The organism is Paracoccus sp. SM22M-07 (assembly GCF_001887735.1).
Taxonomy (GTDB): Bacteria; Pseudomonadota; Alphaproteobacteria; order Rhodobacterales; family Rhodobacteraceae; genus Paracoccus.
The window spans coordinates 8724-65535 of record NZ_JPKW01000001.1; the positions used below are offsets into that span (position 1 = coordinate 8724).

A 56812-nucleotide genomic window follows, 5' to 3' on the forward strand; every position below is an offset into this window, starting at 1 on the left:
ATTGCGGCCGTCGCTATCTGTCCTGCGCTCAACCTCTAGCTGCTGAACCCCAAGAAACAACCGTTTTTCGGAAGATGCAGGCTAATGCTGCGGCAACCCGTGGGGCCCAAACCAAAGGATTTCTCTGTTTCAATTCCCCGCGCCCGAAGAATCGCTTACAAATTGATCGCCCTGACGTAACTTAAAATAAGTCTGGGTAAAAAAGAGGGAAAGGGAATGAAACACGCTCCTTTGACTACAGCAGTGGCGATCGCGGCGCTGGCGGGGGGTGCGGGGATGGCGTCCGGTCAGATGCTTTCGCAGGGAGATATTTACGTCAAAGGTTTCGGAGGCGCGACCTGGCCGTCGAACTTTGAAGCCACCCTCAGGGAGGACGGTGAGCAGATCGCCCGCCCCAGTTTCGACTACGAGACCGGGTATGCTCTGGGCGTCGCGGTCGGCGCGGCCTTCACGCCGAATATCTCGATGGAGATCGAATACGCCTACCGCAGCGCCGATGCCGCCATCACGGACCGTGATGAGGATGACGAAAGCGCCAGTGCGGACGGCGACACCTCTGCCAACGCTTTCATGTTCAACGCGATATACATGTTCGACGGCATGGTCGCGACCGGGGCGATCCGGCCCTATTTCGGCGGCGGCATTGGCGGGGTCAACGTGGAGACGAGCGTCCCCGGCCAGAATTACGACGCTGATACGTTGCTGGCCTACCAGCTGATCGGTGGCGTTGACTACGAACTGAACCCCAACGCCAGTCTCTACGCCGAGGGACGCTGGTTCCAGACCGAGACGGGCAGGTTCGACGGCCCGGGTGGGGACAACTTCGATGGCAAGTTTGAGACCTTCGACCTGCTCGCCGGCCTGCGCTACGCCTTCTGAGCCTCTCTATCTAAACTAATCTACTTTACGCCCGGCGCGCCAAGGCATCCGCAGGCGCGGCAAGGCTCAAACATCTTCAGCGAATGCCCGCACCGTCCCCAAAGCGGACCCTGCCTGGTCAATCGCGCCGCGCCAGGCACGAACTTCCGGTCTCAGGAAGCTGCCAGGCAGCATCTTTCAAGCGTCTGGCGGCCGCTTTGGGCCGATAGGGCGGGTCGGACGCTCCCGGCCGTCGCGCGAAGCGTCATATTGTCCCGAAGAGCCCTTCCGCAACATTTGGCAGCGCCTGTATACAAATCCATGAGCTACACTGGCTCGCACGTTAAGATCATCTGGCGCGTTCATCCTTAGGTGATCCCATCACAATGTAGGATGTGATCGCACGGACATGGGATTGGGTGCCCAAGACCTCCGTGTGAAAGCGCTTGTATTCTGAGAGATCAGCGCTCTCGACACGAAGGAGATACTCGAAAGCGGATCTGTCGCAAATTTTTTGTGAGATCCAAGCTGGAAGGATAGAATGGTGTGAAGTCGGCCGTTTTGATGAGGAGTGAGCAATGAGTGTATCATTCAAAGGTGCCCACTTCCCAAGGACGTGATCCTGCATGCGGTCTTTTTTTACCTGCGCTACGGGGTGTCCTACCGCGACCTTGAGGAGATCATGGCCGAGCGGGGTGTCACGGTTGACCATGCCACACTCAACCGGTGGGTGGGGCGGTACGCGGGTCAGGTCGCGGAAGATGCGCGCCGCTGCAAGCGTCCGACTGACAGATCCTGGCGCATGGACGAGACCTACATCAAAGTAAAAGACCATTGGGTCTATCTTTACCGCGCCGTCGACAAGTTCGGGAAGACGCTGGACCTCATGCTCTCGGAGCGCCCCAACGAGACCGCGGCGATCAAGTTCTTTGCCCGCGCAATGGAGGTAAACGGCCTGCCCCGCAAAATTGTCATCGACAAGAGTGCAGCCAACACCGAAGGCATCAAGGACATCAACCGGATGTTGAAGCGTTTCGGATGCCCGGTCCCGATCGAGATGGTGCGGATCAAGTATCTCCACAGTCTTGTCGAGCAGGACCACCGCTACATCAAGCGCCGGGTGAGACCAATGCTCGGCTTCAAGAGCTTCAAGTCAGCCGCGTCAACCATCGCCGGGATCGAACTGGTCAACATGATCCGCAAAGGGCAGTTCAGACCAGAGCTGCGCCCATTTCAGCAGTTCTGTCAGATTACCGCCTGAAGTCGAGGCAGTCATCGACATCCTACGTCTCGACGCACAATTTGCGACAGAACCCCTGATGCATGTTCCCGCCCGGCCCGCAACGGCGGCGAAGCATTTGCCGCGCCGCCGTTCAGGGTATGACCTCAGTTCGTGGATTCGCCGCTGCCGCCGTTGTTCCGGTGCTGCTGGACGGCGTCCGACACTGTCATGTCCTGATTCTCGCCGCAGAAGGTCACGACATCTTCGACGGGGATCTCAAACAGGCCGGTGACCCGGACGACTGAAGGCTGATCGCCACCCATTCCTGCATCTTCGCCGGACCCGGCGGCCATATCAGCATCCGTGTTCCCGCCTGACGTGGTGTCGTTTGGCGCAGCGGACTGATGGGCCATGCCTGTGTCCGCCCCATTACCGCTTTCGGCACCAGAGGCGGGTTCGGTTGATGATCCGCTGTCGGAAGACATTGTGCCACCCGCCGATCCGGTCGTTGATGTTTCAGTCGTGGTGCCCGTTTCCGGCTCCGATGCAGAGCCTGCTTCAGATCCACCCCCTTGTGCCATCTCGGATTGGCTGGCAGAAGCGTCGTCCCCGGACGCCGCCCGACTGCCTTCACCATACCCGGCGACAAAGTACAGAGCGCCCGGAATCAACTGGGTATCCATGACCGTAATATCGGCGCATGTGACCTGATCTGCATCCATGTCACCCATGTGTCCTGTGCTTTCGCCACCTTGGGACTGCGCCAACGCGCCCCCGGCGTAGAGTGCGCAAACGGCGCTCATGGCTGCGATCTTCGTTTGAAGTCTCATGTCATGTCCTCCTTCGTCATAAGACCTGCCCTTAATCGGTGGTACGGCAATATGTTCCTGGACCGTGCAGCATTTGTTTCGGACGCCATGGTCATCTTGGGGCGCGAAAAACTCGAAGTCTGCTGCCTGAAGAAGAGTGGAACGCAGAACTTGGATCCGTGCGTTGAAGGTACACATGGCTGCGGTAAAGAAAGACTGTTTTCAAGCACCTACGTCTGATTGGCAGGAGTTGAAAAGTCCCGCTGCAGCCAGATCGGGGGCGGGACACATGGGATCGCACTCTGCCTCATGTGTCCCGCGATGGTCAGTCCGTCCACCAGCTGTCATCCAGTTCCGGCTTGGCCTCCAGCTGCTCCTGGCTCATGCGGGTGACCACCGAATGGGTTGCATTCTCGGAAACGATCCGAACATCCTCAAGCGAGACGACAACGGTGTCATCACCGATATCAAGCCATCCGCCCGTTTCGACAGCCAGTCCCACCATACGACCGTCACGTGACATCAGGATATCGTCGATCTCGCCGATATCTTCCCAGCCCGCCTCGACTGCGCCATAGCTGCGGGTCTGGTTCCAGCTGCTTTCGTCATAGCCTTCGTTGATCGAATAGATGTTGGCACCGATCAGATCGTCGGCGCTGACCATTGCCTCGCGGTTTTCCGGGCTAGCGACACCGCTGCTGCCCATCATGCCACGTTCAGTCATAGCTGGATCGGTCATTGCCGGATCGGTTGTCGCGGGATCGGAGGCAGGAGCCTGTGCTGTGACGACGGTTGCCGACAGAACTCCGATGCAGGCTAGAATGGCAGATTTCTTGAAAGGCATCTTTTTCTCCTTTGAACAACTTTGCTGAGCAGCCTCAGCATCTGAACCACGGCGTCCGCGTCACCCTGGACGCTTCGCGCCAATCGCCCGAACCGGGAGCTAGGCGGTATGTTCCAAAGTTTTCGATCGTCGTGAAGAGGGGCGACAACGAACCCATCCTGCCATGCAGAAATGGGCCCGATGTTTACCGGAACCAGTCGTGGCAATGCCCCATTTATTCGGCCACGCCAGGAAAACCCTGATGTTTCAGCAGTTTTGCCAGATGCGCGGAATTCGATGCTGCGGACTGCAATGTGGTCGCGATCGCATCTGGAATATGGTCCAAATCTACGTAATCGACCGATTGCATGGCTTCGCCAACCCAATACAGCCCTGCATTTGCGGGGATGGTGAAACCGACATCATTCAGCGCCTGAAAGCAGGCCGCGTGGCAGGCATGGGCGCCATCCTCGTTTCCGACAACCGCGACCAAAGCGACCTTGCCGGCGGCCGGCATCCGGTTCCGGTCATCCGTTTCAGACAAGAAAGAATCCAGACGTTCCAAAACACGCTTGGCGATACTGGAGGGTTGGCCCAGCCAGATCGGCGTACCCAGGACGAAGATGTCCGCCTCCATTATCTCCGCAAGCAGCGACGGCCAGGCATCACCCGGCCCCATATCGCGCAAAACGCCTGGTTTGACGTCATAATCGGCGGCGCGTTCAATCGTTGCAGTGACACCGTAGGGGCGAAGTGCGGTGAAGAAGTCACCGATCAACTTGTCGGTCGAGCTTTCCTGATCCGAAGCCGATGAACGGAGGGAGCAGTTCAGACCAAAGGCTTTCAGCGAGGCGGCGTTAATGTCAGGCATATGCTGTACTCCGGTGGCGACCACGTAATTGCGGCGCCTGAACCTTCGTCTTCCCCAGATGTTCCACGCCGCAGGATTCATCTAGCCTGCGCGGTCCTTCCGGCCCAAGGCGCGGGTCAACGCGGCGCCAGTCATGCCATGCGCCACGACGGACCCGAAGACGACCAGACTGATAACATGCCAGATGACCGGTGCATTCATGCGGTGCTCCATCAACGATGCATAATAGATTGCAGCCACCGCAACCGGTCCGAACCATCCCATGAACATCATCTCAGAAACAGTGCGGACTTCTGGAAGATGGGGATAAAGGATCAGCATCACCGGCGGCCGTCGCAACAAAAGCAGACTTACGACAAGCAGGATGCCGCACCATCCCAGATCGATCCACGCGAGCCACGGGAGGGCCGTTCCGAACAGCACGAAGATCGGAATTGCGAAAAAACGATTGATCGCTTCCTGTCCGTGCTCCTCATTCTGGCGGTCTGGCCGGGCGACAACCTGCGTGAACATCGCCCCGGCAGCAAACACCAGCAACACCTCGTCGCTGTCAATGAGCCGGCCCAGGCCGATCGCAAACAGACCCAATGCAACCGTATAGACAAGACGCCACTCTGATGTGATCGCCTGACGGCGTTCGGAGGCCTGCAACAGTCTGCCTGCACTGAAACCAACTGCAAGTCCGACCAAGGTCGCGATCCCGACATCCCAGAGAATAGATTTTGCAAACCAATGCTGGATGGCCTCGTCCACGGGTCTCGTCAAAATCAGAAACGGCAGGAACACAAACAAGTAGCCCAGCCCGTCATTGGCACCCGACTCGAATGATATGGCATGGCGGATCCGGTCAGGGATGTTCTGTTCGGCCTCCTTGCCTGTCACAATCGGACTGGCTGCGACGGGATCAGTCGGCGCAACGATCGCTCCGATGAGGGCGGCCAACCAAAACGGCAGTCCTAGGATCAGCCATGTCAGCAGCGTGCCGATCACCCACATCAGAACCATCCCTGCGCCGATCAGCATCACCATTTGGCGCCAAGCGCGTCGCGGATAGACGGCAGGGACACGCAATGCGACCCCGACCAATCCGATGCCCAAGGTCAGACGCGCCGCCTTCTCCATCATTTGCGCGCGATCGCCCATCGCATCCAGATCGATCAGGCCCAGCATATGTGGTCCGACGACGATGCCGATCAGCACGGCCAGAAACGTGGGCGGAAACGGGCTGCGCGACAGCCAGTTCGATGTCAGGCCCAGCAGCATGGTCACGCCCCCCAGAAGGGCGACGATGGCATTGAAATCGTTCATGAAGACACCTGGGCATTTGCGAATACCGTTCTGCTGCACAGTCCGGCGAGCTGCCCTAACCTGCAGTGACGGATGATGTTCCGGCATGATTCGTACCAGGACGCCTGGAACAACGGGCAGCGCCGCCGGTTAGCGGCCCCAGATCTCAGCAGGCGCCAAGGAGGCCAATCATGAAAGCGGTCGTATTTCACGCTGTGGGCGATATCCGAATGGATGACGTCGCCGACCCCCGGATCGAACAGCCGACGGACGCCGTGATCCGCATCACTGCAGCGGCTATCTGCGGCACTGACCTACACATGGTCCGCGGCACCTTTTCCGGAATGGAGCCGGGCACGATCCTGGGGCACGAGGCCGTCGGCGTGGTGGAGGAGCTGGGTTCGATGGTGCGCAACCTGCAGAAGGGCGACCGTGTGGTGGTCATGTCGACGATTGCCTGCGGGTCCTGTTCCTATTGCCGGGCGGGCTATCATTCGCAATGCGATGTTGCGAACCCGCATGGCAACCGGGCGGGGACATCGTTCTTCGGCGGGCCGGGGCCGACGGGGCCTTTCCACGGCTTGCAGGCCGAACGGGCGCGCATCCCCTATGCCGCGACCACCTTGGTCAAGTTGCCCGACCAGGTTTCAGACGAACAGGCCATCATGATATCGGACATCTTTCCGACCGGCTATTTCGGCGCGGACGCGGCCGAGATCGCCGAAGGTGATACGGTGGCGGTCTTTGGCTGCGGTCCGGTGGGCCAGTTCGCCATTGCCTCGGCTCGGATGATGGGAGCGGGTCGCGTGATCGCAGTCGACCACCGTGAGGACCGACTGGCCATGGCGCGGCGCCAAGGCGCGGAATGCGTGAACTTCGACAAGGAGGACCCGGTCGAGACCATCGTGGCCCTGACCGGCGGGATCGGCGTGGACCGTGTCATCGACGCTGTGGGTGTGGATGCCGAACATGCCCATCATGGCCCCGCCACACAGAAGGCCGACGAGAAAGCCGAAACCTATCAGGCGCAGGTCGACCAGGTCGCCCCCGAACAGAACCCCCAAGGTGACAACTGGCACCCGGGCGATGCCCCGGGCCAAGCGCTGGAATGGGCGGTAGCGGCGCTTGCCAAGGCGGGCACGCTGTCGATCATCGGGGTCTATCCGCCGACGATGCAAAGCTTTCCCATCGGTATGGCGATGAACAAGAACCTGACGATCAAGATGGGGAATTGCCCCCATCGCCGCTATGGACCGCATCTGGTCGATCTGGTGCGGACAGGGGCGATCGATCCGGTCGCGATTCTGACCCACACTGAACCGATGACCGGTGCCATCGAGGCATACAAGGCCTTTGACCGCCGCCAAAGCGGGTGGATCAAGGTCGAACTGGAACCCGCTTGATCGTCGGCATGCACCAATCGAGGCGTCATCTTCGGCGTCTCAGCGCGGGCCTGTTTCCGCTGTCTTTGTCGGGATGCGGGGGGATCCAAGCGATCTTGGTCCCGGCTAGCCGGGATGCCCGGATGGTCGCGGAACTGGCATGGTGGATGTTCGCGCTGGCGGCCTTCATCTTTACCGTTACGATCGGGCTGATGCTGACGGGCGCCGCGCTGCGCCACGGGCGCACGGCCCGGCCACTGTCGTCCCGGACGGCAACCTTCATGGTCGTGACCTGCGGCGTCATCGCGCCTATCGCGGCAATCATCGGTCTCAGCCTCTCTGGCGTCATGATCGGCGACGAGACCGAGGGGCCGGGCGGCGCGGACGGCCCGGTGATCGAGGTTCACGCCAGGCAATGGTGGTGGGAATTTCGATATCTGAATGATGATGGCTCGGTTCGGGCGGTTACTGCCAATGAATTGCATCTGCCGGTGGGCAAGCGGGCGCGGTTCCGACTGATCTCGGACAATGTCATTCACAGCTTTTGGGCGCCGAACCTGCAGGGCAAGACGGATATGATCCCCGGCAAGGTCAACACGCTTTTCGCCGAACCCGATACGGTGGGCCGCTGGCGCGGGCAATGCGCCGAGTTCTGCGGGTTGCAGCACGCTTTGATGGGCTTCTTCGTCGAAGCACAACCCGAACCGCAATTCGACGCCTGGCTGACGGCTCAGGCGGCGGATGCGGTGGTCCCGCAAGGTCCCGGCCAGCAGGTATTCCAACGCTTGGGCTGCGGTGACTGCCACCGAGTCCGTGGTACGGCGGCGCAGGGGCGCAACGGCCCCGACCTGACGCATCTGGCATCGCGACAGACAATCGCGGCGGCGACTTTGCCCAATACGCGCGGCAATCTGGGCGGTTGGATCACCGGTGTGCAGCAGGTCAAGCCGGGTGCGCTGATGCCTTCCTATTCACCCGAACCCGATGATCTGGATGCCCTGCTGGATTATCTGGAGGCCTTGAAATGAGCCGAGAGATCGACTTGCGCGAACGCCGCGACGATGAAGCCCGCGAACGGCTGGTCCGGATCGAACGAACTTGGGCATCCCCCAAGGGGTTCTGGGGGTGGTTCATGCCCGTCAATCACACGACGATCGGGCGGCGGTTCATCGTCACGTCCTTCTTCTTCTTCCTGTTGGCGGGGCTGCTGGGGCTGGCAATGCGGTTACAGCTGCTGGTGCCGTTGAACGATCTGCTGACGCCGGAACAATACAACCAGTTCATGACCGTCCACGGCACAGCGATGATGTTCCTGTTCGCCATTCCCGCGATGGAGGGCATCGCGATCTATATCGCGCCGCTGATGATCGGGGCGCGCGACATGGCATTTCCGCGCCTGAACGCCTTTGGCTATTACGTTTATCTGATCGGAGGGACGGCGTTCTTTCTGTCCTTATTGTTCGGTATGGCGCCAAATGCGGGCTGGTTCAATTACGTGCCGCTGTCGAACAAGGAATTCGCGCCGGGATACGGTGTCGATATCTGGACCACGATGATCACCTTCATCGAGGTTTCGGCCCTGACCGCCGCGGTCGAGCTGATCGTCACGATCTTCAAGCTGCGCGCGCCCGGCATGTCGCTGAACCGGATGCCCATCTTTGTCTGGGCGGTGCTGGTGATGTCATTCATGATGCTGTTCGCAATGCCATCGGTGATCGTGGCATCGGCGCTGCTGATGATGGATCGGCTGGTGGACACGCAGTTCTTCGTCACGGCGGGCGGAGGATCGCCCCTCTTGTGGCAGCATTTGTTTTGGTTCTTCGGCCACCCCGAAGTCTATATCATCCTGGTCCCCGCGCTAGGCATCGTCACGACGATCATCGTAACCTTCACCCATCGGCCGGTTTTTGGATATACCGCGCTGGTGCTGGCGATAGTGGGCATCGGCATGGTGTCGTTCGGCCTGTGGGTGCACCACATGTACACGACCGGCCTGCCGCTGATGGGGCGCAGCTTTTTCATGGCGGCATCCTCTATGATCGCGATCCCGTCAGGTGTGCAAATCTATTGCTGGATCGCGACGATGTGGGGAGCCAAAATCCGCTTTGCTACGCCCATGCTGTTCGTGATCAGCTTTTTCGCGGTCTTTGTCGCCGGGGGGCTGACCGGGGTGATGGTCGCCTCGGTCCCGTTCGACCGACAGGTGCATGACAGTTATTTCGTGGTCGCGCATTTCCACTATGTGCTGGTCGGCGGTGCGGTCTTTCCGCTGATGGCGGGGCTGTATTACTGGTTCCCCAAGCTGACTGGCAGGATGATGTCCGAAAGCCTTGGCCGCTACAGCTGTCTGCTGGTTTTCGTCGGATTCAACGTAACCTTCTTTCCCATGCACCAACTGGGAATGGAGGGGATGCCCCGCCGCGTCTACACCTATGTCCCCGAGATGGGCTGGCAGGTCCTGAACCAGATGGCGACCGCAGGCTCCTTCGTTTTGGCAGCAGGTTTCGGTCTGACGCTGATCAACGTGATCCGCAGTGTGTTCCGGGGCGCGGTCGCGGGCGACAATCCTTGGAACGCGACCACGCTGGAATGGGCCACGGCCTCGCCGCCCCTGAACTGCAACTTTCCGCAGCCGCCAGTCATCGACAGCCATACCCCCATCTGGGACTGGCAGCGTGACGATGAGCGTCAGGTCGTGGGCGGCCTTGCCGACGACCAGCGCGAGACGCTGGTGACCACCCTGTTGGATGCCCGCCCCGCCATGGTGCAGATCCTGCCCGGCCCTACGCCCTGGCCCTTCGTGTCGGCGCTGGCGGCGTCTGTCGGCTTCATCGGGCTGATCTTCAGCCCGTGGTTCTATATGATCGGCATCATCGCAGCCTTCGTCACCTTCGTCCTGTGGTTCTGGCCCCGCCACCCTTATGGAAAGGAGTAAGCATGCATGTGCGCGTGACCGTCGACGCATCCGTCCAGCCGCGCTTCGACCCGCATCATCATCCGCTGTGGTGGGGCGTTCTTGGTGCCGTCGCGATCGAGGCGGCGGTGGTCGCTACCCTGCTGACCAGCTATTTCTATCTGGCCCTGCAATCGCCCGCATGGCCCCCCACAGGCGTTGATCCGCCGAATCTGTTCTGGCCCACGGTGGTGCTGTTCCTGCTGCCGGTCAGCAGCTGGACGATGTGGTGGGCGGGCAAGGGGTCGGATGCCGGCAACAAGCGACAACTGGCCATCGGCGTGACGGCCAGCGTCGTCATCGCGGTGCTGGCGCTGGCCGCGCGTTCGGTCCAATTCACGCAGCTGGATATCGATTGGGATGACCACGCCTATGGCTCGGTCCTGTGGACGATCACGGGGTTTCACTACACGCATGTGGTCTCGGCGGTGCTGGGAACGGGGGCGGTGTCGGTGCTGGCGTGGCGCGGCTATTTCACGCCGGAACGGCAGTTGGGCGTGGTGGTCGATACGTTGTATTGGTATTTCGTCGCCGCCGTGTTCCTGCCGATCTATCTGGTCCTTTATTGGGTTCCCCGGGTGATATGATGGCACGCAAGCCTGAATCCCACCGCCAACCCGAAACCCGCATGCAGGACGGCGACCTGATCCAGGCCCAACAGGAAGGGCGCGAGGCGCTGACCCCCTGGGTCGGCTGGTTTCTGGCGCCGATGGCATGGGCCCTGCATCAGGGTGGAGGCTATGCCATGGCCCCCTGGCTGTGCGAATTACACCTGCGCTGGCCCTATCACTTGCTGACCGTCTTTGTGCTGACCCTGTGTGCATTGGGCTTTGGCGCGGCCTTGCACGCCCTGCGGCGCGGCCACCGCGTGCGCCCGCATCGCAGCGCCGAACGGCTGCACATGATGGCATTGGTCGGCTTCATGCTGTGCGCGGCAGCCTGCGGGGGGATCCTGGTGGAATACGCGGGGTCCTTCTGGATCGAACTTTGCACCGGAGTCTGAGATGAAGTTTTTTGCCATCCTGCTGATGCTTATCCCGACCTCAGCCCTGGCGCATCCCGATGATACGGGGTCGGACCCGCTGGTGCTGGTGCCGCTGTTAGCCGCTGTCGGCCTGTATCTGGCGGGTGCCCTGCGATTGTGGTCCGCCGCCGGGCGCGGGCGCGGTGTCAGGATGCTGCATCTGGCGCTGTTCGCAATAGGGATCGCGCTGGCGGCGGGGCTGCTGCTGTCGCGGCTGTCGCATCTGACCACGCTGCTGCTTAGTGCGCATATGATCCAGCATTTCGCCTTGATGCTGATCGCGGCCCCGCTGATGGTGCTGGGGCGACCGGGCATTGCGGCGCTGTGGGCCCTGCCCCGCCGCTGGCGTGCGGGCGGCGCGCGCGTGGTCGTATCAAGGGCGTGGCAGGCGCTGGTCCACCCGCTTGGCGCATGGATCATCTATTTCGTGGTGCTGTGGGGCTGGCACCTGCCGCCGCTGCATCAGGCCGCCCTGCGCAGTGATGCGGTCCACGCGGCGCAGCATTTCAGCTTTCTGGGCGCCGCGATGCTGTTCTGGCACGCCGTCCTGTCCCGCCCGCGGGCCGAAGGACACGCGGGGGCCTTTATGGCGGTTTTCGCGACAGCCGTGCAATCCTGCGCCCTGGCAGCGTTGCTGACCACATCGCAGGTGATCTGGTATCCGGCCTATCAGGGTGGCGCATGGGGGCTGGACCGGCTTCAGGATCAGCAGCTGGGCGGGCTGATCATGTGGGTGCCCTGCTGCGCGATCTTCATTGGCACCGGCGTCGCGCTGATGGCCCGCTTGCTGGCCGAGACCGAACGCCGCCTTCAAAGGAATTCGTGATGAAGATGTCCCTAATGTTCCTGCTCAGCTTGGGTTTTTGCCAACCCGCCGGTCATCTGTCCAGGGTCGAGACTGAGCAGGCAAGAGACTTGATCCGCCAGCATGGTTGTGGTTCGTGCCATGTCGTTCCAGACATGCCCGCACCGCAGGGAAATACCGGCCCGTCGCTGGCGGACCAGGGCCGCAAAGCCTATGTCGCGGGTGTTCTGCCGAACACGCCCACGATGCTGGCGGCGTTCATCCATGATCCAAAACGGATGAACCCACCTACCGCCATGCCTGATCTGGGTGTCACCACGACCAATGCCCAACTGATCGCCGCCTATCTGCTGGATCGTGGAGGCGCACCATGAACATTGTGTTGAAGCTGGTCACCACAGCCATCGCCACCGTCGCCATGACAGGAATGGGCGTGTTTGTGCTGGGTGAGTTCTATGACCTCAGCGCAACGCGACAGCATCCGGCATGGGTCTATCGCCTGATCGCCCTTGGGCGCGACACGGTCATCGCATGGGACGCGCGCGACGTTGATATGCCCGAAGGATTCGCCCCTCGCGCTACGCCGGAAACGGCGGCACTGTACCAAAACAACTGCGCTCGCTGTCACGGCGCCCCCGGCCTGCCGCCCAAGGATTTCGCGCTGGCCATGCTGCCAGTGCCGCCCAACCCTGTGGACATGGCCAAACACCGTCCCCCACAGGAAATCTATCGCTTTGTCAGCAAAGGTTTGAAGATGAGCGGTATGCCCGCATGGCAAAGCCGCATGACCGAAGACCAGATGTGGGACGTGACCGCCTTGGTCGAGGCGCTGCCGTCCCTCTCGCCAGCCGAATATCACGCGCTGCTGGACGGGACACCCCCCGAACCCGCCCCGGCCAAGCCGTTGCAAGCCCCCGATCCGGGACGGGGCCGTCAGGCGATGCAGCAATATGCCTGTCGGTCCTGCCACGTCATTCCGGGCATTGTCGGGCAACCGAGGGTGCATGTCGGCCCGCCGCTTGGGCAGGCGGGCAATCGCCGCTATGTCGCGGGCGTGCTGCCGAACACGCCAGAAAACATGGTGCGCTGGATTATGGATCCGCAGGCTGTCAATCCGCGGACCGCCATGCCGGATCTGGGCGTCACGCGTCAGGCCGCGAGCGATATGGCCGCCTATCTATACGATATCATGCCAGCACAGATGCCGTGGTCCGCCCAGTCACAGGACTGATCGCGCCCGCCGCGTCGTCGGGTCATCCCCTGATACGCACGGGCACCCCTTTGGCGGCCGGGGTTCCGGACAGCTGGTCGCGATAGGCCAGCGGAACCAAGGGGTTGGCCTCGGGGTAATAGGCGGCGACGCAGGTATCGGGCAGGTCATATGCGGTGATCTTCAGGCCCTTTACACGGCGGGTATGGCCATCGTCGTAGGCGCCTTCGACCGTCACGATCTGACCTTCGGTCAGGCCCCGGCGGGCCATTTCCTCGGGGTTGATCAGCAGGATGTCGCGCGATCCCTCTAGCCCGCGCAGGCGGTCGCTGAATCCATAGATCGTGGTGTTGAACTGGTCGTTCGAACGCAGCGTAATCAGCGTTAACTGGTCATCCTGCGGCGTCTGCCCCAAGGCGGTCAGCACGTCCGGGGTGGTGAACTCCGCTTTCCCGCTGTTGGTCTTCCACTGGCGCTCGCGGGCAGCGTTGCCTTTGAAGAAACCGCCCGGCGTGAACAGGTTTTCATTAAAATCCTTGAACCTATCCGGCCAGGTAGCCTCGATCAGGTCACGGATCTGGCTGTAATCCCCGGTCCATTCATCCCATCTGACATTCGGGTTCGGGGCCAAGGTCGCCTTGGCGATGCCGGCGATGATTGCCACCTCGGACCGGATGTCGGGCGCGGCGGGTTTGCGCCGTCCCGCCGACCCGTGGATCATGCTGAGGCTGTCTTCCATCGAGACGGCCTGCGGGCCGCTGGCCTGCCGGTCCTCCTCGGCGCGGACAAGGCAGGGCAGCAGCCACGCGCTGTTGCCCACCAGCGTATGTGACCGGTTCAACCGTGTCGCGATCTGGACATTCAGATCCAGCTTGGCCCATGCCGGATCGGTGCGCCCCTGATCGGGGATCGCGCGGGCGAAATTGCCGCCTAGACTGACAAAGGCGCGGATGGAGCCATTCAGGATCGCTTCGGCCGCGGCGGTGGTGTTCAGACCTTCGTCCCGTGGGGCCGTAAAGTTGAACAGCTGTTCCAATCTGTCCAACGGCACCAGCTTCGGCTTTTCGCTGATGCCTACGGTGCGCTGCCCCTGCACGTTCGAATGACCGCGTACGGGCGAGATGCCAGTCCCCTCGCGCCCAATATGTCCGCCCAGCAACAGAAGGTTGACCAGCATCCCGATGCTGAGCCAACCGTGGACATGCTGCGTCAGCCCCATACCATAGATGCCAATGACCCGCCGGGCCGAGGCATAGGCCACGGCTACCTCCTCCAGTGCAGCGCGGGTCAGGCCGGATGTGGCCTCGATTTCAGACCATGTCATGGCCTGCAGTCGCGTTTCCAGATCGGTCAGGCCGGTCGTGTGCCGTTCGACGAATTCCCGATCTACGATGCCCCCCTGGGCGCGGTCCAGCTCCATCACATGCTTGCAGATCCCGGCCAGCGCCGCAATGTCGCCGCCGGGTCGGACCTGCAGATACATCTCAGAGATGGGCGTGGGCTTCGTCACGGTCATCTGCGTCGGACGCTGCGGGTTGGTGAATTCCACCAGCCCGCGTTCGCGCACCGGGTTGAAAGTGATGATCCTGCCGCCCCGCTCGACCGTTTGCTGAAGCTTGTGCAGGAAACGCGGGCTGTTTGATCCGGTGTTCTGTCCGAAGAACAGGATCAGGTCGCAATGGTCGAAATCGGACAGCACACAGGTGCCCACCGACGACCCGATGACTTTCTTCAGCCCGACGCTGGTGGTTTCATGACACATGTTGGAACTGTCAGGCAGGTTGTTATGCCCATAAAGGCGCGCGAACAGCTGATACAGGAATGCCGTTTCCAGAGCCGCCTTGCCCGAGGTGTAAAAGACACTTTGCCGCGGTTCCAGCTGGCTCAGTTTGTCGCCGATGGCGGCGTAAGCCTCCTCCCAGGTACAGGGGACATAGTGATCAGTAGCGGGATCATAGCGCATCGGCCGCGTGAGGCGGCCGGCCTTTTCCAGATCGTGATCCGACCATTTGCGCAACTCGGACACCGGATGTGCGGCAAAAAAATCAGGTGTGCAGCGGTCAGTCGTCAAATCCCAGATGGTGGCCTTTGCGCCATTCTCACAGAATTCGAACGGATGCGGCACCTTGGGTTTCGTCCAGGCGCAGGACGTACACATATGCCCGCCCGGCTTGTTCTGCCTCATAAGTGTTCGGATCGCCCCCGCCGAGGGCTTCTGATCTTTCAGAATTTTGCCAATTCCACGCATCGATCCCCAACCACCCGAGGGGCGGTCGTAATGCGGTGTATCCGTGCGTTCATCGGTCTCCCTGCTCCGGGGCATGGCTGTCCTCCACCGTTCCGGCCCTGTCGCCATGCGGGCCGAAGATTGGGGTCTGCAACGCGGCGACGGTGCCACGAACAGGTAATGACGCTGTTTGTTCCAGCATTCAGGCACCCGTGCACTATTGCGCCCCACACCCCTCTATGCCGGTCCGGCGGGAACATATGCCCGCCCGAACGGTTGCGGGGCCGGGAATGCCGCGCTGATTTGACTTCCGTGACAGGCCGAACCCCCACGAATCATGAAAGGAACCTTCATGTCCGACGATCTTCCCCAAAACCCCGACCGGCGCAGGATGATGGGCGGCATTGCCGGTGGTGTCGCAGCTGCCGGTCTTGCAGGCGCAGCGCAGGCGCAGCAATCGGGCAACGACGCCGCGCCACTGACCCGGATGCGCGATCCTCAGACGGCCTATCCCGAACCACCCTTTCCCAAACAGCAGCAGGACTGGCCAGGTCTTGCAAGTCGGATGGATCCGGTCCCTGATCATGGCGAAGACAGCTATCGCGGCGCAAACAAGCTGCAGGGGCGTCGCGCCTTGATCACCGGGGGTGACAGCGGCATCGGCCGCGCCGCCGCCATCGCGTTCGCCCGCGAGGGGGCGGATGTGGCGATCAACTACCTGCCCGACGAGGAAGAGGACGCCCAGCAAGTCATAGCGCTGATCGAAGAGGCGGGCCGCCGCGCCGTGGCCATCCCGGGCGACATCACCGATGCCGATTTCTGCCAGCAACTTGTGCAGCAGGCGGTGGACGAACTGGGCGGGCTGGACATCCTGGTCAACAATGCGGGCTATCAGCAATCGTCGCCCTCGATCGAGGATATCTCGGAAGAGCAGTTCGACCAGACGATGAAGACCAACGTCTATGCGCCCTTCCGCATCACCAAGGCCGCCCTGCCGCATCTGAACGAGGGCGCGTCGATCATCATCACCGCCTCGGTCGTGGCCCAGCAGCCGCCCGAGAACCTGTTCGATTATTCCCAGACCAAGGCCGCCAACGTGATCTATGCGCAGGTGCTGGCCAAGCAGCTGGCCTCTCGCGGGATCCGCGTCAACGCCATCGCGCCCGGCCCGTTCTGGACACCGCTGCAGGTCGTCGGCGGACAGCCCGCCGACGCGATACCCGAATTCGGGTCCACGACCGCCATCGGCCGTCCCGGCCAGCCGGTCGAGATCGCGCCGCTTTACGTGCTGCTGGCCAGCGCCGAATCCAGCTATTCTACTGGCCAGCTGTTCGAGGCGACGGGGGGGTAATGCCCACGGGCCTCCGGGCAGGCAAAAATCTGCCCGGAGAGTCCGACGCCTCGCACCCCTGCGCCGCACGATGGCACGGTGACCTCTAACCGTTCGCACGAGGCCGCATCGAAAAAGGGAGCCCCCAATGTCCTATGCCCGTTTCGCTCTGATGATCGCTACCTCGACTATCGTGATGTTCGGCCTGATGTATCTGAACACCTACGCGTCCGAGCATGTCTTCTTTTCCGAAACGCGGGTCTACATGGCCATCATGATGGGCGCGGTGATGGCCATCGTCATGCTGGCCTTCATGCTGGGGATGTATGAGAAAACGCGGCTGAACATCGTCATTTTCGCGGGCGCGGCAATCGTCTTTGCGGGATCGCTGTGGCTGGTGCGCAGCCAGACCACCATATCGGGGGTCAGCTACATGGGGGCGATGATCCCGCATCATTCCATTGCAATCATGACCTCGGAACGGGCGGGGATCGAGGATCCGCGCGTGAAGAAGCTGGCCATGGAAATCCGCGACGCCCAGCAACGCGAAATCGCCGAGATGCGCTATCTGATCGCGGATGCGGGCACTGCGGACGCGGTCCATCAGGACCCGCCCGCGAAAGCGGGTACGGTTCAGGATGCCTTGTCCAATACACTGATATCGCAACTTGATCCGGCCACTGTGACACAATCCGAGGCCGAACAGATCCTTGGGAAGGACCCTGAATGCGCCTTCCGCCGCACGGCAGAAGGCGACCCGATCCTGTGGACCCCGCAGGATAGCGACCGCGCAACGATGAAGCTGAACGGCGTGTTGCTGTCACTGGGTTCAAGTGGTGAAGCCGACAGCGCCATGACCTTTGCTGCGCAGGGGATAAGGGTCGACATCCGGCCGCTTGGCAACGATGCCAGTTGGCGCGCCGATGCGGAACTGGTCTTCCGGTTGGAACATGGCCTGACCATCGGCTATCGCGGCTTTTACGACTGCGGGCAGACCTAGGCGGAAAACGTCCCTGAGGGCGGGAACATCGGCGGCCTGAGCAGGTTCAGCGGTGACCACCACAAAGGAGGAGGTCATGACCAAACGCCCGCCACCCGTCCCACCCGAAAACCGCAGCGACAAAGGTCCCGCTACCACCGGCAGGGACAATTTTGCGCCCGTTTTGGCCCAGCCTGATCCTCGACAGGAAAATGGGGACCAGCAGGGGCGACAGGAAAACATCCGACAGAACACGACCCATCAGGGCCATCAGCAAAACAGATAGGCCAATCCCTGCACGGCGGGCCGTGGCGTCCGCATACACACCGTATGACGCAGGCCAAATGCCGGCTTCTCATCAAAGGAGACAGAAATGGACAGAAACGAACAGATCCGCCAACGTGCCCACCAGATATGGGAGGCAGCGGGTTGTCCCGACGGACAGGATGCCGAACACTGGCGGCAGGCCGAGCAACAGCTGAGCCAAGAGGGCGAGACGCAGGGCACGGACATGCAGGAAGATCTGGCGGACGTGATGGCATCGCCCCAAGGTGATATCCCTGATCCGGGTCAGGCCGACGGGCATATCATCACCGAAGAGGAAGGCGGCCTTTCGGATATGCCGGACGAGGCGCAGCAGGCTGTGGATGATCCCATGTCGCAGTCGTCCAAACCGGGCCGCAAATCACGTATGGAAAAGCCCTAGGATCGTGCTGCAGAAATGCCTGGCCGAACGCTGGACCGGCAACAGCCAGTCCAGCAATTTGTACAACCGGCCGCTTCCGGTGGACTGGACCCTACGCCATGTGCAAGGTTCACCTGCTCATGCCACTGCGCTTCAGGCCACAGCACCTCTCGACAGACCGGCGGCGCCTTCAGCCGCAAGCTCGCGCGCAGACAACGCGAGATAGGGTCACCGAGTGCATCAATGTCAGTCAGCTGCAGCAACGGGCGCAACAGCCAAAAAATATTTGCGTATCCGACCTTCTGGATCAGGTAGTTCGGGATCAGTGTGATGATTGGGCTATGAAACAGCCAGATCTCGTGAAGGCGGGGGATGCCGGGCATGTCGATCTGCACCAGCCCGTCTGGCCTGCCCGGCGCGCCGCCGTCCTTCATCCTGCGGACCAGCGCTGCAAAAGACCGTGGGTCCGTCATGATGGGCAGGCAGCGGGCCGCTGGCAACGATCCGCAGATCGCCAACAACCGGTTTCAGTGACGCAAACGGCCAATAGCCACGTGTGACATAACGTCATTCTTTTAAGATCATCGGGATCTGCGATGATCACGGCGGCTGCCACCATCACGGCGAGCCGACAGGATCAACGCCAGCGTTCCAAGGCTCAGCATCATCACCCCCGCAGTGACCCGGACAGACGGTCCCGGCGACCGTAGGCCACCGTCGATGCCTCCCGGTTTGGCAGGGGGGTGAAAAATGTTTCCGTTGCTGCGGGGAATAGGCTGGGCGCGTGCGAAATACCGTCGCAGGACCCTCCCCGTCGCCTTCACCGTCACCTGTGGCGAAATCGCGTGTATCAGGCGCAACGCCACCGTCGGGACGCCCAGCATGGTCGTCGGCCGCGGCCTTAGGGTCAGCCGCAAGATGGCCTGTGCCACCCTGCGGGCATCCAGGATGGGCGGCGGGACTGTTAATTTTCGACCAGTGTAGTTGGCTCCGTGACCGATCCCCGGTGTATCGACGAACGACGGATAAACATCGCAGACGTGGATGTGCGGATGGTTCATCAGTTCGCCCCGCAATGCCTCGGAGAACCCGCGCAGGCCGAACTTGCTGGCGCTGTAGGCGGTGGCATAGGGCACTGCAGAAAAACCGCCAACCGAGATCATGTTGATGAAGATGCCCCGCCCCTGCTTGAGAAACACAGGCAAGACTGCATGCGCTTCGTTCAAGCGCCCCAAAAGATTGGTGCGCAGAACTTGTGCATGGGCCGTCAGCGGAACCTCATGAAATAGGCCGACCGCGCCGACGCCAACATTGGCGATCCAGACATCGATCTGACCGTGCTTGGCCAATGCCGCATCGGCAAGCCTTTCGACCCGCTCGGCATCGGTGACGTCCACGGGCACTGCCACCGCCTGTCCGCCCATCTGCCTGCATCCTTCAACGACAGTCTGCAGTGCCGCCTCGTCGCGTGCGGCCAGAACAAGCCGGGCACCATTGCGCGCAAACAGTTCTGCCGTCGCCTGCCCGATGCCGCTGGAGGCACCGGTAATAACGACAACCTTGTCGCGCACTTGAAGATCGGACCTGTGCTGAACCATGAGAACCTCTCTTTGCCATGATGATCCGGGGCCTTGCCCCTTTGACAGCTGGGACGCTGAACCGGGAACTGCCGCAAGTGTTCCTGCCCGCGTGCATTATTTCAGGGCACGGCAGATCCGACTTTGACCAAAAAACTGTTGCGCGGGAACATTCGCCGGACCGGGCGGTTGCAACGCCCCAATGTTGAAAAGCCTGAACACGGAGGACAAGATGGCACATGCGAACAGCAAGAAGTTCGGTCCCGGCCAACAGGATCATGGGAAAGGCGACGGAAGCGGCGCCATGGGCCCTCTTGATGTCGACCAGCTGCCCGATAACGAGATCCTGAGCAATCGCGATACCTCGCGCCATTCGGACCAGCGCGGCTTGGATGGCCGGCACGTCCAGACCGAACAGCATCACAACCATGTGGATGACCACTCGCAAGGAACGGGAGAGCCAGGCGCCGCGGCGGACGACAAGCGGCCGCCGGCCGGCCGCGTTTCGAATTGACGCAGGATGGGTGCAACCGACCGGCACCACGCCCTATTCGACAGATATGACCCGCACCCATCCAAATCAGGCGTTGATTCCGATTTGGGTGGGCCCGCATCCGCCGACCCATGTGAACATGCCATCGGGTGCATTCTCAATAGGTTGGCGCACTGGTAAGCGTTCAAGCTGGTCATCCCCATCTTTTACGATCTTTTCGGCCTCCTTTCGGGGGCGGGACATAGCTGCTGGTTCCTCTTGGGCAGTCCGCCCACGCAGCATCATGATGATGACAGCAGGATGGATCAGCCCGTCAGTCGCCGTAACCGGCAGACCCGCTATTGTGTCAGGATGAATCTGCCTTTGCAGGATGCGTGTCTGACATGGGCTGAGTGGCCCGGTGCGATGGCGCATTGTCCACTGCGATCAGCCGCGCGCCCCGTTCATAGGTCATATACCGCCACAACCACTGCACCGAGACAAGGAACCGCTTCTGAAAGCCGATCAGCAGATAGACATGAATTATCGCCCAGGACAGCCATGCCAACCACCCTTTTATCTTGAAGCGCCCTTGTTCGAATACTGCCGCATGGCGACCGACGATGGCTGTGTTGCCACGACCCTGATACAGAAACGCCGGCAAAGGCGCACTGTCATTGATCTGGGCGACCAGAGCCCGCCCCAGATGGATGCCTTGCTGACGGGCCACTTGGGCCAGGCCGGGCAGTAGGCGACCATCATCGCCAGCGCAGGCGGCCACATCGCCGATCGCAAAGATGCCGGGATGGCCTTGGACCTGCAACGTCGGATCGACCCGAATGCGGCCTGCTGCATCCGTCGCGCCGATCTGACGCGCCAGTGGCGAGGCCGTGACGCCCGCAGCCCAGATCACGACACCCACAGGCTGGCAAGTCCCCGCAATGGTGATTGTGTCGGGGCCGATATCCTCGACCGCCTCTCCATGACGCACTGTGACGCCAAGCCGCGTCAGGCGGTCAACGGCATAGGCCGACATTTCTTCGCTAAAGCCTGACAACAATCTTGGCCCGGCTTCTACTAGCATGACGCGGGTGCTTGCGGGATCGATGCTGCGGAAATCGTGCAACAAGGTATGGCGGCTCAACTCGGCGATGGCGCCTGCCAGCTCGACGCCCGTGGGACCGCCGCCGATTATGGCGATGGTCATCAGGCGCTGACGTTCGGCGGGATCGGTGGTACGTTCCGCTTGCTCGAACGTCAGCAACAGTTGTGACCGAATATGGCGAGCGTCTTCTATCGTCTTTAGTCCCGGAGCCCATTGCGCCCATTCGTCATGGCCAAAATAGCCATGGGTCGCCCCGCTGGCCAAGACCAGATGGCGAAAGCCGATCGTATCACCGCTGCACAGATCAATCCGCTGTGCGACGGCATCTATCCGGAAAACCTCATCATAAATCACCTTGACCGAGGCGTGGCGGCGCAGGATCCTGCGGATCGGCACCGCCACATCGGTAGCCGACAAAGCCGCGGTGGCGACCTGATACAACAGCGGCTGGAACAGATGGTGGTTGCGGCGGTCGATGATGGTGGTGGCGATGCCCGCACTGCCCAGCTGCTTGGCCACCTCCAGCCCGGCAAAGCCTGCACCGATGATCACGACTTCGGAGCGGTTACTGTCCATGATGAGTCCTTCAGATGTCAGCGCGCTGATCCGATGCGGCCAGCTCGGCATATCGGCGCGTCACGGCATCAATGCTGTCATGCAATGCAGCGGCCATGCGGCGTTCCTCGTCCAGGCTCTGCTGCAACAGAATCGCAGAATTCCCCGCCCCGCACAGATCAGCGCCTGTGATCAGGGACAGATAGACGGCGATCTCGAAATTTTCGAACGCATGGTTGGCAAATGTGTTCTTGAGGATTTCATCGCGTGCCATGGTGTGTCCGACCGCGGCCAAGCTGCCTGAAAACGACAGGGCGGCGTCCTTGAAACCAGACGCCGACGCCCCGACGCTGTCCAGAACCTTATCCAGACGCCTGATCTGTTCTTCCGTTTCGCGGATGTGGCGGTCCAGCAAGGCCGATACTTCGGGATAGTGTTCCAACCGGTTCAGTTGGGGCTGCATGATGGAAAGCGCCTGCTTTTCCATCGCGTGGGCGTTGCGCAGCCCGTCGACAAAGATCTCCCGCGCCGTCATTTTCTTCGCCATGGAACCCTCTCCCCTATGGTATGGAGGCGGCTGAACCAGCCGGGTACAGCTTTGTTCCAAGGTATTTTCAGGTCAAACCGATGCGGAAAGCCACCCTCCAGGCCGGCGTGCCGGCCCAAAGGCGAGGTCTGCACTGCGATCTGCTGCAAGCCTCGCATATGAGGTTTGGCACGGATCTCCCTCAGTAGGTGCCCGGCGGATCGCTGGCTGGAAAGGATTCGTCCATCCGCTCATCCGTCTTGGTCCATTCATGGGGTGGATCACGCATCTGGTCGGCCCCGGCATCGCGGATGGGGCGACCCGCGCTGACGCCGGTTCGCCGCACTGCAGACCTGACCAAAAGACCTGCCCCTGCAAGGGCTAAGAAAATGGCAAGATTTCTGGTCATGGCACCCGCCTCAGATAATCGGCTGACCGCCGGTGACGGCGATGGTGGCGCCCGAAACGTAGCTGGACATCGGCTCGGCCAGCATCACGTAAGCCGAGGCCAGTTCTGCAGGCTGGGCTGGTCGTCCCATCGGATAGCTCTGGCCAAATTTGCTGACCTTTTCGCCGGGGAAGCTGGCCGGGATCAGCGGCGTCCAGACGGGCCCGGGGGCCACGACATTCGCACGAATGCCACGTTCGGCAAGCATCTGGGCGAGGCCGGCGGTGAAGTTCTGGATCGCACCCTTGGTCGTGGCATAGGCCAGAAGCTGGGGGTTGGGCTGGTCCGAATTGACCGAAGCCGTGTTGATGATTGCGGACCCTTTACCCATGTGGCCGATGGCAGCCTTTGTCAGATGGAACATCGCATCTATGTTGGTGGCAAAGGTATAGCGCCATTCCTCGTCGCTGATATCCTCGATCTTGGCAAAGCTGCGCTGGTGGGCAGCGTTGTTGACCAGAATATCGATGCGGCCGAACCGGTCGACGGTCTGCGCGATAACGTCGCGACAGTTTTCTGCCTTGGAAAGGTCGGTCTTAATCACCAGGCATTCGCGTCCGGCCTTGCGGACCAAGTCCGCGGTGTCCTGCATGTCGCCGCCTTCATCCAGACAGACCAAGGCAAGATCGGCCCCTTCGCGGGCATAGGCGATGGCTACGGCGCGGCCGATGCCGCTGTCGCCGCCAGTGATCAGCGCAACGCGCCCCTCAAGGCGGTTCGCGCCTTTCCAGCTGTCCTCGCCATGATCGGGGACGGGGTCCATCTTGCGAAAGCTGCCGGGCAGGTCCTGTTCCTGTTCCGGAAAGGGCGGATAGGGATAGTCGGTCATACGCGGTCTCCTGTGGCATTCGTCTCCGTGCTGGACGGAACGGTGCCTCCAACCGCCGACGATGTGCAATGTTCCCGCCTGTCTGCGCCCCTAGTGGAAATGGCAGGTCAGGTTATGGGCAATTTCGTCATCCATCAGGCCAATCATCAAGGCCCGCAGATCGCCCACGACCGTGTCATCCTCGACCGCGCTGATGGTTTGCAGCATCACGGCTTCAACCAGCCGTTCGGCCGCCGCGTTGTCCGAGGTGACCAACCGGACATAGGACAGCATGTCCATCATCACATCCTGCACCCCGTCCCTGTCCCCGAACCTCAGCCGGTGGGCGCGCAGTTGCAGCAGCAGACTGCGGGTCGAACTGGGTTTGCAATGGATCGACTGCTGCCGGAACCGCGACGGAACATCTTGTGCTGTATAGCCGGTCAGAAAAACGAATGGCACGTCCTGCTGCTTTAGCTGATCGGCGATACAGAACGAGGTCTGGCCACCCAATCGCACGTCCAGTATCGCCGCGTCGGCATCATTGCTGGACAGGCTGCCCATCGCTTCGCCGATATCCCCGAAGGGACCGATCACTGTGTCGCCCAAGCTGCCGATTTCGCGAGTCAGCTGCTCGGCAATCAGGAACTCGTCTTCGACCACCAGAATGCGCATGTTACCTCCGGATCCCACATCGTATGCTTGATCCTATCTGGTCACAATGACACTGCCCATTAAACATACCGCAAAAGCGCGGCGATTTCGGCAAGAATTTGCCTGTCGTGCAAAGACTATGCGCGGCTCCAGCTGAAGCAACCCACAGGCAGACCCGCCCCTGCGACCAGCAGTGCGCCCTTGCCATAGAGGCGCCAGCCCCCGCCGTCGGGCATGTCGACGACCGCCATCGACCGCTCCGTATCCATCCAGATGACCGAAGCACCGGCCAAAGCCAGCCGGTCGCGGACCTGCGCCGCAGACAGGGTTTTGCGGAACAGCACAGATGTCAGCGTATTGCCGTCGGGCGGTTGAGCGGCCCATGTGCCGGCGCCAATGGTCAGCACCAGCAAGGTGGCAATGACACCGCCCAAGGGTCGGCCCGGACCTCGCGGTCCCAAGGCCAGATACAACCCGGCAAAGATGGGAAGAATGCCGAACCCGATCAGCCAGCCCAAATCCCACAACAGCGGAACCGCGCTGTCGACCTTGATCCGGTGGATACCCAGAACCCAATGCGACAGCACGGCATCGACGCTGTGCCACAGCCCGAATCCGACAGGCAGCATCGCCCAGAGGCGGCGTCGCGGATCTTTGTCGATCACCGCGCGCCAATGCCACAAGGCCGCCAACCCCGCCAGCGCCACGATGTACATCGCCAGATGGAAATAGCCATCCCACAGGATCTGCATCCGCATATTGTCCATGTCCGGCACCAGGCTAAGCAAGTGGTGCCATTGCAAAATCTGATGCAGCAAAATGCCGTCAAAGAAGCCGCCCAGTGCGAAACCCAAGGCCACGGCTGGCAAATACGTCTTCATTCTCGACCCTCATACAGGACCGCGCCCTATTTGGCCGGCACATCAATCACCCTGGCCTCGGTGGCGCGCAGGATGCTGTGGATGCGGCTGGCCGCGATCTGAGCTTGTCCTATCGCGGTGCCGATCTGGTTCAGCCCCGTCGTGACGTCGCCAGCCGCGAACAGGCCTGCGACCGACGTTTCCTGATGATCATCAGTTACGATCCGGCCATCCGGTGCAGGAACCACGCCAAGCCCGGTGGCAAGATCGGCCTGCGCCACGGCGCCCAGACCCGACCAGACCGCGTTGAGCCGCAGCGGCGAGGCCCCTGGTCGGTCCAGCGTCACTCCCTCTCCGGACAAATCCCAGGTTACGTCCGGGGATTGGTCAATCACAACCCCTGCATTCCGCAGCGTTGTCCGATCGTCAGGCGACAGTTGCGCCGGCGCGCCAAGTGTCATCAAGGTAACCTGGCGTGAATAGTGTGTCAGAAACAGCGCTTCAGACGCAGCATGGGCATCCGTGCCAATGACTGCAACCGACTTGCCCGTTGCCTCATATGCGTCACAGACAGGACAAAGTCGCAATTGACCTGCCAGGACCGCGGCCCTGGCATCAGCGATCGGAGGCAGCCGATCGACCACCCCTGTGGCCAGAATCACGCGGCGCGCGACGCGCAGGGAACCTGCCAAGACTTCGAAGCCGCCGCGCGGGAGGCGATCAAGACGCAGGACACGCTCAGGCAGGATGGGAATGCCCAACTCAGCGACCTGCTGTCGCATACGATGCAGCAATTGCGCACCGGGGATACCAGCAGGATGACCGGGATGGTTCCAGGTGCGCGGGATCAGCCCAGTCCTGCCCTCTCCGACATCGATGACGATCACGCGCCGCCGGAAGCGGCCAAGGTGGATCGCTGCCGTCAGGCCCGCCGGACCGCCACCGATGATCACGCAATCCAACATCGCGCCTGCGCCCGCACGAACGAAAGGGGGGCGTGTCACGGCCATGGACGGACCGCCGTCCAATGTGGTTTCGTTGGAACAGTGGCAAGGGTCATGGCCGTGGCACCTATCACCACCATGTCGTACCGTCGCGGCGCAATTCCGAGGCTTGACGATCCGCGGGTGATCGATCCGAGTGGCATGTGGATCATGCTGCGTCCTTCAAAGATTGTCATGTCGGCGCCCCCAAGGACGCCGACACAGGGTTTTACATCTGTTCGGTCTGTGCACCGCTGCCTGTTCGGGCCGCGCCAAGATCGGGGCGCTGGCCCAGGGCGGTCATGGGTTGGGACGTGAACTGCCCCTTGCCGTCAATCGACGGACCCTGCGTCCAGCGGCCATCCTCCAGCGCGCTGCCGTCGGCCTGGAAACCCAGGAAGGCATAGCTGAATTCGGACTGTTCTTCCGCCTGCGGAAAGCTGTTGGGGATCGGAAAGACGCTCTCTTCGCCGCCCAAGTCCTCCAATGCGGCCATCCACTGGTTCTGATGCATCGTGTCCCGCGCGATCAGATAGGAGAGCATGTCCTTCATGCCCGGGTCGTCGGTCATGTTGTAAAGCCGCACGGCCAATGTGCGGCCGGTGGATTCCGCGGCAATATTGGCGGTCATGTCGGCGGCGATATTGCCGCTGGCATAAATGTGGGACATGTCGAAGGGCACGCCATCACTGTCCACAGGCATTGCAGACAGCCCGGACGACAGAAGGTTCTTGAGGTTCATGCCACCCATCACCGCCTCGACCATCTTGTCGCGGGCGCCCTCTTCCTGCATCGTCAGAGGGGCGCCTTCCAGGTTGAGGGCGACGGCGGTGGCCAGCATTTCGATATGGCCCAGCTCCTCGGTTGCGGTGTTCATCAGCAGATCTCGGAACTTGGGATCGCCGCGCGCCCCGCATGCTTGAAAGAAGTACTGCATTGCCACGCGGATCTCGCCCTCGACGCCGCCGATGGCTTGCTGCAGCGCGCGGGCGAAAAGCGGATCGGGCTTCTCGACCCGGACGGGATATTGCAGCTTGTTGTCGGTATAGAACATGGATCACTCCGGTGTTTGGGGACCACTGGCGCCTGTCATTCGCACAGGGTCGTTGCTTTATCCCTGTTTGCCTTCGGCAGCGGCGTTGATGACAGTTTCGGCCAGCTTCGTCAGGGCTTCGTCTGTTGCGATTTCCTCTTGCAGGGTCTTGTCCAGCAGTTGCTCGGCATCGCCCAGACCCAGCTGAGCGGCCCATGTTTTCAGCGTGCCATAGCGGGCGATCTCATAGTGCTCGACGGCTTGGGCGGTGGCCAGAAGGCCCGCATCCAACGCTGGACTTCCCTTGAATTCCTCCATGATCTCCTGTGCCTCGGCAATGATGCCCTCGATGGCATCGCAGGTCTTGCCACGAGGCTTCTTGCCGATCGCATCGAACACATCGGACAAGCGTTCGTACTGTGCCTGCGTTTCCTGTTCATGGGTCTCGAAGGCCGATCTCAAGTCGGCATCCTGCGCCGCACGCGCCATCTTGCGCAGCGCGGTGCCAATCTTGCGTTCGGCGTAATAGATGTCCTTCAGCGTTTCATGGAACAAATTGTCCAGTGTCTGTTCAGCCATGATTGCTCTCCTTGACGTTTGGGGCCGCTGAACCGGCAATCGTGGCGAATGTTCCAAGCCGCCCAAGGAAAGTTCACAGGGCGACGAGCAGCACGACGACGATGCCGACGATCACCGCCAGCGGGATCGCGACTGTGGCCAGAACCATCATCGCCCCGGATCGGGCAGAAGCTCGGTAATAATCCATGTCGGCGGGCAGACCGCCCTCGCCGGCGGATTCGTCCGTTGTGGGCGCTTCGACAGGATTGTCTGCGGGCGCATCGGGTCTTTCGGTTTGGGATGAACGGTCGCGATGCTGGGTCATGGGCCTCTCCTGTTGTGGCGGAGCGCGTAACCGGCAGTATGCCGATATGTTCCCCTTGGAACATTTGTGACTTGGCGCGGTTCAGCGGCCCTCCCCCGTCAGGAAGGAACATTCGCAATGACCGAACAGAGATCCGTACTGGAACCCTTGCTTGGGCTGGCGGCCCTGGCCGTCGGCGTCAGCGCCTTGATCCGGCTGAAGTCCACCCGCCCGCCGGACAGTGCCCCATCCGGGTCCGAACGCGGGCTTCACCTGGTCGGGCCACGCCATGTTGCACGGACAGTCACAATCGATGCTCCGCGCGATGTGATCTATGAGATTTGGCGCGATCCGCAGCGCCTGGCATGCTTCATGCACGACATCACAGGGGTCGAGGGAACCCCCGACTATCCGATCTGGCTGCTTGGCGGCCCCGATCAACCTGTCCGTGTTGCCACGCAGTTGGCCGACGACAGGCCCGGACACTCGCTGACATGGCAATCGGTTCCGGATGCAGACGTCCGGGTCACGGCCGGCGTTCGCTTGCGCGATGCCCCCGGCAATCGCGGTACCGAGGTGCGGGCGCACCTGACCTATCATCCGCCGCACGGCGCGGCGGGCCACTTGATCTCGCGCCTGTGCGGGACCGATCCTGAAATGCGTGGGCGACAGGACCTGAAGCGGCTCAAGATGCTGATTGAGACCGGAGAGATCGCCACCGCCTCGAACCAGAGGAGCAGCTGATGCGTGCGCTGACATGGCATGGCAAGAACGACGTCCGCGTCGACACCGTCCCGGACCCCCAGATCGTGAACCCGCGCGATGCGGTCATCGAGGTTACGGCGACCGCCATCTGCGGGTCCGACCTGCATCTGTATGACGCGGTCATCCCCGGATTGCAGCGGGGCGACATTCTGGGCCACGAATTCATGGGGAAGGTGGTGGAAACCGGCTCGGCATCGACCCTGACCAAGGGGCAGCGGGTGGTGGTGCCTTTCACGATCTCCTGCGGGAACTGCTTTTTCTGCAAGGCGAGCCTGTATTCTGCTTGCGACAATTCCAATCCCGCCGAAACACAGGAAGCGTCAGAATTGCTCTATGGCCATTCCGTCAGCGGATTGTTCGGCTACTCCCACATGACCGGCGGCTATCCCGGCGGGCAGGCGCAGTATGTGCGGGTGCCGTTTTCTGATGTCGGGCCGATCGTCATCCCCGACGGTGTATCTGACGAAAAGGTGCTGTTCTTGTCGGACATCTTGCCCACCGGTTGGATGGCGGCCGAGAATTGTGACATCGGTCCGGGCGACACGGTTGCTGTCTGGGGCGCGGGGCCGGTGGGGCTGTTTGCGGCGCAATCGGCACGGCTGATGGGGGCCGCACAGGTCATCGTCATCGACCACTTCCCCCATCGCCTGCAGCTGGCCCGCGAGATGGGGGCCAAGGTCATCGACTATCGCCAAACCCATGTTCTGGAGGCGCTGATGGAGATGACCGGCGGGTTGGGCCCCGATGCTGTCATTGATGCGGTCGGCATGGAAAGCCACGGCTTTTCACCCGACAACCTTCTGGATAGCGCGAAACAGAAGATCGGTATCGGCGCGGATCGGGCACATGCGCTGCGCATGGCGTTGATTGCCGTACGCAAGGGGGGGCGCGTATCGATCCCGGGCGTCTATGGCGGCATGGCGGATAAGTTCCCCTTGGGCGCGCTGATGGAAAAGGGCCTCCAGATCCGCACCGGCCAGACGCATGTGCAGCGCTATACCCGACAGCTCTTGGACCTGATCATGGAGGATCAGATCGATACGACCTTCATGATCTCTCACCGGCTGTCGCTGGAACAGGCGCCTGAAGGCTATCGCAACTTTCGCGACAACCAGAACGAATGGACAAAGGTCGTCTTGAAACCCTGACAGAAAACCGGGAACAAACCGGCCCCGCACCGGTTGCACGGTCCCCTTTGCGGATCGACCAACAGAAAGGACCAATCATGGCCACCACCGTCGGCACTGAAGACACGATCAACGATCTTGTCACGAACCTGATCCTGCTGGAACGCGACGCCATCGCCGCCTACGAGTCCACGATATCACGGTTGTCGGACCCGGCATTGTCCCAGCAGGTCGAGGCATTCCGCCAAGATCACCTGCAGCATTTGGACGTCCTTAACGAAATCGCCGCCGAAACGGGGGCCGAGGCGCCGGTCGAAGGCGACATGAAGCAGATGCTGACGACGGGCAAGGTCGCGCTTGCCGACCTCATGGGCGACGGAGCGATCTTGAAAGCGATGCGCACCAACGAGGATGACACCGTTTCCGCCTATGAACGCGCGTCCAATCATCCCTCGGCGCTTCCCAAGACGCTGGCCTTCTTCCAGAAGGCCTTGGCAGACGAATGTCGGCACCGTGACTGGATGGAACAGACTGCCGACATGCTGTGAAGGACAACCGCGCGCTCCCCTAGGTTGTCCTTCGGGACCGGCGCTCTGCCCCTGCGCCGGTCCCTTTTCATGTCTGAGGATTTGTCACCGACAGCGACGGCTTAACTTGGGCGCAGGCTCAACTGTTGTCGTGCCACGCAGCGAGAATTTGCCCGGCCGTGGCTGTTTCAATCTGCTGCCCCAGCCTGCTGCGAAACAGCCTCAAGGCCGCGTCATGGGTCTCATCCGCCGATGAACAGACCGCATCTGTCGCAACAACAACCCGAAAGCCCCGATCCACCGCACCCAAGACCGTCGCCAGCACGCAGATATCCGTCTCGGCGCCCGATATGACCAATGTGCTGATCCCCAACCTGCGCAACGTGGCCTCAAGGTTTGTCTGAGCCCATGGTGAATAGACGGATTTGTCATAGATCTGTCCTGATCGGGCAAGCCTATGCAACCGGGGCAACAGTTCCAGCCAAATCGGCAGGAGTTCATCGCGCAGAACCTGCGGCCAACTTCCATAATAGCGCCCCCAGCTGCCCGGCGCGTCCACCAACGATCGTGGCGGGATGAACCGAGTGAAGAATGTCCGAGGCGCGAGTGCGGCGGTCAGCATTTCAATGGTGGGCAAGGTGGTTTCCACCCACTGTGCACCCCATGGCGCACCGGGCGCGAACAGGTTCTGCATGTCGACGCATATATGCGCCGCCTCTTCCCCCAAGGGACCGAACCTAAGACCGTCTTTCAAATTCGCCTCCTGCCTTGACGCATGGCAGCGTCGAACCGGCGGCGGACAGCATTGTTCCCGAGCGTTCGTCAGATTTAGAACTCGGGCTCCAATTCGCGTTTCAGGATTGATCTGGCGCGATTAATCCGGCTTTTGATGGTTCCTATGTCGCATTCCAATATCTCGGCTGCGCGGATGTAGCTTTCGCCCAGAACCGACACCAGCACGATCGCTTCGCGGTAATGCGCGGGCATCTTGGCAAGCTGCACCCACAATTCCTGGTGTCGCAGGTGCCATTCCTGTGTTGCCTGGCTTGAAGGTTTATCCGATACGCAATCTTGCGATCCCGTCCGTTCGCGCGCCGATTTTCGGATGTTGGTATAGAAGCGGTTGCGCATGATGGTGAAAAGCCAGGCCCTCATATAGGTGCCTGGCTGGTACTTGTCCGCATGTTCAATAGCCCGCAGCAAGGTTTCCTGCACGAGATCGTCCGCATCCTGCATTCGCCCGCACAGGGAACGCGCATAGGCGCGCAGCGCGGGAAGATGGTGTAATACGTCGTCTGACATCGGCGCCCACCCCCTCAAAGAGAAATGAAACCTATGTTCAACGCACGCAGATATTGCAGGTTCCTGCCATTTGCACCGTTTGGTTGTTTTTCTCATCTAGAACCCACGAAGTCGTGTTTGGCCGGAACATCACCCCCTCGTTGCAGGTTAAACGGACCAGACAACACAGTAGTGCCTGCGCGGTTTTCGCAACGGTGCTTGCGCCATAAGGACAAATCCGCGAATACGCGTCAAATGTTGGCTGTAGAGGCACACTGTCCGTGATATTCAGGGACAGTTGTTAAGTATGTGGTTCGGCAGTCGCCCGAACAGGTTTGAGGTCATGATGAGCAAGATGGATTCCCGCCCCCCACAAGACGAGATGGACGACAGCATGAAGGAATTGCTGATCGAGATGGAAAAGGTGGCCGTTCCCCCCCGACTGCAAGAGCTGGCACATCGGCTGGAAGCTGCGATTGCAGCGTCGAAGTCACGTCGGGACACCTGATTGCGCACCTGGGGAGACATGGGTCAATTGCACACCTGATCAGTTTCTGCTCATAGCCAACGCGATCGCCGCATCAATGCAGCCTCCGTCAGTGAACGGCTTTACGAAATGTGGGACGTCTGCAAAGCGTTCTGGCAGATCTTTTTTTTCATACCCCGTTACGAACACGAACGGGATGCCACGCTGTGTCAGAGCATCGGCCAGAGGATAGGCCATCTGCGCACGCAGCTGGATGTCCAGAATGACGGCATGCGGAGGACGCCGCGAAGCCAGTATCTCGAGTGCTTGCGGAATCGAGCTCATCGGCCCCAGAACGATCGCGCCACGGTCATCCGCCTCCATCGCAAGATGCCGAGCGGTCCAAAACTCATCTTCCACGATCAGAATTCGATAGGCCATCAATACTTCCCACGTTGAATCCGGCTGGCTAACCAGAAAGTCGCAGACATGTTCCTGAATATTCGGAACAAAAACCCATGATCTCGGTTCAGGCGGCCTTGATGGAAAAGGACGCCCGATGCAGCCGACATCCCCCCTGCCCCACCTGCCCGGCATCGATCACACGACAACGCTCTTGCGCCAGGGATATGATTTCATCGGTCGCGGTTGCGACCGGTTTGGGCAGGATATGTTTCGTGCCCGCCTGATGTTTCGGCCTGTGATCTGTGCAAGAGGGGCCGATGCTGCTCGATTGATCTATGACCCCGATCTGTTCACAAGGCAGGGCGCAATGCCCACGACCGTCCTGCGCCTGTTGCAGGACAAGGGTAGTGTACAAACGCTGGATGATGCGCAGCATCGGCACCGCAAGGCACTGTTCGTGTCACTTCTTATGTCCGATCGGACGGAATGGCAGGTCGTCACTTTGTTCCAAGAAGAGTGGCGGCGGGCTTTGCAACAGTGGCAGGCACGCGACATGATTTCGCTGCTGGACGAAGCGGGATTGGTCCTGACACGCACTGCCTGCCGATGGATCGGTCTTGAACCGCCCAGGCAGGACGATGTTGCCCTGCATGCGGACCTTGCCGCGATGATCGAAGCTGCCGGAAAGGCCGGACCGTCCGTGGTGAAGGCATTGCTGCGTCGCCGCCGGATCGAACAATGGTTGCAGGATTGCGTCAGCCAGCGGCGACAGATGCAGAACCCGCCCGACGACCCACTGGCCGAGGTAGCCTTGCTCCGCGACGATGACGGGACCATGCTTTCACGATCCATTGCGGCGGTCGAGGTGCTGAACCTCTTGCGGCCCATCGCTGCCGTCGGGCGCTATGTGATGCTGTGCGCCTTGGCGCTGCACAACCATCCCAAATGGCATGACCGCGTTCGCGGAGCCCCCGAACCGATCCAGCAGGCATTTGCCGAGGAGGTGAGGCGGTTCTATCCCTTTTTCCCCGCCGTGGCTGGCAGGGCACGCCGCACCTTCCACCACCATGGTCACCAGTTTGCGCAAGGGGACTGGCTTTTGCTGGACCTGTACGGCAGCTGTCACCACCATCAGATGTTCCCGCGCCCTGAGGAATTCGATCCACGCAGGCCAAGGACCTGGTCGGATCAGGACTTCGGGCTTATTCCGCAAGGCGCAGGACGGGTTGACCGGACCCATCGATGCCCCGGAGAAAGGCTGACCGTCGCCCTGATGCGGCGGGCCATCGGTCTTCTTACAGAAGAGATGACCTATACTGTACCAAAGCAGGATCTGGACCTTCCTGCCTCTCGCATACCCGCGCAACCAAAAGACGGCTTTCTGATGGCCGATATCCGCGCCATCGGCGATTTTGTTCAGGCTTCCTCCACGAATGGGTGATTGCAGTCGCCATGCCAGTAATGATCAGCGATGAGGCCCACTATGCCACCGCTCCAACCAAGCTGGATGGACCTTGTCGTCATGGGAACAGCGCGGCCACGCAACTGCGCAGATTTAACGGCTTTTCACATATCGGGATGTTTTTGTAACGCCGCGGAACGATTTGGCCGTCATAGCCGGTCGCGAAGGTGACCGGCACATCGCGTTCCAAAAGCATGTCGACCAGTTCATAGGACAGCTCTCCACTCAGGTTGATGTCCATGATGGCGCCGTCCAGCCGTGACGTCTGCCGGATCACGACCTGTCCTGCCGTGACCGAGGCGACCGGCCCGACGACGACCGCTCCGGCCGTCTGCAGCGACGTCGCCAGATCATGCGCCACAAAGAAATCATCCTCGACAAGCAGGATATGACGGCCGGCCAGCATCGGAAACGACATCAGAGGAACCCTCTTGCTTTCTATGCCCTGTCCAGGGGCAGATCGATCATGCATCGCAGACCGTCCTCCCCCAAATCATAACTGGTGCGGGCAGCCAAGCTGTAGGGCAAAGCCTTTTCGATCAGCAACCGTCCATATCCGCCATCAACTTCGGAGGATGGGGCCGCCAGCGCGATCCCCGTTTCGCGCCATTCAAGCGACAGGCGCGACCCCGATCCGGAACGCTCGACCTGCCAACGCACCCTGAGATCCCCGCCCCGGTCCGACAGCGCCCCGTATTTGCGGGCATTGGTCGCCAGTTCATGGAAGGCCAGGGCAAGGGTCTGCACGATCGTCGGCCGGATGCGCACCACCGGTCCCGCCAGGATATTTGGCGCGGCTTCCCCGACACCCATCGCCTCCAACTCCATTTCCAGCAGGCTGCGTATCGTGATGGGCTGTTGCCCCGAACGCGACAACAGGCCCTGCACGCGCGACAGCGCGGACAGGCGGTCGCTGAACTTTTCCAGAAAATCGTGGGTCGGGCCGGTTTCCGCCATGGTCTGCGACGCGATCGACCCGACCACCCCGATCAGGTTGCGGGTCCGGTGCTGCAGCTCGGCCACCATGATCTCCTGGCGTTCCTGCAGCTCTTTCATGGCCTGGATATCCGTCGATGTACCAAGCCATTCGACGATGTCCCCTGCGTCGTTGCGCACCGGGCGCGACCGGGTGTGGTGCCACAGATAGACACCATCGCTGTCCCGCCTGATGCGGAATTCGATGTCCAGTTCCTGTCGGTCATGGGCTGCGTCCCACGCTTCGCGCAGGGCGGCACGGTCGTCGGGATGCACCGGGTCCATCCAACCAAGTTCCTGCGACTGTTCCTGGGTCTGCCCGGTATAGGACTGCCATTGCGGGCTGGACCATGTCCACATGCCGCGCGCCTCGGATCGCCAGACCAGCTGCGGAATGCCCTCCAGCAAGGTCACCAGACGGCGATCGGCATCGCGCCTGGCGGTCTGGTCCCGACCGATCTTGATGAACCCGATCAGCCTGCCTGTCGTGTCATAGCGTGCCCGGGTGACACCCTCGATGAAGATCAGCGCCCCGTCCTTGCGAAGGTGGTCGCGAACGTCATCGGCGCGCCCGGTGCGGCGGGCGGTCTCGATCTCGCGGGCGGGTTGGCCTGACGCACGATCCTCGGCGGTGAAGATGATCGAGGACGGCTTGCCCTCGGCTTCGTCCGCCGACCAGCCGAAGACAGCCTCGGCGCCGGGCAGCCAATCGGTGATCGTGCCATGGGGATCGGTGACGAAAATCGCGTAATCGGTCGCCGCCTCGACCGTCATCCTGAACTTCTCCTCGGAGGATCGAAGCTCCTTCTCCTTGATCAACCGGTCGACGACCTGCCCCAGGAGCGAGCAGTAGATCCGCAGGAACTGGACATCGTCATCGGTAAAATCCCGCAAGGTGGTATCGTCCACCTGCAACAGGCCATAGATCGCCCCACCCGGCAGAAAGATCGGGGCATTTGCCAGGGATACGATCCCTTCCTGCTTCATGAAATCGGCGATGCCGAACCGTTCCTCGGTGGCGACGTCGCAGCTGATGACGGGCTGCCGCACCCGCAGCGCATAGACCTCGGAGGTCCTGCCGGTGGCTGGCAGATAAAGACGACCGATGATGTCCGAACTCCACCCGATCCCCGCGCGCGCGAAAAGACGGTTTTCGGCCGGCTGCAACTCAAAGACCTTGGCGCGGCTGGTTCCCAAGGCATCGGCGACCAGCTGACAGGCGGTCGACAAAAGCTTGTCGAGATCGTCCGATTGCAACGCTTCCGCGCCGAAATCGGCCAGCAGGCGGCGTTGGTTCAACAAAGTATCGGTCGATGTCAGCGGCGGTGGCATCCGTGGATATCTCCCTCGTTTCAGACCGGGGACGCCAGAGGGTCACTGCGCCGCGGAACCCTCCCAACACGTTCGGGCCCCGGAAGTTTCAGGCCGATTGACCGCGTCATGCGCTGCAGTCGGGCGGCGTATGGCCCGCCTGTCCGTCTCTGCCGCACAGATACACTTCTGGCTCGGGGTGACTTCGGATGGAAAAGCCCGCGCTGCGCAGCATGGCTTCGACGGCGGCCCTGTTGGGGATGAACCAGTTCGTCGGATCATGGGCATAGCTGTGTTCGATGAAATGCAGCTTTGGCCAACCCGGTGCGTCGAAGACCTGCCCTTCCGCGAAAGGATAATCCGGCGACACGGATGCAACTTCGGGCGATCCGCGCTGCATGGACTGGAACAGCAGCTGTCCCCCCACGACGTGGCGATGCAGCAGGTCCAGCGCCAACAGGGGATGGCGCAGATGATAGAAGACCCCCATGAAGATCACCAGGTCGAAACGGCGTCCCAGATCCGCAACGCGATAGACGTCCATCTGCCGCAGGTCGATCGCCACCTCTGCCTGATCCGCCGCGAAGCGGGCCTGGGCCAGGTAATGCGGATCGCTGTCGATGGCGGTAACCTGTGCCCCGCGTCGCGCCATCTCGATGGCATAGAAACCCGCGTTGCAGCCGATATCCAGGACGGACTTGCCCGTCAGATCGTCCGGCACGACCTGCCGGAAACCTTGCCATTTGAAACTGGGATAATCGCCAAGCGGATGATCGGGCGCCGTCTGCTGACCGCCGATACGCAGATTGTGGAACCACGGCCCCAATTCCTTGATCCGGTCGGACAGGGTGGGTGTCTCGCTCATGAGCGCATCTCCTTGATTTCGGTTTGGGCGATCCGAGGGGCGTGAACGCCCTGATGGACTGCGAACCAGTCGATGGTGGCACGCAGGCCCTGCTTCAGCGGCACATGGGGCTGCCAGCGCAGCAATTGGCGTGCCAGTGTGATGTCGGGCTGGCGCCGCCTTGGGTCGTCTTGGGGCAGCGGGCAAAAGACCGGCTTGAGCGATCCCGGCACCATCTGGCGGATCAGTCCCGCCAGTTCCAGAACCGAAAACTCGCCCGGGTTGCCCAGATTGACGGCACCTTCAGGCGCGGCGGGCACCTCCATCAGCGCGATCAGTCCCTCGACCAGGTCCGAGACATAGCAGAAGGACCGGGTCTGTGTGCCGTCGCCATAGAGGGTCATCGGCTGATCCTGTAGCGCCTGGCAGATCAGGTTCGAGATGATCCGCCCGTCATCGGGCCGCATGTTCGGGCCATATGTGTTGAAGATCCGCGCCACGCGCACGTCGATCGCCCCGGTGCGCAGATAGTCAAAGCACAGTGTTTCCGCGGCCCGCTTGCCTTCGTCATAACAGGCCCGGGGGCCGGTGCAGTTGACGTTGCCCCAGTAATCCTCGGTCTGGGGATGGGCCAGGGGATCGCCATAGACCTCGCTAGTTGATGCCTGCAGGAAACGCGCGCCCTTGGCCTGCGCCAGTTCCAGCAGATTGCCGCAACCGATCACGTTGGTTCGCATCGTGTGCACCGGGTCGGCTTGGTATTGCGGCGGGGACGCGGCGCAGGCCAGATTGTAGATCTGGTCCAGCGGCCCCGGAATGTCGACCGGGTCGGTCACGTCGCCTTCGATCAGCCTGAACGACGGATGGTTCGTCAGGGGCAGGACGTTTTCGCGGCGGCCCGACAGAAAGCTGTCGAGGCAGATCACCCGGTGGCCCCGCGCCAGCAGCGTTTCGCACAGATGCGATCCGATGAAGCCCGCCCCCCCGGCAACCAGCACCGTCGGCAGGAAAGATGTCATTTTCTGCATCGTCAGTCTCCTGCTGTCAGGTGGGGCTGGCGGGACAGAGCCTGGATCAGGTCGCAGGCGCGGGCACGGCCGGTATGACCCTTCAGGATGATGGCGCGCGCGCGCTCGGCCATCGCCTGCCTGCGTTGGGCATCCATGTCCGTCAAGGCAGCCACCACGTCGGCGGTCGTGTCGGCCAGAATGACCGCCTGCCCATCGGGCAGCAGTTCGGTCAGCCCCGGCCAGCGATCCGAGATGATGGGCGTGCCGCAGGCCGCCGCCTCGAACAGGCGGACCGAGGGCGACCAACCCAAGGCGCGCATCGCTGCGCGGGTGATGTTCAGCGTGAACCGCTGCGCGTTATAGAATGCCGCGTGGCGTTCGGGGGGCAGGTGGTCGATCCGGTCGACATTGGTCGGCCAGTCGATGTCGTCCGGAAACATTGACCCCGCGACGACAAAGCGCATATGCGGCAGGTGTCGCGCCGGCTCGATCAGCAGGGCCTCCAATCCCGACTGGCGGTCCGGGCTGTAGGTGCCGAGATATCCCAGGTCCCACCGCATCGGCACGTCCATCGGCCGATAGGCGGCCTCGTCCACCGAACAATACAGGGCAACCGGATTGCGCGCGCCCCAATCCTCCCGCAATCGGTCCAGCACGCGCCCACCGGAAAATGACAGGTAGCAGTCGAAAACCGGCACCTGGCGGCGGGCAAGGTACTGCTCCTCTCCACGCGCCAGCAGGTCCAGAGTCACAGGCGTGTCGATGTCATAAAAGCACAGTTGGCGCAGCGGCATCCGGTGCAGCGCGTCGATCAGCACCTGGCCATCGGGGACATAAGACCCCACGATGACCGTCTCCGCCCGCGCCAGGCGATCGGCATGGCGCGCGGTCACCTGCGCAACGTCGTCATAGAATTCCAGTTCGCAGAAATCGGGATGCGGCAGATCCTGATTGTCCAGATACCAGGGTCGGCGCCGTTCCAGGAACAGGACGCGGCGCCCCTCGGCCCGCAGGCCGCGCAGCAGGGCGCGGAAGGTCGTGGCATGCCCGTTGCCCCAGGATGAACTGAGCGACAGTCCGAAGATGATGATCTCGTCTGACTGGGTCATGGCGTGTTCCTTTCGGGGGTCGTGCGGGGGCGCGTCCGTTGCAGCAGATCCCGCAGCTGAATGGCACGGCGGTCATAGGTATGTTCCGACAGGACCCGCTTCAGCGCGGCCTGCCCGATGACCTGGCTGCGAACAGGCGACAGCGCCGCCATGATCTCGGCCACGTCGTACCCGTCGCGGGCCACCAGAACCTCGGAGCCGGGCGTCAGGAACATTTCGATCCCCTCCCATGCATCGGTGATCAGGCAGGCGCCGGCGCCCGCCGCCTCGAAGACGCGGGTGGCAGGCGAAAAGCCGGTGGCGGCCATGGAATCGCGGGCGACGTTCAACACCGCCCGGGGCGTCGTGTTGAAGGCGTTGTGATCGACCGTGCCGACATGGCCGATGGCCCGGACGTTGTCGGGCAGATCGGCCTCGTTCCAGCCCGACCCGCCCAGCAGGAACCGACGCTCGGGCAGCAGTGCGGCGGGGCGCAGGAAAAACTCGGCCACCCGAGCCTCCCGGTCCGGCAGGCGGTTGGCCAAAAAACCCAGATCGGCGCGAAAGCGGTCGTTGGGTGGGGCAGGACAATGCGTATCCGGGTCCAGCGCATTGTAGATCGGCACACAGTCCCGCGCACCAAGGGCGCGATAGGCGTCGATCACCGGATCGCCGCCGCCGTAGGTCAGCACCAGATCCAGATCCGGCAGCATTCGGCGCAGCGGATCGTCCGGGCTCTGCCGCATGGCCGAAAGGGTCGCAGGCGCATCCACATCCCAGAAAATTCTCAGCGCGTCGGGCCGCGCCGCCGCCATGACCTGTTCCAGCAGCGCGTCATCCGCATAACCGACGCCCGATGCCTTGATGACAATGTCGGCCTCGGCCGCGCGGGCGGCGGCGGCCTGCAGCCCCTCGGGCGTGGCGGGCCAGACGTTGACATGCGCCCAGTCCGGAACGGCGATGTCGCGGTGGGACTGCCTGTCATGGGCGTCGGGTTCGTGAAATGTCACGTCAAAGCCGTGGCGATGCAGCGCCTTGATCATGCCCCGGTAATAGGTCGCCGCGCCGTTCCAGTAACTGGACAAAAGACTGGAGCCATAGAACGCGATCCGGGTCATGCCATGGCCTCGCGCGGTTGGGGCGCGGCCAGTTCGGTCAACAGCGCCAACAGCTGATCCACGCGATGATCGCAGGTATGCCGGTCCAGAACGGTCTGCAGCCCCTGGCTGGCCTGTTCGGCAGCGGCATCGGGATCGTGCAGCAATTCCCTCAGGTGGTGGCGCATCTGGATCTGATCACGGGCAAACCGCATGTCGCCGGGCCGGAACAAGCCCTCCGCGTCGTCCCAGGGCGCGCTGATCAGGGGCAGGCCGCAAGCAAGCGCCTCGAACGGTCGGATCGTGGGGATGCCGGGCAGCGCCTCGACATAGGGGCGCCGGGGGACATGCACAGTGACGCGATGACGCGCAAAGGCCAAGGGCACCTGGGCGTTCGGCAACCACCCCCGGTAATCGACACCCGCCTGACGCAGCCGGTCCAGCGCATCGTCGGGATAGCGAACGCCGTGGACGGTCGTGGACAGGTGCAGCTCCTCGGCAGGGCCGATCAGGAACTGTTCCAGTTCGGCACTGCGTTCGTCATCGCCCCAGTTCCCGACCCAGATCAGGTCCGATTGCGGCAGAACCTCAGGGATGGGGTGAAAGACGCTGGTATCCGCCGCCTCGTGCCAGGTAAAGACCTGACGCCCCCAGCCAGCCGCCAGATAACGTTCGCGCAAAGCCTCGCCGAAGGCCAGCACGGCATCGTAGCCGTCCAGATCCATCCCCGCGATCTGATCGCCCGCGCTGACGGCACGATGGTGGGTGTCGTGGAACAGCAGCTGGAACTGCCCGCCCTTGCGTCGATGCGCGCCGATCAGCGCCACCAGCTGCGGATCGGTCCATTCGTGCACGATGACGACATCCGCCTGATCCAGCGCGGCCCGATGATCGAAGTCCGCATCATAGGCCTGCCAGTGCAGGTCGGGGAAGCAGGCGTCGAATTCGGCCAGGGCCGGCTTGCCCCGATCGGCGATCAGGTTGCTCCGGCTCCAGGAATCTTCGGGCTCCAGTGCCGATGTCTGATGGCCGCGCGCATTCAGCGCCCGCATGACGCCGCGCAGAAAATGCGCATTGCCGTGGTTCCAATCGGAAACGACAGAATGGGTGTAGAACAAGAAGCGCATGGCAATCATCCTGTAATTGTTGAGACGGGGGTGCGGGCCAGTTGGCAATACAGGTCAAGCATGGCATCGACCTGGGTGTCTGGGTTCAGACGCGTCGCGCGATCCTGTGCCCAGCAACCAAGCCGGGCGCGACGCAGGGGATCACGGGCCATTTCGTTCAGCGCATCGGCAAGGAACGCGGGATCGTCGGGGTCAAAGAACACGGCGACGTCGCTCCATAACTCGCGGAAGGTCGGGATGTCGGCCAGAACCAGCGGCACGCCGGCGCGGGCGGCCTCCAGCACGGCAAGCCCGAACGGTTCATAAAGCGACGGCGCACAGAAGATGCCGGCGCGGCCGATGGCGCGCAGCGTCTCGCGATGGGACAGGGGTCCAACCTGCCGTGCGTGATCGAGGGACAGAACCGCGCCATCCGGACCTGCCAAAGGGCCGATCATCTCGACCGGCCAGTCGCTGCAGGCCGCGGCGGCGTCAAGCATCCTTCCGTTCTTGCCGTCATCCCACCACCGCCCCACCGCGACGATCCGGGCGTGGCGCAGACCGGGCGACGGCATGCTGCGGCTGCTGTTGGGGACGACGTCAAGGTTGGACAGACGCCCGTATTGCCGAATCAATGCCTTGGCATGCGCCTGGCTGGGTGCCACGATTTTGTCGGCGATGCCCAGCCCCTGCGCGGTCAGGTGGCGCTGCCATGCCAGATCGGCAGGCACATCCGTTTCGCGAACGGCGGCGAACCATGTGGCCAGACAGGAATGCGACATGGTCAGGATCGGCAGATCGGCGGTCAGTCCGACAGCTTGGGTCGGCAGGTTCAGATGCATCACGTCAGGCGCATGGTGTGCCGCCACGCGGTCCAGCCATGGCGCGACGGGGGCCAGTTCGGCCTGCGACCCGGCCAGCCAATCCAGTGGCGCATCACCCCATTCAACCGCGCCGATGCTGCGGGCCGCAGCCAGCCGGTCGGCGTCGGGCGGCGGTCCAAGACCCGCGAAAACCACTGACACCCCGCGTTCGCGCAAACCAATGGCCAGATCCATGGCGTGCTGCCACACGCCGCCCACCGCATCCAGCGTCATCAGGATCTTCATGCCGACCGCCTTTCGCGGGACAGCGGCAGGCCACGATCCCTGGCCAGCCAGGCGGCCAAATCCGCCAGCCCGTCCTTCCAGCCCATGCGCGGTTGCCAGCCGGTGGCGGCCTGCAGGGCGCGGGTGTCGGCGACGAACCAAGGCTGATCCCCCTGCCGCCAGTCCTGATAGGCGACCCGAGGGGCCGTGCCGGTGATCCCCTTGATGTGGTCCAGAACCTCGCGCAGGCTGACGGCGTTGGCTGGCCCCCCGCCCAGGTTGAAGGCGCGCCCTGACAGCCCATTGATATCCCCCATCAGGGCGCGATAGGCCGCTACCGCATCGGATACGTGCAGCACGTCGCGCACCTGCCTTCCGGTGCCGAAGACGGTGATGGGCCTTCCCTCCAGCGCCCGGATCAGGAAATGAGCGACCCAGCCCTGATCCTCGGTCCCGAACTGGCGCGGGCCATAGATGCAGCTCATCCGCAGGACCGCCGCGGGGATGGCGTAGCTTTTGGCATAATCCAGCACATATTGGTCGGCGACGCCCTTGGAGCAGCCATAGGGCGTGCAGAAATCCAGCGGGCGATCCTCGGCCACGCCATGCGCCGACAGCGCATTGTCGGTGGGACCGCAGCGGTCGCCGCTGTCGGTCACGGTCAGGTCGGACAGCGCACCATAGACCTTGTTGGTCGAAGCAAAGACCATCGGCACCCGGCGGCCCGTGGCGCGCACAGCCTCCAGCACGTTCAAGGTGCCTCGGGCATTGACCTCGAAATCATCCATCGGCGCGGTCAGGCTGGTGGTGACGGCGGTCTGGGCGGCCAAGTGGAACACCGCGCTCGCCCCCGCCACCACCTCCGCGACCGATGGCTGATCGCGCAGGTCGGCGGGCACCGCGTGCAGACGGTCGCCGTGCCGGTCGGCCAGCCAGCGCAGGTTGCGTTCGACACCAGCCCGGCTGAGATTGTCCAGCACCGTCACCCGCGCCCCGTCGCGCATCAGCGCATCGGCCAGGTTGGCGCCGACGAAGCCCGCGCCGCCGGTGATCAGCACGCTGTCCTGCGCACGCGCCACGGTCGGGCTGGCCAGCTGCGTCAGCTCCTGCAGGCGGCCGACACCGCCCTCGGTCAGCAGGCGGCCCAACAGCTTGGGCTGACCGCCGGCCGCGACCGCGCCCATGTGGTAATGGCGCGGGTCGAACCACAGCCCCTCCTGCACGGCCACGTCGGCGGGCAGGTCCGCCCAGGCATACCAATAGACCCGGTCGGCCGGGGCCTGCAGCGATCGGACAAAGCGGCGCGCCTGTTCGATCTCGTCCCGGCGCCAGGTGGAATAGCCGGTTTCGGTGATCCAGATGTGAGCGTCAGGGTTATGGCGGTCCAGGATGCGACGCATCTCTCCCAGATGCATGTCCCACCCGCGCCATGACGCGGCCTCGCTGTCCCATGTGCCCGGAAACCCATGAAATCCCACCGCGTCGACGACGCCAAGGACGCTGCGTTCGCCCATCAGGTTCAGCCAGTAGGGGTCGAATGGCGCCGCCCCCCCCAGAACGGCCTTCCAGCCACGGTGTTGCACCCAATGGGCCGCCCCGCCGACCATTTCGCAAAACAGGTCGAAATCCGGGTCTTCACGCCAATCCCAATCCAGCAGGTTGTTGGGTTCGTTCCACAGTTCGACATGGGTGAAATGCTGACCGTGTCGGGTCAGCGCCATGTCGATGAAATCGGCATAGTCCTTGAGGACCTTGGGTGCGCCGGAACTGCGGCCCGTGCGGGACAGCGACGGCGGGGTGTAGTGCACGCAAGGCAGCACGTCCAGATCGCGCGCCAGGCGCGGCAACAGCCAGTCGAACCATTCCTGCCCGCCTGGCGCGTGGTATTCGGCCCAACTGACATGGGTGCGAAGATGCCGGGCACCCGACGCGACCAGCGCGGGCATCAGCGCCTCGACCCGATCGTATTCGCCGGGGCGGAACCACTCGACAAAGCCGAAATCGGCGCTCATGTCACCAGCCCCCGTTCCTCCAGCTGGGCGCGCATCCGGGCACCGTTATCGACCGAAGGCTGGCCGCTGACCCATTCGACGAACGGCCCCAGGCTGTCCTCCAACCGATGCCGAGGCTGAAAGCCCAGCAGGTCGCGGGCCTTGCCGATATCGGCGAAGCAATTGCGGATGTCGCCCGCGCGGAACTTGCCCAGGATCTCGGGCTGCAGGTCGGATCCCATGGCCTGAGCCAGCAGCCGCGCGACCTGCGACACCGAATAGGCATTCCCCGAGGCAATGTTGATGACATGGCCATTCGCCGCGTCATTCTCCAGCGCCAGGCGGAAGGCGCGGGCAACGTCGCGGACATGGACGAAGTCGCGCTTCTGTTCCCCGTCCTCGAAGATGGTGGGCGCTTGCCCGCCTGCGATGCGGGAGGCGAAATTGGCCAGCACGCCGGTATAGGGGTTCGACAACGCCTGTCCCGCGCCAAAGACGTTGAACAGCCGCAGCGCAGTGGCAGGGATGCCGTAAGCCTCGCCAAAGATCAGCACGGCCTGTTCCTGCTGATATTTGGTCAAGGCATAGATCGAGGCCAGATCGACCCGTTTGTCCTCAGTCGTTGGAACGGGCGCCAGGCGGGTGCCATCGGCGGTCGCGGGTTCCCACCGGCCGGCGCGCAGGTCGTCGGGGCTGCGGCGCACGCGGTCATGCAGCGCGCCGTCGGCCGTGGCATAGAACCCCTCGCCATAGACGCTCATGGAGGAGGCGACGACGATCTTGCGCACCGGGTGGGCGGCGATCGCCTCCAGCAGCACGGCAGTGCCCAGATCGTTGGCGCCCACATAGCGGGCGATCTCGTACATGGACTGGCCCACGCCGACTTCGGCGGCCAGGTGGATCACCGCATCGGCGTCCTGCAGGGCGCCGCGCAAGGCCTGGGCATCGCGCATGTCGCCCTGCACGACGCGCGCGCCGCGCGCCAGGATCGGGGCAAGATCGGGGGACGCATCGGCTTCGGTGCCGCCATGCACCTGCTCGATCATTGCATCATAAAGGAGCACGTCATGGCCCGCATCCAGCAGTTCCTCGGCCACATGGCGACCAATGAAGCCGCATCCGCCGGTGATCAGTGTCGTTGTCATGGGACCCTACTCCTTGTTTCCGTCCTCGGCCGCGCGAGGGCCGTCAGGTTCTTCTTCAATGTCTTCATCAGAGACATCATCCGGGCCCCTGAACCTGGGTCGGGAACATTTGTTCCAGCTTCTTGTTCAGCAGCCCGTTCCAACAGACGCCCCAACACACGGAGAGACCGATGATCGACGCCAGCCCTCAAACCTGGTCCAGGATGCCCGATCACCAGGGCCAGCCGCGCGCAGCCCGCGTCATCGCCCCCGGACAGACCGACATCGTCCCCATGGTCCCCCGCGACCCCGGACCGTCCGAGGTACGCATTGCCATCGAGGGATGCGGTGTCTGCGCCTCGAACCTGGGTCCTTGGGCTGGCCCCGAATGGCAACAGTTCCCCCTGCCTCCCGGAGGCTTGGGTCATGAGGCGTGGGGCGTGATCGAGGCCATCGGCGACGAAGTCCACGGCCTGCCCCCAGGCACGCGCGTGGCTTTTGCCGGTCAGCATGGCTTTGCCACGCACGAGACGGTCCCGGCGGCCGACGTGATCGTGCTGCCGGACGAATTGGCGGACATGCCTGTCCCCGCCGAGCCCCTCGGCTGCGCCGTCAACATCTTCCGACGGGCCGCGATCTCCGGCGCCGATACCGTGGCGATCATCGGGATCGGCTTTCTAGGTGCCCTGCTGGTGCAGCAGGCCAGCCAGGCCGGGGCGCGGGTGATCGCGATCTCTCGGCGCGATAGTTCGCTGGAGCTGGCGCGGCGGATGGGGGCCGATCACACCATCGCGATGGAGGATCACTGGCAGGTCATCGATCACGTCAAGACCCTTACCGACGACCACATGTGTCCGGTCGTGATCGAGGTCGTTGGCAAGCAATGGCCGCTGGACCTGGCTGCCGAACTGGTCTGCGAAGGCGGACGGCTGGTCATCGGGGGATATCATCAGGACGGGCCGCGACAGGTGAACATGCAGATGTGGAACTGGAAGGGCATGGATGTGATCAACGCCCATGAGCGCGACCCTCAAGTCATCCGGCGCGGCATGCGCGACGCCGTCCGCGCCGTGGCCGGGGGGCTGCTGGACCCGATGCCGCTTTATTCCGCCACCTATCCGCTGGAGGGGCTGGCCGCCGCACTGGACGCCACCCGCGACAAGCCGGGCCGTTTCGTCAAGGCGCTGATCGCATGCAAATGAATGCCCAAACCCTGCGCCCCGCCCTTGCCCGTCCCCGCATCGCCTTTCTGGGGCTGGGCTGGATCGGCCGCCACCGCATGCAGGCCATGCTGGAGGCCGGCGACATGGAAATCGTGGCGCTGGCGGACCCGGATACCGCCGCTGTCCAGGGCGCCGCAGAACTGGCCCCCGGCGCCGCCACCGGGCATGACCTGCGCACCCTGCTGGACCAGCGCCCCGACGGCGTGGTCATCGCCACCCCCTCGGCCCTGCACGCGGCACAAAGCATTGAGGTGCTGGAGGCCGGCGCCGCCGTCTTCTGCCAAAAGCCGTTGGGACGCGATGCTCAGGAAACCGGCGCGGTGGTTGAGGCCGCGCGGCGGGCCGACAGGCTGCTGGCCACCGATCTCAGTTATCGCCACGCCGCCGCCTTCGTCGCGCTGCGCGACCTGATCCAGGGCGGGCAGCTGGGTCATGTCCACGCGGTGGATCTGACGTTTCACAACGCCTATGGTCCCGACAAGCCGTGGTTCCGCGACCGCCGCCTGTCGGGGGGCGGGTGCCTGATCGATCTGGGCATCCATCTGGTCGACATGGCGCTGTGGTCGCTTGGCTCCGAGGATGTCAGCTGCGTGGCGGCCCATATCCGAGCGGGGGGACAACCTCTGGCGTCCGACGACCACGCGGTCGAGGATTTCGCCCTGGCCACACTTCAGACGTCGCAGGGGACGGTAATCCGATTGGCCTGTTCCTGGAACCTGCCCGCAGGCCGGGACGCCGTGATCGGCATGGAGGCCTTCGGCACGCAAGGGGGCGCCGTGGTGTCGAACCTGGACGGGTCGTTCTTCGATTTCGGGGCCTGGCACCACCACGGCACCGCGTCGCGGCAACTGGTGGCACCGCCCGATGACTGGGGTGGTCGGGCGGCCTCGGCATGGGCCGCGCAGCTGCGCCGTGACAAGGGTTTCGATCCCGAGGCAGAACGGCTGGTGACGCTGGCCCGCGTGCTGGACGACATCTATCGCACTGCCGGCTGAGAACTGTTTGCCCGCACGTCCCCCTCATGCCCCCCACGCCGACCCTGTCGTGACCGCCACCTCACAAAGGCGGGAACATTTCCGGGAACCGCCGGTTCGCAGCCCCAACGACATTGAGATAGAAATCCCTGAGGAGGCTTATCGATGATCAGACTGGCGACGATGGTGGTCTTTGCGCTGTTGGGCCTTGCCCTTGCCGCAGCGGGAGCTTGGCTGGCAGTCCTTGGCGGCAGTTGGTATTATGTCATTGCGGGCATCGTGCTTGTGGCCTGTGCAATGCTGATCCGGGCGCGGCATCCGGCGACGAGCTGGCTCTTTGCCGCTTTCATGCTTGGTACACTGGCCTGGGCTGTCTGGGAGGTGGGGCTTGACTGGTGGCAACTTGCGCCGCGCGGCGGCATCATCGTCCTTCTGGGGCTCTGGCTGCTGATCCCGTCAGCCCGCGGTGCCGGCGAAACCCGTCACGATTCACCAGGGGTGATACCGGCACGGCCGGCACCCCCTGCCATGCCCGTCGCGGTCGCTTCACTCGTCTGCGTGGCCGTGGCGGTCTATGCCATGTTTCAAGACCCGCACGATCTGCCGGGTCAGCTGCCCCAGCAGACCGTCTCTGCCGAGCCCGCGACCGGGGCCGATTTCGGTGCCGACGAATGGCACCAGTATGGCCGCACCAATTACGGTCAGCGCTATTCGCCCCTGACACAGATCACCCCGGAAAACGTGGACGCGCTGGAGCTGGCATGGACCTATCGCACCGGCGACGTGAAACTGCCCCAGGACGTGACCGAGACTACCTATCAGGTGACGCCCTTGAAGGTCGGCGACAGCCTTTACGTCTGCACCCCCCACAACATCGCCATCGCGCTGGATGCGGCGACCGGCCAGGAACAATGGCGCTTCGACGCCAATTCCGGGCTGAACCCCGACCGGCAGCATCAGACCTGCCGCGGCGTGACCTATTGGGCGGACCCTGCAGGCGGCACCGGCCAATGCGCGCAGCGCATCTACATGCCGACCGCCGATGCGCGCCTGATCGCGCTGGATGCTGGGACCGGAGAACCCTGCACCGTCTTCGGCGACAACGGCACTTTGGCGCTGGAGGCAGGGATGCCCTACAACCCGGCGGGCTATTATTATTCAACCTCGCCTCCGGTCGCGGTGGACGGGCTGATCATCATCGGTGGGGCGGTCAACGACAACTTCTCGGTGTATTCGCAATCGGGGGTGATCCGCGCGTTCGACATCGACACGGGCGAACTAGTCTGGAACTGGGATTCCGGCAATCCTGACCAGACCGAACCCATCGATATCGCGGCCGGCGAGACCTATACCGCCAATTCCCCCAACAGCTGGTCAGTGTTTTCCGTCGATGAGGCATTGGGTCTGGTCTATATCCCGCTTGGCAATCAGGTCCCCGACCAGCTGGGCATGGGTCGCAGCCCCGCGGTTGAGCAACATTCGTCCTCGGTCGTCGCCCTGAATATCGAGACGGGCGCGCGCGAATGGGTGTTCCAGACGGTTCACCATGACCTGTGGGACATGGACGTGCCCGCCCAACCGGTGCTGGTCGACCTGACACAGCCGGACGGGTCGCAGGTTCCCGCACTGGTGCAGCCGACAAAACAGGGCGACATCTATGTTCTGGATCGCCGGACCGGCGCGCCGTTGCTGGACGTGACCGAAGTTCCCGCACCCGGCGGCGCCATCCCCGAGGATTTCACCGCCCCTACCCAGCCCGTCTCGGCGCTGAGCTTCGCACCCGACCCGCTGACGGGTGCCGACATGTGGGGCGTCACGATGTTTGATCAACTTGCCTGCCGCATCCAGCTGCTGCGCCTGAATTATGAAGGCCGCTACACGCCGCCCTCGATCAAGGGAACGATCGTCCATCCTGGCAATTTCGGGGTCTTCAACTGGGGGTCGGTCGCCGTGGACCCGGTGCGGCAGGTGATGTTCGGGATGCCGACCTATCTGCCCTTCACCTCGCGTCTGGTCCCCCGCGACCAGATCCCCGAACCGTCCGAGGGCGAGACCGCCAGCGAACAAGGCCTGAACCGCAATGAGGGCGCGCCCTATGGCGTGGTCATGGGGCCGTTTCTGGGGCCGCTGCAGGTGCCTTGTTCCGCACCGCCCTGGGGCTATGTCGCGGGCGTTGACCTGCGCAGCGGTGACATCGTCTGGCAGCACAAGAACGGCACCGTGCGCGACATGACCCCGCTGCCCCTGCCCTTCGAACTGGGCGTCCCCGGCATCGGCGGCCCCATCATCACCGGCGGCGGCGTGGCGTTCCTGGGGGCCAGCGTGGACAACTATCTGCGCGGCTATGACCTGACCACGGGTGACGAGATCTGGCGCGCGCGCCTGCCCGCAGGCGGACAGTCGACGCCCATGACCTATGAACAGGACGGTCGCCAGTATCTGGTCATGGTCGCGGGCGGTCATGGGTCAATCGGAACGAAACCGGGCGACCATATTTTGGCCTATGCCCTGCCGGAGTAAGCACCAGCAATGATAGCAGAGGAGAATTCATGCGAAATCCCATCATCTGGATCGTGATCCTGATCATTCTGGGGGCGGTGCTGTTGACAGTGATCGCGTCTAGCCGCCCCGATGCGGGCGGACCCGAAACCGGTCCGGTTCCCCCGCATGCCCTGGTGGACGACTGACCCGGCCCCCAATGGCTGCTAGTGAGCCGACGGCACGATACCGGCAGGGAACATCGGTGATGTCCCTGCGGAACCCATGATCTGGAAGGAACCGTCATGATCCCTCCCCGCCTGCACGCCACGCTTGATGCCTTGTCCGCGGCCCTTCTGGTCGTGGGTCCTTCCGTCGCGGGGGCAAGACCTTCTGCGCGCAAGCGGCTTGCCGCCATCGGATTGGGGGTCGCGGCCTATTCTTTGGCCACCTCCTATCGGGACCCTGCGCCTGAACGTCCGATACGCCCGGAACTGCACCGGCTTCTGGATGCAGGACACGGGGCGACCTGCCTGGCACTGGCCCAAGATGTGGACGAGCCTTCGGCAAGGGCGTTGCTGCGCGGATACGCGGCCTTTGCGCTGGCGGTCGCGGCACTGTCATCACCGGCGGGTCCAAGGGGCATCCAGGTCGAAGCGCAGGCGGCGGCCGTTCCAGGGGACGAACTCGCCTCCCTGCGTTGCGGCATCGTCAATGTTGCCTTCATAGGCGCGCCCGGTTCCGGTGATCGCGAATGGTTTCTGGTCGATGCGGGCATTCCTGGTTCGGCCAAACCCATCCTGCGGGCCGCGCGGCGGCGCTATGGTCAAGCCCGTCCCGCCGCGATCCTGCTGACCCACGGTCATTTCGATCATGTAGGCGCCATACGACAGCTGATGGATGAATGGGACGCCCCCGTTTATGCGCATCCCGCCGAACATCCCTATCTGACCGGTCGCTTGTCCTATCCCCCTGCTGCCCCGGAGGTCGGCGGGGGTATGATGGCCGAACTGTCATCGCTGTTTCCGCGACACGCCATCGACATCTCGCGCCGGCTGCGGGCCCTGCCGGATGGCGGCCATGTGCCCGGCCTGACCGATTGGCAATGGATTCACACGCCAGGTCACACGCCGGGTCACGTGTCGTTCTGGAACCGAAAGAACGGCGCGCTGATTGCCGGCGATGCCATCATCACCACAAAGCAGGAATCCCTGCACGGTGCGTTGTTTCCCCGGGCGCGACTGCAGGGGCCGCCCGCCTATTTCACCCCCGACTGGAGCGCCGCGCAATCTTCGATCCGGCGGCTCGCGGATCTGGATCCAAATGTGCTTGTGACAGGACACGGCCCGACCCTGCAAGGCGCCGAACTGACCCGAGGCCTTCGGGACCTGCTGACTGCGTTCCAACAGCGCGCCATGCCGCGGAACAGCCGCTATTTGCAAGGACCGCGGAGGACCGGCGCATGACGAGCCGACCTGTTCCCGTCGTCGCCGGGTGAACAGCCTCGGCCCGTTCTGATCGGAACACTGGGCCGCAACGGGCGATTATGGGCCCGTTCGCGGCGGCGATGTGGCGAAGCCGCTTATCGACATTCCTGTCATCAGCGGGTCTGCATCATCCGCCGGCATCGGCGATCGAAGTCCGTGGCCCGCACGGCAGGAAAAGCTGGACTGAGCAAAACATGCGGGCTGGTGGGCAAAAACAATCACTGGTTACTTCAAAGCTCACGATAAGGATCGGAAATGCGGCAAACCCGTCATTCGCGATCCGGGTACCGTCGTCAGCTTAACAATCCTGCGGGCGACAAACCTTGTCTTGCGACAGATGTTCCCGAAAATTTTCCAAAGCAGATTCAAACGGTAATCCCATTGATCCCGACTCTGGGCACCACCCGTCCAGTTTTGGAATGCGCGGATGGCCCTGTCTGCGGGCAAGCCGCAGACAGGGCCATACGCCAAAGGCTGTGCCACATCGACCGACCGCGCCGATGGGCGCCGCTATGTTCGATAATGCGCAGCACGACGATCCAGCATGTCTTGGGTGATCAAGATCGTGCCTATCCGGGTTGTAGTGAACCAACGGGCATCCTCGGCCGGATCGTCGCCGGTGACCAAGCCCTCGGGGATCCGCGCATCAGGCCCGACCAAGGTGTTGCGAAGTCGTGCCGTGGTGGGCACCCTGGCTCCGGCCATCGCAACGCTGTTCTGCCCAAGATACCAGTCGCCCACCGGGCAGGCAGAGGGCAACCTGACAGGCGGTGTCTTGACGAAATCCAGATGCGCAAGACGCAGGGCGTCCAGTGTTCCGACGTCGCGCCAATAGGTCGCCCCCGAAGGGCCGGCCTGCAGGTGCCAAGCCTCAGCCTGCCCCAGGACCACCGCGGCGGGGATCACGTCACGCCCGAAATCGAGCGCGGCTCCACCATGGTCGAACAGGACGGATTGAAGCCATTGCCGGTCGAACACATAGATCCCCGTCGAGATCAACGATAGATCCGGCCTGTCGACAAGCCCCGAAGGATCGTCCGGCTTTTCCTCGAAGGACAGGATCCGGCCTTCCGCATTCGCCTCGAGCACGCCAAAGGCCGATGCTTGGGCGCGCGGCACGGTATCGGCCGCCACAGTCACTGCCGCGCCCGACGCCCGGTGAGCGGCCAAAAGCGCGCAATAGTCCATTTCATAAATATGGTCCGCGCTCAGGATCATGACCTGATTGCCACCCATAGCGGTGATCTGCGACCAGCATCGGCGCGCCGCATCCGCCGTTCCCCGATAACGGTTGCGTCCGTCGCGTATCTGCAGCCCCTTCGCGTCGAACTGGCAGCCCCACCGGGACGGAAGATGGCGGTGCAGGCTGTCCGGCGCATATTGCGTCGCCACAAGCAGACGCTGCAATCCCGAACGGACGCAATTGGCCATGGTGAAATCGATGATCCGGTTCGATCCGGCAAATGACAGGGCGGGCTTGCTTTCATTGGCCGTCAACTGCTGAAGGCGCGTTCCCTTGCCGCCTGCCAGAACTAAAGTGGCCGCATTCACGCAAGGCGCGAGGTCGTCGACGGTACTGTCATCGGGCGCAAAGACAGGCTTGGCCAGCGGCGGAGAGGGAAAAACATGCATGTCTGGGCTCCTTGGCATGGATCGCGTGCCGCAAGCGCACCGCGAGGGTGCGCGGAACATCCTTGACCAGGCAATGTTCCCGACTGCGGGCTGAAATCATGCGAGTTCCCCGATCCTGCCTCTCGGCAGCTTTGCAGGCCCGAATTCCTTTGCGACGGGTCGAATTTTTCTGAAACATCAGAGATCGACGCTGGTTGAGGGCGAACATTCACCAAACCGGAGTGATCAGATGCCACCCAAACCCAAACCCGATCCCAAACGCGGTATGCCGCGCTCGCTCATCTATGCGCTGATCCCCGGCGGCTTCATCCTGCTGGTGCTCGTGATGGTCTTCAGCGGTTGGACGGTCGAGGACGAACCCGCCCCCATGACCGAAGTCCGCGAAGAGGCCGAGGAGATCAGCGAATAGGGGCATTCCAATTAACAGCCTCGCGCCGCCTTGAGCACGGCCTCGCCCTGGGGCATCCATGCCCCAGGGGGGCGTCTGGCGGTGACACCCCCCGAGACCGCATCGCGCGACATGGAAGCAGCGCGCCTGGCGAACGGGAGGGACGGTGAAGCAGTGCCAAGACCACCCCAACGGCTGCCCTCAGTCTCGATGGCCCTGTCACCTTTTGCTTGCCAGTTGCCAAAGCTCAGGTGACAAGGGGCCAAGGCCTCCGAAATGATCCGCATCACGCTCGGAGAGCGCAGGATAGAGGACGGCCAAATGGCGGAACATGAGCATCTGGGAATACCGCGCGGCGTCCCGGTCTGTGCCATCGGTGCCTCGGCAGGGGGCGTGAAGGCCCTTCAAGAGTTCTTTCGCCATATTCCCGACAATCTGGGCCTAGGTCATGTTGACAAATGGCGGAGCCAGAGGCGGATCGAGGCGATGTCGATGAAGCCAAGAAAGCTTTGGACCGTTTTGTCGTAGCGGGTCGCTACGCGACGGGAGTTCTTCAGCTTATTGAAGCACCTCTCCACGAGGTTTCTCAGGCGATAGAGGGGCCGGTCCACTCCGACGCGCTTCTTGCGCGACTTCCGCATTGGGATCACTGGTTGGATATTTCGGTTGCGCATGCCTTCTCGAATGCTGTCAGCATCGTAACCCTTGTCGGCCAGCAGAACAGAGGGTTCGGGCAGGTTGTCGTCCATGACGAGATCGAAGCCGAGGTAGTCGGAGGTCTGGCCGGGCGTGATGTCGGTTCGCATCGGTAGGCCAGCGGCATTCACGCGAAGGTGGATCTTGGTCGTGAAACCACCTTTCGAACGGCCAAGACCCTGTCGCGGAGTCCCCCTTTAGCGCCCGCTGCCTGATGATGGGCACGAACCACGGTGCTGTCGACCATTTGCAGCGCGTCGGGAACGATCCTGCTCTCGGTCAGCACCTCCAGGATCTGTTCCCAAAGTCCTGCAAGTGTCCAGCGGCGGAACTGCCGATACACACTCGACCATTTCCCGAACTCCTCGGGAAGATCCCGCCACGGCGCACCGGTGCGGGCAATCCAGAAAACGCCATCAAGAACAAGGCGGTGGTTCATCGGTTTGCGCCCGTTCGGGGCACGGGCTGCCAGGATGAACCGCTCAAAGAACACCCATTCCTCGTCCGACATAAGGTCTCGTGCCAAGCTGGTCTCCATCGCAGATACCAGCTTGAATCACGCCTATCCCGGGGTGTAAATCCCTTTTGTCAACATGACCTAGCCTATGTGGTTATTATTCACCTCGCACCCGATCAGCCCAGTTCCCTCAGCGATATCCTAGCCTCCGTGACCGCCATGGGCGTCCATCAGGTCGCCGACAGCCCGAAATTGAAGCCGGACTGCGTCTACGTCATCTCTCCGGACCGCGAGCTGGTGGTCGAGGATGATCACGTCATGGCCCGCCCCTTCACCGATCCACGTGGCAAGCGGGCCCCGATCGACATGTTCTTCCGGTCGGTGGCGGCTGTGCGTGGCGACGGGCTGGCCGTCATCCTCTCGGGTGCCGGCTCGGATGGCGCGCTTGGAATACGCGACATGAAGAACGCCGGCGCGGTCGTCTTCGTGCAGGAACCTGCCGACGCGGAATTCGCGATGATGCCGTACAGTGCCATCTCGTCGGGTGCCGCCGATTTCGTGGCCCCGATCCCCCGCCTGGTCGAACGGATTGTCGAGGTGGTCCACAGCAAGGACGCAGTGCGATCGCTTTCGCAAGATGTCTCGCACCACTATCTGCAGCGGATTGTCAATCTGCTGCGCACACGGACAGGCCATGATTTTTCCAGCTATAAGCGAGCGACAGTCATGCGACGCGTGGCGCGGCGCATGCAGGTCACCCGCAGCGAAGGGTTCCAAGAATACGCAGACTATCTTTCGGCCAATCCCGAAGAGGCACAGGAACTGTTTGGCGATCTTCTGATCTCGGTTACCTCATTCTTTCGAGACCCCGGCGCCTATGATATTCTAGCGCGAGAGGGGCTGGGATCGGTCTTTGACAACGCAGATGAGGGCGGCATCCGGGCTTGGGTCGCCGGCTGTGCCACCGGCGAAGAGGCCTATAGCCTGGCGATCCTGCTGCTGGAGGAAGCGCAACGCAGACAGGTGACGCTGCCCATCCAGATCTTCGCCACCGATCTGGACGAGGGTGCGCTGGCCACCGCCCGCGAGGCGCGATACCCAGCAAGCATCGAGGCGGCCGTGGACCCCGACCGCCTGAGCCGATTCTTCATCAGGGAGGGCGCCCATTACCGGATCCGCAAGGAAGTGCGCGACCTGGTGCTTTTCGCGTCGCACAGCGTGGTCAAGGACCCCCCGTTCCTGCGGTTGGATCTGATCACCTGCCGCAATCTGATGATCTATCTTGAACGTCAGCTTCAGCGTGAGGTCTGCGCCCTGTTCGCTTATGGGTTGAAGCCGGACGGGCTGCTGTTCCTGGGGTCGGCCGAAACCATCGACGCCATTCCGGACCTGTTCGCGCCCGTCCACCGCGAAGCGCGTCTGTATCGGGCCCGCGCCAAGGTCGCGCGCAAGATACCGCTGA

General features: G+C 62.6%; 56 protein-coding genes and 2 pseudogenes (1 of these 58 running past the window's edge). 26 read left to right on the plus strand and 32 right to left on the minus strand.

Annotated features, from left to right (window positions below):
• Positions 1-216 precede the first annotated feature (216 nt).
• Positions 217-879 (plus strand): outer membrane protein, encoded by a 663-nt coding sequence (locus IE00_RS00045; RefSeq protein ID WP_072295035.1) that lies wholly within the window; start codon positions 217-219, stop codon positions 877-879.
• Between the two features lie 328 nt (positions 880-1207).
• Here IE00_RS00045 and IE00_RS20480 read toward each other — a convergent pair.
• A pseudogene (locus IE00_RS20480) lies at positions 1208-1354 on the minus strand (Lrp/AsnC ligand binding domain-containing protein); the annotation flags it as partial.
• 82 nt (positions 1355-1436) lie between these two features.
• On the opposite strand from IE00_RS20480, the pseudogene IE00_RS00055 reads away from it, so the two are divergent.
• Positions 1437-2119: pseudogene (locus tag IE00_RS00055) on the plus strand (IS6 family transposase).
• 125 nt (positions 2120-2244) lie between these two features.
• On the opposite strand, the gene IE00_RS19610 reads toward IE00_RS00055, so the two are convergent.
• The 4 genes from IE00_RS19610 to IE00_RS00075 form a co-directional block, all read right to left on the minus strand.
• Positions 2245-3087: an HdeA/HdeB family chaperone gene (locus IE00_RS19610; protein ID WP_139291262.1), complete on the minus strand. Its 843-nt coding sequence runs from the start codon at positions 3085-3087 to the stop codon at positions 2245-2247.
• A gap of 127 nt (positions 3088-3214) precedes the next feature.
• Positions 3215-3733 carry a PRC-barrel domain-containing protein gene (locus IE00_RS00065; protein ID WP_083553918.1) on the minus strand — a complete coding sequence of 173 codons (519 nt, stop codon included), beginning with the start codon at positions 3731-3733 and terminating at the stop codon, positions 3215-3217.
• Between the two features lie 214 nt (positions 3734-3947).
• Positions 3948-4583 carry a flavodoxin family protein gene (locus tag IE00_RS00070; RefSeq protein ID WP_072295038.1) on the minus strand — a complete coding sequence of 212 codons (636 nt, stop codon included), beginning with the start codon at positions 4581-4583 and terminating at the stop codon, positions 3948-3950.
• Positions 4584-4664: 81 nt separating this feature from the next.
• Entirely contained in the window at positions 4665-5891 is a 1227-nt protein-coding gene (locus tag IE00_RS00075) for a cation:proton antiporter (RefSeq protein WP_072295039.1), read from the minus strand.
• A 170-nt stretch (positions 5892-6061) separates the two neighbouring features.
• Between IE00_RS00075 and IE00_RS00080 the strand changes: the two genes are divergently transcribed.
• The 8 genes from IE00_RS00080 to IE00_RS00115 all read left to right on the plus strand — a co-directional run bounded on the left by IE00_RS00080 (position 6062) and on the right by IE00_RS00115 (position 13265).
• Positions 6062-7273, plus strand: coding sequence for a zinc-dependent alcohol dehydrogenase (locus IE00_RS00080; protein ID WP_072295040.1), 1212 nt, complete (start codon positions 6062-6064; stop codon positions 7271-7273).
• Positions 7274-7395: 122 nt separating this feature from the next.
• Positions 7396-8280 (plus strand): c-type cytochrome, encoded by an 885-nt coding sequence (locus IE00_RS00085; RefSeq protein WP_170864057.1) that lies wholly within the window; start codon positions 7396-7398, stop codon positions 8278-8280.
• Positions 8277-10187, plus strand: coding sequence for a cytochrome c oxidase subunit I (gene ctaD, locus IE00_RS00090; protein ID WP_072295041.1), 1911 nt, complete (start codon positions 8277-8279; stop codon positions 10185-10187). The genes IE00_RS00085 and ctaD overlap by 4 nt, the downstream gene beginning before the upstream one ends.
• Positions 10188-10189: 2 nt before the next feature.
• Positions 10190-10792, plus strand: a complete 603-nt coding sequence (locus tag IE00_RS00095) for a cytochrome c oxidase subunit 3 (RefSeq protein WP_072295042.1) — start codon at positions 10190-10192, stop codon at positions 10790-10792.
• A complete protein-coding gene (locus IE00_RS00100; RefSeq protein WP_072295043.1) occupies positions 10792-11208 on the plus strand; it encodes a hypothetical protein in 417 nt (138 codons plus the stop codon). Before IE00_RS00095 ends, IE00_RS00100 begins: the two co-directional genes overlap by 1 nt.
• Before the next feature lies 1 nt (position 11209).
• Positions 11210-12055 carry a cytochrome c oxidase assembly protein gene (locus tag IE00_RS00105; protein WP_072295044.1) on the plus strand — a complete coding sequence of 282 codons (846 nt, stop codon included), beginning with the start codon at positions 11210-11212 and terminating at the stop codon, positions 12053-12055.
• A gap of 14 nt (positions 12056-12069) precedes the next feature.
• Positions 12070-12408 (plus strand): cytochrome c family protein, encoded by a 339-nt coding sequence (locus IE00_RS19615; RefSeq protein ID WP_170864058.1) that lies wholly within the window; start codon positions 12070-12072, stop codon positions 12406-12408.
• A complete protein-coding gene (locus IE00_RS00115) occupies positions 12405-13265 on the plus strand; it encodes a c-type cytochrome (protein ID WP_072295046.1) in 861 nt (286 codons plus the stop codon). Before IE00_RS19615 ends, IE00_RS00115 begins: the two co-directional genes overlap by 4 nt.
• 22 nt (positions 13266-13287) lie before the next feature.
• Here the strand turns inward: IE00_RS00115 and IE00_RS00120 are convergent, their stop codons facing one another.
• Positions 13288-15567 carry an FdhF/YdeP family oxidoreductase gene (locus IE00_RS00120; protein WP_072295047.1) on the minus strand — a complete coding sequence of 760 codons (2280 nt, stop codon included), beginning with the start codon at positions 15565-15567 and terminating at the stop codon, positions 13288-13290.
• Positions 15568-15823: 256 nt separating this feature from the next.
• Here IE00_RS00120 and IE00_RS00125 point away from each other — a divergent pair, with 256 nt between their 5' ends.
• The 3 genes from IE00_RS00125 (at position 15824) to IE00_RS00140 (ending at position 18486) form a co-directional block, all read left to right on the plus strand.
• Complete coding sequence (locus IE00_RS00125; protein ID WP_072295048.1) at positions 15824-16822, plus strand: SDR family oxidoreductase; 999 nt, start codon at positions 15824-15826, stop codon at positions 16820-16822.
• 127 nt (positions 16823-16949) lie between these two features.
• Positions 16950-17801: a DUF305 domain-containing protein gene (locus tag IE00_RS00130; protein ID WP_072295049.1), complete on the plus strand. Its 852-nt coding sequence runs from the start codon at positions 16950-16952 to the stop codon at positions 17799-17801.
• Between the two features lie 352 nt (positions 17802-18153).
• On the plus strand, positions 18154-18486 hold the full coding sequence (locus IE00_RS00140) for a DUF2934 domain-containing protein (protein WP_072295051.1): 333 nt from the start codon (positions 18154-18156) through the stop codon (positions 18484-18486).
• Here the strand turns inward: IE00_RS00140 and IE00_RS19620 are convergent.
• Both IE00_RS19620 and IE00_RS00145 read right to left on the minus strand, forming a co-directional pair.
• Positions 18483-18983, minus strand: coding sequence for a hypothetical protein (locus IE00_RS19620; protein WP_205949635.1), 501 nt, complete (start codon positions 18981-18983; stop codon positions 18483-18485). The two genes, IE00_RS00140 and IE00_RS19620, sit on opposite strands and share 4 nt — an antisense overlap.
• Before the next feature lie 63 nt (positions 18984-19046).
• Positions 19047-20063, minus strand: coding sequence for an SDR family oxidoreductase (locus IE00_RS00145; RefSeq protein ID WP_072295052.1), 1017 nt, complete (start codon positions 20061-20063; stop codon positions 19047-19049).
• Positions 20064-20274: 211 nt separating this feature from the next.
• Between IE00_RS00145 and IE00_RS00150 the strand changes: the two genes are divergently transcribed.
• Entirely contained in the window at positions 20275-20556 is a 282-nt protein-coding gene (locus IE00_RS00150) for a hypothetical protein (RefSeq protein WP_072295598.1), read from the plus strand.
• A gap of 325 nt (positions 20557-20881) precedes the next feature.
• On the opposite strand, the gene IE00_RS00155 is transcribed toward IE00_RS00150, so the two are convergent.
• From IE00_RS00155 to IE00_RS00200, 9 genes are all read right to left on the minus strand, one after another.
• Positions 20882-22246 (minus strand): NAD(P)/FAD-dependent oxidoreductase, encoded by a 1365-nt coding sequence (locus IE00_RS00155; RefSeq protein ID WP_083553927.1) that lies wholly within the window; start codon positions 22244-22246, stop codon positions 20882-20884.
• On the minus strand, positions 22206-22781 hold the full coding sequence (locus tag IE00_RS00160; RefSeq protein ID WP_240493750.1) for a ferritin-like domain-containing protein: 576 nt from the start codon (positions 22779-22781) through the stop codon (positions 22206-22208). The genes IE00_RS00155 and IE00_RS00160 overlap by 41 nt, the downstream gene beginning before the upstream one ends.
• A gap of 338 nt (positions 22782-23119) precedes the next feature.
• Positions 23120-23977, minus strand: coding sequence for an SDR family oxidoreductase (locus IE00_RS00170; protein ID WP_072295055.1), 858 nt, complete (start codon positions 23975-23977; stop codon positions 23120-23122).
• Between the two features lie 90 nt (positions 23978-24067).
• On the minus strand, positions 24068-24631 hold the full coding sequence (locus IE00_RS00175) for a response regulator (protein ID WP_072295056.1): 564 nt from the start codon (positions 24629-24631) through the stop codon (positions 24068-24070).
• A gap of 116 nt (positions 24632-24747) precedes the next feature.
• Entirely contained in the window at positions 24748-25491 is a 744-nt protein-coding gene (locus tag IE00_RS00180) for a DUF2243 domain-containing protein (RefSeq protein ID WP_072295057.1), read from the minus strand.
• Positions 25492-25517: 26 nt separating this feature from the next.
• Complete coding sequence (locus tag IE00_RS00185) at positions 25518-26480, minus strand: NAD(P)/FAD-dependent oxidoreductase (RefSeq protein WP_083553929.1); 963 nt, start codon at positions 26478-26480, stop codon at positions 25518-25520.
• A gap of 202 nt (positions 26481-26682) precedes the next feature.
• Positions 26683-27507 (minus strand): manganese catalase family protein, encoded by an 825-nt coding sequence (locus IE00_RS00190; protein ID WP_072295059.1) that lies wholly within the window; start codon positions 27505-27507, stop codon positions 26683-26685.
• A gap of 57 nt (positions 27508-27564) precedes the next feature.
• Entirely contained in the window at positions 27565-28065 is a 501-nt protein-coding gene (locus tag IE00_RS00195; RefSeq protein ID WP_072295060.1) for a ferritin-like domain-containing protein, read from the minus strand.
• A 73-nt stretch (positions 28066-28138) separates the two neighbouring features.
• Positions 28139-28369 (minus strand): hypothetical protein, encoded by a 231-nt coding sequence (locus tag IE00_RS00200; protein WP_072295061.1) that lies wholly within the window; start codon positions 28367-28369, stop codon positions 28139-28141.
• Between the two features lie 117 nt (positions 28370-28486).
• Between IE00_RS00200 and IE00_RS00205 the strand changes: the two genes are divergently transcribed.
• The 3 genes from IE00_RS00205 to IE00_RS00215 all read left to right on the plus strand — a co-directional run bounded on the left by IE00_RS00205 (position 28487) and on the right by IE00_RS00215 (position 30788).
• Positions 28487-29092 (plus strand): SRPBCC family protein, encoded by a 606-nt coding sequence (locus IE00_RS00205; protein WP_072295062.1) that lies wholly within the window; start codon positions 28487-28489, stop codon positions 29090-29092.
• Positions 29092-30261 (plus strand): zinc-dependent alcohol dehydrogenase, encoded by a 1170-nt coding sequence (locus tag IE00_RS00210; RefSeq protein WP_072295063.1) that lies wholly within the window; start codon positions 29092-29094, stop codon positions 30259-30261. Before IE00_RS00205 ends, IE00_RS00210 begins: the two co-directional genes overlap by 1 nt.
• A 77-nt stretch (positions 30262-30338) precedes the next feature.
• Positions 30339-30788 (plus strand): DUF892 family protein, encoded by a 450-nt coding sequence (locus IE00_RS00215; RefSeq protein ID WP_072295064.1) that lies wholly within the window; start codon positions 30339-30341, stop codon positions 30786-30788.
• Between the two features lie 118 nt (positions 30789-30906).
• Here IE00_RS00215 and IE00_RS00220 read toward each other — a convergent pair whose 3' ends face one another.
• Both IE00_RS00220 and IE00_RS00225 read right to left on the minus strand, forming a co-directional pair.
• A complete protein-coding gene (locus IE00_RS00220; protein WP_072295065.1) occupies positions 30907-31521 on the minus strand; it encodes a cysteine hydrolase family protein in 615 nt (204 codons plus the stop codon).
• Positions 31522-31595: 74 nt separating this feature from the next.
• The gene (locus IE00_RS00225) at positions 31596-32069 is read right to left on the minus strand and encodes a sigma-70 family RNA polymerase sigma factor (protein WP_072295066.1); all 474 of its coding nucleotides are present in this window, start codon (positions 32067-32069) and stop codon (positions 31596-31598) included.
• A gap of 325 nt (positions 32070-32394) precedes the next feature.
• On the opposite strand from IE00_RS00225, the gene IE00_RS20005 reads away from it, so the two are divergent.
• On the plus strand, positions 32395-32556 hold the full coding sequence (locus tag IE00_RS20005) for a hypothetical protein (RefSeq protein WP_170864060.1): 162 nt from the start codon (positions 32395-32397) through the stop codon (positions 32554-32556).
• A gap of 39 nt (positions 32557-32595) precedes the next feature.
• Here IE00_RS20005 and IE00_RS00230 read toward each other — a convergent pair whose 3' ends face one another.
• On the minus strand, positions 32596-32955 hold the full coding sequence (locus tag IE00_RS00230; RefSeq protein ID WP_072295067.1) for a response regulator: 360 nt from the start codon (positions 32953-32955) through the stop codon (positions 32596-32598).
• Positions 32956-33073: 118 nt separating this feature from the next.
• Here IE00_RS00230 and IE00_RS00235 point away from each other — a divergent pair, with 118 nt between their 5' ends.
• A complete protein-coding gene (locus tag IE00_RS00235; RefSeq protein ID WP_072295068.1) occupies positions 33074-34360 on the plus strand; it encodes a cytochrome P450 in 1287 nt (428 codons plus the stop codon).
• Positions 34361-34439: 79 nt separating this feature from the next.
• Here the strand turns inward: IE00_RS00235 and IE00_RS00240 are convergent, their stop codons facing one another.
• From IE00_RS00240 to IE00_RS00285, 10 genes are all read right to left on the minus strand, one after another.
• The gene (locus tag IE00_RS00240) at positions 34440-34787 is read right to left on the minus strand and encodes a response regulator (protein WP_170864061.1); all 348 of its coding nucleotides are present in this window, start codon (positions 34785-34787) and stop codon (positions 34440-34442) included.
• Between the two features lie 32 nt (positions 34788-34819).
• Positions 34820-36655 (minus strand): PAS domain S-box protein, encoded by a 1836-nt coding sequence (locus IE00_RS00245; protein WP_205949636.1) that lies wholly within the window; start codon positions 36653-36655, stop codon positions 34820-34822.
• 139 nt (positions 36656-36794) lie between these two features.
• Positions 36795-37532, minus strand: a complete 738-nt coding sequence (locus IE00_RS00250; RefSeq protein ID WP_072295071.1) for a TIGR04290 family methyltransferase — start codon at positions 37530-37532, stop codon at positions 36795-36797.
• Positions 37529-38530 carry a UDP-glucuronic acid decarboxylase family protein gene (locus IE00_RS00255; protein WP_371328415.1) on the minus strand — a complete coding sequence of 334 codons (1002 nt, stop codon included), beginning with the start codon at positions 38528-38530 and terminating at the stop codon, positions 37529-37531. The genes IE00_RS00250 and IE00_RS00255 overlap by 4 nt, the downstream gene beginning before the upstream one ends.
• 11 nt (positions 38531-38541) lie before the next feature.
• The gene (locus IE00_RS00260) at positions 38542-39630 is read right to left on the minus strand and encodes a glycosyltransferase (protein ID WP_072295073.1); all 1089 of its coding nucleotides are present in this window, start codon (positions 39628-39630) and stop codon (positions 38542-38544) included.
• Positions 39627-40727 carry a glycosyltransferase gene (locus IE00_RS00265; RefSeq protein ID WP_072295074.1) on the minus strand — a complete coding sequence of 367 codons (1101 nt, stop codon included), beginning with the start codon at positions 40725-40727 and terminating at the stop codon, positions 39627-39629. Before IE00_RS00265 ends, IE00_RS00260 begins: the two co-directional genes overlap by 4 nt.
• Positions 40724-41833, minus strand: coding sequence for a glycosyltransferase (locus IE00_RS00270; protein ID WP_072295075.1), 1110 nt, complete (start codon positions 41831-41833; stop codon positions 40724-40726). The genes IE00_RS00265 and IE00_RS00270 overlap by 4 nt, the downstream gene beginning before the upstream one ends.
• 5 nt (positions 41834-41838) lie before the next feature.
• Entirely contained in the window at positions 41839-42921 is a 1083-nt protein-coding gene (locus IE00_RS00275; RefSeq protein WP_083553931.1) for a glycosyltransferase family 4 protein, read from the minus strand.
• Positions 42918-44912, minus strand: coding sequence for an SDR family NAD(P)-dependent oxidoreductase (locus tag IE00_RS00280; protein WP_072295076.1), 1995 nt, complete (start codon positions 44910-44912; stop codon positions 42918-42920). The genes IE00_RS00275 and IE00_RS00280 overlap by 4 nt, the downstream gene beginning before the upstream one ends.
• Positions 44909-46036 carry an NAD(P)-dependent oxidoreductase gene (locus IE00_RS00285; RefSeq protein WP_072295077.1) on the minus strand — a complete coding sequence of 376 codons (1128 nt, stop codon included), beginning with the start codon at positions 46034-46036 and terminating at the stop codon, positions 44909-44911. The genes IE00_RS00280 and IE00_RS00285 overlap by 4 nt, the downstream gene beginning before the upstream one ends.
• 203 nt (positions 46037-46239) lie before the next feature.
• Here IE00_RS00285 and IE00_RS00290 point away from each other — a divergent pair, with 203 nt between their 5' ends.
• The 5 genes from IE00_RS00290 to IE00_RS00305 all read left to right on the plus strand — a co-directional run bounded on the left by IE00_RS00290 (position 46240) and on the right by IE00_RS00305 (position 52156).
• Positions 46240-47217, plus strand: a complete 978-nt coding sequence (locus IE00_RS00290) for a zinc-binding dehydrogenase (protein ID WP_072295603.1) — start codon at positions 46240-46242, stop codon at positions 47215-47217.
• Complete coding sequence (locus tag IE00_RS00295; RefSeq protein ID WP_240493752.1) at positions 47208-48233, plus strand: Gfo/Idh/MocA family protein; 1026 nt, start codon at positions 47208-47210, stop codon at positions 48231-48233. The genes IE00_RS00290 and IE00_RS00295 overlap by 10 nt, the downstream gene beginning before the upstream one ends.
• 144 nt (positions 48234-48377) lie before the next feature.
• Positions 48378-50732 (plus strand): glucose/quinate/shikimate family membrane-bound PQQ-dependent dehydrogenase, encoded by a 2355-nt coding sequence (locus tag IE00_RS00300; RefSeq protein ID WP_072295079.1) that lies wholly within the window; start codon positions 48378-48380, stop codon positions 50730-50732.
• 29 nt (positions 50733-50761) lie between these two features.
• Positions 50762-50899, plus strand: coding sequence for a hypothetical protein (locus IE00_RS20010; RefSeq protein WP_170864062.1), 138 nt, complete (start codon positions 50762-50764; stop codon positions 50897-50899).
• A gap of 96 nt (positions 50900-50995) precedes the next feature.
• Entirely contained in the window at positions 50996-52156 is a 1161-nt protein-coding gene (locus tag IE00_RS00305; RefSeq protein WP_072295080.1) for an MBL fold metallo-hydrolase, read from the plus strand.
• 531 nt (positions 52157-52687) lie between these two features.
• Here the strand turns inward: IE00_RS00305 and IE00_RS00310 are convergent.
• On the minus strand, positions 52688-53809 hold the full coding sequence (locus tag IE00_RS00310; RefSeq protein ID WP_083553933.1) for a sugar phosphate nucleotidyltransferase: 1122 nt from the start codon (positions 53807-53809) through the stop codon (positions 52688-52690).
• A gap of 229 nt (positions 53810-54038) precedes the next feature.
• Here IE00_RS00310 and IE00_RS00315 point away from each other — a divergent pair, with 229 nt between their 5' ends.
• Positions 54039-54218: a hypothetical protein gene (locus tag IE00_RS00315; RefSeq protein WP_072295081.1), complete on the plus strand. Its 180-nt coding sequence runs from the start codon at positions 54039-54041 to the stop codon at positions 54216-54218.
• A gap of 425 nt (positions 54219-54643) precedes the next feature.
• Here IE00_RS00315 and IE00_RS19415 read toward each other — a convergent pair.
• Positions 54644-55431, minus strand: a protein-coding gene (locus IE00_RS19415) for an IS5 family transposase (protein WP_139291266.1) whose coding sequence is annotated in 2 segments (ribosomal slippage) — positions 54644-55092 and positions 55092-55431 — 789 coding nt in all. Because the reading frame shifts where the segments join, the coding sequence is not laid out codon by codon here.
• A gap of 69 nt (positions 55432-55500) precedes the next feature.
• On the opposite strand from IE00_RS19415, the gene IE00_RS00335 reads away from it, so the two are divergent.
• Positions 55501-56812, plus strand: partial view of a CheR family methyltransferase gene (locus tag IE00_RS00335; RefSeq protein WP_072295085.1) — the start only. It continues 2945 nt past the right edge of the window; the window shows 1312 of its 4257 coding nt (coding positions 1-1312); the start codon lies at positions 55501-55503; its stop codon lies off the right edge, out of view.

Coding starts and splice junctions, on each gene's coding strand:
- IE00_RS00045 (WP_072295035.1), top strand. CDS start 217: ATGAAACACGCTCCTTTGACTACAGCAGTGGCGATCGCGGCGCTGGCG.
- IE00_RS19610 (WP_139291262.1), bottom strand. CDS start 3,087: ATGTGTACCTTCAACGCACGGATCCAAGTTCTGCGTTCCACTCTTCTT.
- IE00_RS00065 (WP_083553918.1), bottom strand. CDS start 3,733: ATGCCTTTCAAGAAATCTGCCATTCTAGCCTGCATCGGAGTTCTGTCG.
- IE00_RS00070 (WP_072295038.1), bottom strand. CDS start 4,583: ATGCCTGACATTAACGCCGCCTCGCTGAAAGCCTTTGGTCTGAACTGC.
- IE00_RS00075 (WP_072295039.1), bottom strand. CDS start 5,891: ATGAACGATTTCAATGCCATCGTCGCCCTTCTGGGGGGCGTGACCATG.
- IE00_RS00080 (WP_072295040.1), top strand. CDS start 6,062: ATGAAAGCGGTCGTATTTCACGCTGTGGGCGATATCCGAATGGATGAC.
- IE00_RS00085 (WP_170864057.1), top strand. CDS start 7,396: ATGGTCGCGGAACTGGCATGGTGGATGTTCGCGCTGGCGGCCTTCATC.
- ctaD (WP_072295041.1), top strand. CDS start 8,277: ATGAGCCGAGAGATCGACTTGCGCGAACGCCGCGACGATGAAGCCCGC.
- IE00_RS00095 (WP_072295042.1), top strand. CDS start 10,190: ATGCATGTGCGCGTGACCGTCGACGCATCCGTCCAGCCGCGCTTCGAC.
- IE00_RS00100 (WP_072295043.1), top strand. CDS start 10,792: ATGGCACGCAAGCCTGAATCCCACCGCCAACCCGAAACCCGCATGCAG.
- IE00_RS00105 (WP_072295044.1), top strand. CDS start 11,210: ATGAAGTTTTTTGCCATCCTGCTGATGCTTATCCCGACCTCAGCCCTG.
- IE00_RS19615 (WP_170864058.1), top strand. CDS start 12,070: ATGTTCCTGCTCAGCTTGGGTTTTTGCCAACCCGCCGGTCATCTGTCC.
- IE00_RS00115 (WP_072295046.1), top strand. CDS start 12,405: ATGAACATTGTGTTGAAGCTGGTCACCACAGCCATCGCCACCGTCGCC.
- IE00_RS00120 (WP_072295047.1), bottom strand. CDS start 15,567: ATGCCCCGGAGCAGGGAGACCGATGAACGCACGGATACACCGCATTAC.
- IE00_RS00125 (WP_072295048.1), top strand. CDS start 15,824: ATGTCCGACGATCTTCCCCAAAACCCCGACCGGCGCAGGATGATGGGC.
- IE00_RS00130 (WP_072295049.1), top strand. CDS start 16,950: ATGTCCTATGCCCGTTTCGCTCTGATGATCGCTACCTCGACTATCGTG.
- IE00_RS00140 (WP_072295051.1), top strand. CDS start 18,154: ATGGACAGAAACGAACAGATCCGCCAACGTGCCCACCAGATATGGGAG.
- IE00_RS00145 (WP_072295052.1), bottom strand. CDS start 20,063: ATGGTTCAGCACAGGTCCGATCTTCAAGTGCGCGACAAGGTTGTCGTT.
- IE00_RS00150 (WP_072295598.1), top strand. CDS start 20,275: ATGGCACATGCGAACAGCAAGAAGTTCGGTCCCGGCCAACAGGATCAT.
- IE00_RS00155 (WP_083553927.1), bottom strand. CDS start 22,246: ATGCCGAGCTGGCCGCATCGGATCAGCGCGCTGACATCTGAAGGACTC.
- IE00_RS00170 (WP_072295055.1), bottom strand. CDS start 23,977: ATGACCGACTATCCCTATCCGCCCTTTCCGGAACAGGAACAGGACCTG.
- IE00_RS00175 (WP_072295056.1), bottom strand. CDS start 24,631: ATGCGCATTCTGGTGGTCGAAGACGAGTTCCTGATTGCCGAGCAGCTG.
- IE00_RS00180 (WP_072295057.1), bottom strand. CDS start 25,491: ATGAAGACGTATTTGCCAGCCGTGGCCTTGGGTTTCGCACTGGGCGGC.
- IE00_RS00185 (WP_083553929.1), bottom strand. CDS start 26,480: ATGGCCGTGACACGCCCCCCTTTCGTTCGTGCGGGCGCAGGCGCGATG.
- IE00_RS00190 (WP_072295059.1), bottom strand. CDS start 27,507: ATGTTCTATACCGACAACAAGCTGCAATATCCCGTCCGGGTCGAGAAG.
- IE00_RS00195 (WP_072295060.1), bottom strand. CDS start 28,065: ATGGCTGAACAGACACTGGACAATTTGTTCCATGAAACGCTGAAGGAC.
- IE00_RS00200 (WP_072295061.1), bottom strand. CDS start 28,369: ATGACCCAGCATCGCGACCGTTCATCCCAAACCGAAAGACCCGATGCG.
- IE00_RS00205 (WP_072295062.1), top strand. CDS start 28,487: ATGACCGAACAGAGATCCGTACTGGAACCCTTGCTTGGGCTGGCGGCC.
- IE00_RS00210 (WP_072295063.1), top strand. CDS start 29,092: ATGCGTGCGCTGACATGGCATGGCAAGAACGACGTCCGCGTCGACACC.
- IE00_RS00215 (WP_072295064.1), top strand. CDS start 30,339: ATGGCCACCACCGTCGGCACTGAAGACACGATCAACGATCTTGTCACG.
- IE00_RS00225 (WP_072295066.1), bottom strand. CDS start 32,069: ATGTCAGACGACGTATTACACCATCTTCCCGCGCTGCGCGCCTATGCG.
- IE00_RS20005 (WP_170864060.1), top strand. CDS start 32,395: ATGAGCAAGATGGATTCCCGCCCCCCACAAGACGAGATGGACGACAGC.
- IE00_RS00230 (WP_072295067.1), bottom strand. CDS start 32,955: ATGGCCTATCGAATTCTGATCGTGGAAGATGAGTTTTGGACCGCTCGG.
- IE00_RS00235 (WP_072295068.1), top strand. CDS start 33,074: ATGCAGCCGACATCCCCCCTGCCCCACCTGCCCGGCATCGATCACACG.
- IE00_RS00240 (WP_170864061.1), bottom strand. CDS start 34,787: ATGCTGGCCGGCCGTCATATCCTGCTTGTCGAGGATGATTTCTTTGTG.
- IE00_RS00250 (WP_072295071.1), bottom strand. CDS start 37,532: ATGAGCGAGACACCCACCCTGTCCGACCGGATCAAGGAATTGGGGCCG.
- IE00_RS00255 (WP_371328415.1), bottom strand. CDS start 38,530: ATGACATCTTTCCTGCCGACGGTGCTGGTTGCCGGGGGGGCGGGCTTC.
- IE00_RS00260 (WP_072295073.1), bottom strand. CDS start 39,630: ATGACCCAGTCAGACGAGATCATCATCTTCGGACTGTCGCTCAGTTCA.
- IE00_RS00265 (WP_072295074.1), bottom strand. CDS start 40,727: ATGACCCGGATCGCGTTCTATGGCTCCAGTCTTTTGTCCAGTTACTGG.
- IE00_RS00270 (WP_072295075.1), bottom strand. CDS start 41,833: ATGCGCTTCTTGTTCTACACCCATTCTGTCGTTTCCGATTGGAACCAC.
- IE00_RS00275 (WP_083553931.1), bottom strand. CDS start 42,921: ATGAAGATCCTGATGACGCTGGATGCGGTGGGCGGCGTGTGGCAGCAC.
- IE00_RS00280 (WP_072295076.1), bottom strand. CDS start 44,912: ATGAGCGCCGATTTCGGCTTTGTCGAGTGGTTCCGCCCCGGCGAATAC.
- IE00_RS00285 (WP_072295077.1), bottom strand. CDS start 46,036: ATGACAACGACACTGATCACCGGCGGATGCGGCTTCATTGGTCGCCAT.
- IE00_RS00290 (WP_072295603.1), top strand. CDS start 46,240: ATGCCCGATCACCAGGGCCAGCCGCGCGCAGCCCGCGTCATCGCCCCC.
- IE00_RS00295 (WP_240493752.1), top strand. CDS start 47,208: ATGCAAATGAATGCCCAAACCCTGCGCCCCGCCCTTGCCCGTCCCCGC.
- IE00_RS00300 (WP_072295079.1), top strand. CDS start 48,378: ATGATCAGACTGGCGACGATGGTGGTCTTTGCGCTGTTGGGCCTTGCC.
- IE00_RS20010 (WP_170864062.1), top strand. CDS start 50,762: ATGCGAAATCCCATCATCTGGATCGTGATCCTGATCATTCTGGGGGCG.
- IE00_RS00305 (WP_072295080.1), top strand. CDS start 50,996: ATGATCCCTCCCCGCCTGCACGCCACGCTTGATGCCTTGTCCGCGGCC.
- IE00_RS00310 (WP_083553933.1), bottom strand. CDS start 53,809: ATGCATGTTTTTCCCTCTCCGCCGCTGGCCAAGCCTGTCTTTGCGCCC.
- IE00_RS00315 (WP_072295081.1), top strand. CDS start 54,039: ATGCCACCCAAACCCAAACCCGATCCCAAACGCGGTATGCCGCGCTCG.